This window comes from Clostridium sp. DL-VIII, from assembly GCF_000230835.1.
Lineage (GTDB): Bacteria > Bacillota > Clostridia > Clostridiales > Clostridiaceae > Clostridium.
Genome location: NZ_CM001240.1, coordinates 265,001 through 322,671, shown reverse-complemented (window position 1 = coordinate 322,671; position 57,671 = coordinate 265,001). Strand labels below are relative to the sequence as shown.

The window sequence follows — 57,671 nt, the reverse complement described above, 5'->3', positions numbered from 1 at the left end:
TCTTAAGTCCTTTTTTATCTAAAACATGCCCTAATACGATACAATTTTCAAAGGAATTTGTATCAAATAAACATGTTGAAATGGCAAGTAATGTATAGAACCATCCTCTTGTTTGGTCAACTGCTTCTGAAATAAATTGTGCTGGGAAATTCTTTTCAAAAGTTTCCTTATTTTCAAATGGATAGTGCCATTGTGCAAAAGGCATTGATCCTGAATCAAACCAGCAGTCAATTACTTCATGAGTTCTCTTCATTTCTTTACCGCAGTGTGGACATTTTAACTTTATTCCATCTACGTAAGGTTTGTGTAATTCTATCCCCTTACAATCTGTAGTAGCCATTGATTCTAATTCTTCTCTGCTTCCAATACATTCTTGATGGCCACATTCACATTGCCATATTGGAAGTGGTGTACCCCAGTATCTATCTCTTGAAATACCCCAGTCAATAACATTTTCAATGAACTTACCAAATCTTCCTGTTCTAATATTATCAGGATACCAATTAATTTTATTATTATTTTCAACTAGTTTGTCTCTCATTTTAGTCATTGCAACAAACCAGCTATCCTTTGGATAATATAAAAGTGGTGTATCACATCTCCAACAATGTGGATATGAATGTAGATGTTTTTGTGCACTAAATAATTTATTATTTTCTTCCAAGTATTTAACTATACTTTCATCACATTTCTTAACAAACTTACCTGCCCATGGTGTAACTTCTGGAACAAAGTTACCACTTGCATCTACTAAGTTCACAAAAGCAATTCCATTTTTCTTTGCAACAAAGCTATCATCTTCACCATAAGCTGGTGCAATATGAACTATACCAGTACCATCTGATAGTGTTACATAGTCTCCATGAATTACTACAAATGCTTTACCTTCAACTTTTGCAAAAGGCATTAATTGTTCATATTCTACTCCCAGTAATTCTTCACCTTTAAATTCTTTAACTATTTCATGTTCTCTTTCTCCTAAAACTTTTTCTACCAAGTCTTTAGCTAAAATATAGACTTCATCGTGAGCTTTTACTTCACAATATGTATATGACTTATTAACACATAATGCTAAGTTAGATGGTAATGTCCAAGGAGTTGTTGTCCAAGCTAATATGTACTTGTTAGCTTCTCCTTTAACTTTAAATTTAACAGTTGCAGTTAAATCCTTAACATCTTTATATCCTTGAGCTACTTCATGAGATGAAAGAGCTGTTCCACACCTTGGACAGTAAGGCATTACCTTATGACCTTTGTATAAAAGACCCTTATTCCACATTTGTTTTAAAGCCCACCACTCTGATTCAATGTAATTATCATGATACGTTACATATGGATCATCCATATCAACCCAGAAAGCTAATTGCTCAGACATTTCCTTCCATAAGCTAACATATGAGAATACACTATCCTTACATTCTTTAACAAACTTTTCTACGCCAAAGTCCTCAATTTGTCCTTTTCCTGAAATTCCAAGCTTCTTTTCTATCTCTAATTCTACAGGAAGACCATGAGTATCCCATCCTGCTTTTCTTAGAACCTTATATCCCTTCATAACTTTGTATCTTGGGATAATATCCTTCATAACTCTTGTTAAAATATGACCCACGTGAGGTCTTCCATTTGCTGTTGGAGGACCATCATAAAAAGTAAAATATTCTCCATCTTGATTTGAATCAAAACTTTTTTGTATAATGTCATTTTCCGTCCAAAGCTTTGCTATATCTTTTTCCATATTGACGGTGCCTTTTGATGCATCTACCTTATTGTACATTAAAAATTCCCCTTTCCTTTATTCAGTTAATAGTTAACAATTAACAGTGCACAATTAAGAATAAAATTACTTAGTATCCAAAATTCTATCAATTACTAAACATTAACTTTATACTTTCCAATTTTATATTTTATTAGTCCTTTATAGACTTCAAAAATTCCATTACTGATTTTGAAAATAAAAAAAACTCCATCCTACAGGACGAAGTTGAATTCGCGAACCACCTAAGGTTAACACTTAATAATAAATTAAATGTTTTATTTCAAGTACATACATACTCAATCCTTTAACGCAGGCTGTTACGTGATAACTTATTTGGCTAATCTCGCCTTTCAGTCTCCAACTCCTAGGTGATTTTCTCTAAGATTTATTATAGCTTTACACCAAACAGCTACTCTCTAAAAATAATATCTTAAGATACTTTTCCTAATCATAGTCTTTTATCTCATTTATTATATATTACCGACTTATAAATGTCAATTCCTAGTGAATTCCTAGCTTCATTTTGTTTTAATATGTCTGTTAAGATAACTATTTTAAATATATGTGCTGCTTCTTTTAACAGCAAAAAAGAGAGGTTACTTGTGCTTAATTTCTGTAACATCTCCCTGATTGATTCTTAATAATATTAGTTATATTTTATTCAAAAGAAAATTCTAATTCATCAGAATCATATGAATGTGATCCTGTGCTTTCATCTCTTTGTTCCATATTGTCATCAAAATCTATAATAATACTTTTTCTTCTATCTCTTGATTGTTTTCTTTTATTCTTGTCATCTAATGCCATTTTTATTAATTTAATTGATTCAGTAGGTATTTCGCAACCTCCAAGAACAACTGTATTAAATGCATTATTATATGTCATATATGTACTTTTATAAACTTCGAAACACTTAGAAATCTCATTTGGATCATATCCATCTACCTTTACATTTATCCCTAAGTAATCACAATCATACATGTCTGGTTGTGCAAATACACTATTCTTTATAGCTAAGTCTATAGCTGTTTTCGCATCTTTTAATCCATCATATAATTTTAAAACAAGTCCAGCACCATTAGCTGTGTTTATTCTGAATGAATCTTTCTTATCAATGTTACCATCAATATGAATTCCCATCAAATTATATGCTAAATCTAAGCTTTCTACTACTTCATTGTTAACTTCTTTATATGTATTTCTTTTATTATTATCAACAAATTTAATATCACTGATTAAATTGATTACACTATTAATATCATTCCAGCACTCAATTGCGTTTGTGAATGATAATTGATCTTCTTGTAAGCTTGGTAAAATTGCTACTACATTTATTTTTGTAGATGGAATAGCTGCTGATGCTACTTGTATAAAAGTTTTAACTGCACCAGACCCTGTTCCTCCTGCCATACTTGTAAAAACAACCATAACTTCTGTTTGAGGAAATTTTCTTAATAAAGTTCCTACTGCATTTGCATTGTCCTTTATCATCTCTTTTGACTTACTTCTATCCCTTCCTGAACCATCAGTTCCTGGATATAGGTATACGTTTTTATCTATATTGGCATTTTTTAATGGTTTTATATCTGATAAGCTGCTATTAAAAAATAATCCATTATAGCTTTTATTTTTACTTAATAATCCGTCTACTATATTTCCAGCACCTTGCCCAAGGGCAACTAATAACATTTTGCTCTTTTCCATAATTAATCCCCCTATTCATTATTATCTATAATTTATAAAATAATTTAAAATTTTTATTCTTTAATATTGGACCTTATTATATAATAGTATTGTTCGGGAAAATTCTTCCTAACATTATAATTTTATACCAATTGTGACAATATTAAAAGAAAAATATAAAAATTTAATCCTTTTTATTATAAATTGTATTATAATTAAGTTAATTTTAATATAATACTTTCTACTTTTAACGTAATTTATTTTTTATCAAAGCTAATTTCAATCGTATAGAAAGGGGATTTACGATAATTATGAATTCTGAAACTAACACTTTAGATATTCAAGATGAAAATATTATGCAAAACAAAAGAAGAGGAGATATTTTATACTATTCTCTAAGTCAGGTAGCTGATTTATTAGGGGAAGAGGATAGCAGCATACGATATTATACTAATGTTTTTGATAACATCTTAAAAATAGAAATATCTAATAAGGAATTTAGATATACAAATAAAGATGTTGACAAGCTTGAATTCTTGATAAATTTAAAAAATAAAGGTATGTCTATCAAAGAAGTTCAAAAGTATTGTGAAGAATTACCTTTGGATATTCAAGATTTATTAGAAGTAAAAGAAGATAACTCACTATCAGCTAAAGAAATTATCTCTTCAGTTATAGAATTAGAAAGTGAGAAAATCAATAATGTTAAAGACTATTTATCTAATAAAATTGATGAAAGTAATGAGTTAATTATACAACAAATTATAGAATCAATTATAAAAGAACAGAATAAGCAACTGGATATCTTTAAAAATAGTATAATAAATGAAATTAAAGATTACATAGACTTTAAATTTAATACAAATGTGGCTATGGATTCTTATAGTGAACTATCTGAAAAAGTCAATACATTAATAGATAATAGAGTTTCATTCGAAAATAATGTTAATTCTCAGTTAAAGAACTTAAATGAATCATTTGTTACTAATGGGAAAAATTTAGCAGATGAGATTAAAAGATTTAAAAATATAATTGAACGTGCCTATTATGTTCAGGAAGAAATAGCTTCACAAAAGTCAAAGCAAAGTTTTCTAGGGCGATTATTTGGAACTAAATATTAACAGTTTATATTTATACTATATATTATTTAAAAATATCTATTGACCATTCCTCAATAAAGTGATTTAATTATTTAAAATTAAATTGCTTTAAGGAGATTATATATGGATAATAACTTGAATAAAGATATTTTAGATAAATTAACTAAAACTTGTACCTGCAAGCTTATTACTCGTGCTAAAATAAAAGAAGCCATTAGAAATGGTGCTTCTACTGTGAAAGAAGTTCAAGAAGCTACAGGTGCTGGAAGTGGTTCGTGTAAAGGAAAAAATTGTTCTCCACGAATATACGAATTATTAAAACAATATGAAAGCTAGTTATTTTAAAGACTTAGGTACATTAATTACCTAAGTCTTTAATTTTATAGGCGTAATATCATATTTCCAAATATATTACACATACCATTCAGCTATCGATTTTTTATAGTTACATTTATAATTATTGAATCCTATCATTTTTATATTCTGGAACTATATTTACAATACTTTTTTTAACACAATACTCAATATCATTATCTAATTCTAAAGACTTCATAACCGAATAATGTGTTGCTTGTTTTACATAACTCATTATATCCACATTCTCTTCATATATAATATTAGCTGTTCGAGCTATATCTGTAAGTTCAATACTTTTATCATCTTTTAATATTTCATTAATTATATATCCACTGCAAATATAATCGTCCATTGAAAAATTGCCATTTGTTCCTGCATTTATAATTACTACATCTTCATTTATCTTCATTAGATTATTAGCTACTGCTTTTGCATTTATCATAGCACCTATAAGTATCCTTTTGGCAGATTTAGACTTTGTAAGCGTTTTTGTTCCATTTGTTGTAGTTAAAAATACCGTTTTATTTTCAACATTATTTTTTGTATATTCAAGTGGAGAGTTTGATAAATCAAATCCATCTATTTTAACAGCTCTTCGTTCTCCTCCTAAAATATAATCTTCTCTCCCAAGCTTTCTAGCTTCTTCTAACGTCTCCTCAATTGTTAAATAAGGAATGACTTCTTTACAGCCATTGTTTAAAGCTGTAATTATTACAGAGGTTGCTCTAAACATATCAATTACAACAACTATTTTGTCTTTTATTTTACTCTCTTTTATATCATCAGCTGATATTATAATATCTATTTTCATAATCGTCATATCTCCCTATAATTTTTTCCTTGCCATAATTCATTTTCTTCTAACGCTTTATCTATTGAATTCAAAACTTCCCATTTTTTTAGGCTCCACATGGGACCAATTAAGAGACTTCTAGGGGCATCTCCTGTAAGCCTATGAACCACCATATCCTTAGGAAGAAGAGTTATACCCTTTATAATCAATTCAATGTAATCCTCTTGAGATAAAAATCCTAGCTTGCCCGTTTCATATAATTTTACCATTGGAGTATACTTCATTAGATGTAGTAGATGTAACTTTATTCCTTTGGCCCCAGAATGAGAAATATAATCTATTGTCTTTAGCATATCTTCCTTAGTTTCGCCTGGCAATCCTAGAATATCGTGAACCACTACATCAATATTTCTTTCTTTTAATTTCTTCATAGCATTTTCAAAAACCTGTAATTCATATCCTCTATTTATTATCTTAGCCGTTTTATCATTGCAAGTCTGAAGCCCAAGCTCTATCCAAAGGTAAACTTTATTGTTTATCTCCTCTAATAAATCCAGTACATCATTATCTAAACAATCTGGTCTTGTAGCTATTGCAATGGCTACAACTCCCTCCTGCTTCAATGCTTCGTCATATTTTCTTCTTAATTCTTGAACAGGTGCATAAGTATTTGTATATGCCTGAAAATAAGCTATATATTTCCCATTCTTCCACTTCTGTGCCATCATTTCTTTTATATCATTAAATTGCTTTGTAATAGATAATTCTCTATTTCCAGCATAATCTCCTGAACCTCTTTCACTGCAGAAAAGGCATCCTCCACTACTTATCTTTCCATCTCTATTAGGACATGAAAAACCTCCATCCAAAGAGATTTTGAATACTTTTTCTCCAAATTTATTTCTTAAAAAATAATTTAAACTGTGATATCTTTTACCATTCCAAAAATTATCCATAAGACCTCCGAACCTATAATAATGATTTTTAATCACGAATCGTTGTAATTACATATATCTTAAACATAATAAAATATATTTCCAAACTAATTGTACATTTTTAATTACGAAATGTACATTAGATACTTTTCAGACTTTTAGTAATAGTTATTCATTTCCTTTCCATTAGCTATACATGTTAACTTTTAATCATAAATTGTTAACCAATAATATAATTTATAGAATAAATTAAAAGTAAACCTTATATATTATACAAGTAATATTCTTTAGGGGGATAAATATTGAAAAACGAATTAATCAAAATTTTTCAAGTTGCTACAGTATTTATTGGTACAATCGTTGGAGCTGGACTTGCTTCTGGAAAAGAAATCACAGAATTCTTTACTCAATATGGAATTGCAAGCTTTTTAGGTATCATAGGCTGTGGCATTTTTTACATTTTAATAAATTCTATAATCTCAAGAATAAGCGTTAATTATAATCTTAATTCATATAGTGATGTTATGAATATAATAAGTCCTAATATATTTGGAAAATTCACAGGACTTATAACTACTTTATTTCTTATTTCTAGTGCTTCTATAATACTTGCTGGCAGTGGAGCTCTAATTCATCAATTCTTTGGAATACCAAAGATAATTGGGTCATTACTTATGATTTTAATTGCTGTATTTTTTTTACTTAGAGATACTGAAGGCTTAATCGAAGTTAACTCTTTTATTGTTCCTGGATTAATTTTTACCATTACGCTTATCACAATTCTATACTTTTCATTTTGTAAGGATGCAGTTTCATTTACTAATATAGCAAGTTTTCAGCCTAAAAGATCAGGAATTCTCGTTTCCACAATATTATATGCAGGCTATAATACACTTTCAGCATCTGGAGTTTTAGTTCCTCTTAGTACACAAATGAAGAAAAGTAAGATTATGATTATTGGAGTAATAGTCGGGGCTATTGGCCTTACAATACTTTGCCTAATGATTAATTTATTATTAACGGTTAATCAACCTTATATATATAACTATGAAATACCCTTGCTTTTTGTAGCAAATAGATTTGGCAATCTAATTCAAGCTTTGCTACTTGTAATTATTTGGCTAGAGATGTTTTCCACTGAAGTCTCAGATATATATTCAATAAGTAAAACTTTGAACAAAACATTTAATATTGAATTTAAAAAAGCTATATTTGTAGTTATAATTTTTGCACTTTTAATCTCTCAACTAGGCTTTGGAAATCTTATAACTAAGTTATATCCTATGTTTGGATTATTAAGCCTAATTTTCATATGCCAGTGCATAATATTCTTTTTTAAACATAAAAAAGACTTTTTCAGATCCAATAAATCTCACTCCGTGAAATAAATATGGTATACTTTTTATAATATTATTTAATAATTACCATAAAGGATTTGATATAAATGAACTATTTAAATTTATTAGATGAATGTACTCTTTGTTATAGAAACTGTAAAATTAATAGAAATGCTGAGCAAATTGGATTTTGTAAAGCTTCAAATAAAGTAAAACTTGCCCGAGCTTCTTTACACCTCTGGGAAGAGCCTCCTATTTCCCAGGAAAAAGGCTCAGGCACTGTATTTTTTTCTCATTGCAATCTAAACTGCGTATTCTGCCAAAATTACAATATAAGTCAAGGAACTGAAAAAGAAGAATTTTCTCTTTGTACTTCTGACAGTTTAAAAAATCAAAACTTTAAAAATGAGTCTTCTGTCATAGGTATGGAAGTATCTATTGAGAGGCTTTCAGAAATATTTTTAGAGCTTCAAGAAAAAGGAGCAAATAACATAAATTTAGTTACTCCAACACACTATGTTCCTCAAATTATAGAAGCTCTAAAAATCGCCAAAAAGAATAACTTAACTATACCTATTCTATATAATACTAATACCTATGACTCTATTGAAACTATAAAGTTACTAGATGGATACATTGATGTTTACCTTCCAGACTTTAAATACTTTAACGATAAATATGCTTTTAAATATTCTAATGCTAAGAATTATTCTTCTAACGTACTAAAGATAATAGATGAGATGTTACGGCAAGTTGGAAAACCAGTATTTAATGAAGCTGGGCTTATAATGAAAGGGGTTATTATACGGCATCTAATGCTTCCTGGACTTCTTTTTGATTCTAAGAAAGTAGTTGACTGCATTTATAATAGATATGGCGATAATGTTTATATAAGTTTAATGAACCAATATGTGCCTATGTTTAAAGCTTGTAATTATCCTGAAATAAATAAACCTCTTAATCCCAAGCTTTATGATAGTTTAATTAATTACGCCTTAGACCTTGGTGTCAAAAATGGATTTATTCAAGATGATGGAACAAATAATATCTCTTATATTCCTGATTTTAATCTTGAGGGAGTAAAAAAATAGCAGTCCATAATTGGTCTACTATTTTTTATCTCTCTAATAATAAAATTTAGGTATTCCTCTCTTATTGTCTAATTCAGGTATTATTGGTGGCATAAACTCATTTAAAGACCATCCCCTGCTTGATTCTGTAGTATTTAGTTCTGCTAGTCTTGTTACCCCAACATAAACATCTGATATCTTATACCATGTTGCATAATCGACCACTCCTGTTTGTGGTAATGTAAATATTTGTTGAAATGTTTTTACTGCATCTGCTGTTTTTTGAGTATATTGACCATCTTCAGCCTGCTTTGGAATTAAAGGATAATTTCTTGCTATTCTATTTAGTTGTCCTTGAATTGTCCTTACATCAGGACCAGATGATCCAATCGTTAACTCTTGCCCTGGATATGACTGCGGACTTCCTGATACTTTTTCAGCTGTAACTAATTCAATATCGTCCCCATAGTAATGTTTCAATATATCAAATGGAACCATTCCTTGCTGTGCTAACCCTTGACTTCCCCATTGACTTAACCATTGAGGACACGTAACACTCTTTCCATCACAGTATTGTGTAAAAAGGGGCTGTTTCTTTCCAGTTCTTCTTACATAAGTAGAAAAAATTTCGTCTACAATCTGACTTATACTATCATAAATATTTCTGCCATAATTAAATGCATGATCATAAGCTGTGGAACTGGTGATATCAAAATTCTTACCTTTACCTCTATACCATTCAGTAAAAATTCTATTTAATGTAAATGATATAATACAGAAGATATTTGCTCTAAGTGCTGAGTTATTCCAAGTCGAATATATTTCACAAGACGCAACATTTTTAATATAATCCTTAAATGGTACTTTATAATTTGGTGCTGATGGATCATTGGGCCCTCCTTGATGAACAATAATATATTCTGGAACTACTACTTGTGATAATACAACCCCTGAAGTTGGTGGCGGTACTGGCTTATCAACTTCTTCAGGTATCTTAGGCGGATAATTACCATTTAATGTATTCGGTTGTATATCTATTATTTCCTGCCTCATGTCTCCACGTCCTGAACTTGCCTCTAAATTACAAATCTGATATGCAACCTGTGTAGGAAAGACTTGGCATCCCTTTATCGCTATTGGTCTAAAACCGCTTCTTTCAATAGTTATATCATATAAACTATAAGGTATCTGATTACTATTTTCATTTAGGGAGTATTCTAAGGGTGGTGCTGCTAAATCTATTACTTGAGTTAGTCCAACTGAATCTGTAACTAACTCAATAGCTTTAGCATTTTCTGAAACTGATGTTCCCCTTACAGTTATTTTAGCATTATCAATTGGAATGTAATCTTCTCCTCTGAAACATTGAATCTTTAACATACCAGTGTTTTGCATAGCATTTCCACTACTTGTATTCTCCATAACTTTCCTCTTTATATTTTTTCTCAGAATATTATATTTATCAGTTATAGTATTTATTACCAACATATTCCTTTGATTTGTGTTTTTTCTAGTTAAAATTCCACTTAAGTCAGACTGAAGTGAGTTAAAGCTATTTAATGCACATACTTCTCCATATCCCCATAATGGATTAGGATATGTCACATCTGTACGCCTTCGCTTAGCTCCTCTTAATAAGTAATATTTTAATCTTTGGCCAAACAAATATGGATCATTTCCTTTAACTATCCCCCATTGCATCATAAGTGCACATATTCCTGCTACCTGTGGTGCTGCCATTGATGTACCTGTCTTAGTATCATACCCTCCACCTGGTACTGGACCAAGTATGCCTTCTCCAGGTGCAGCTAAATCTGGCCTCACTAGATTTCCTTGATTTTGTGCTCCTCTGCCACTAAATGACGATAAGTTGTTAGTTCTATAATTATAACTTCCAACAGCTATTATGTTGTCTACTGTCGCTGGTATTCCCAAAGTATTATATTGATTAGGCTCTAAAAATCTTGTTTTTGGATTAAGACCTTCAAGAACTGGAAGCCATATTGAGTATATTCCCAAATATTCATTTAAAACATTTATTTCTAATGTCCATACTCCTTCCGCAAGAAAATCAGATCTAGCAGAAAGAATTACCTTTATTTCGCTATTCAATTCAAATGGTTTTGGTCCTGCTACATATATATCATATCTATCACGACCTATAGCTCCTTGAATATAGCCTTCTTGTATAGTTACATTTCCACTGCTTTGCCCAGTAGGATTTATTATACTTATTGCTATATTAGGCAAAATCGGCTTATATAAATTCATAACAACTGACTTTTCATCACTTGATATATTAAAAATTGCTCTTTGGGTTTTACTTAATTCCCCTCCGACATGGTGGCCTGCATCTCCTTCATTTCCTGCTGCAATAACAATTGATACTCTTTCAAGATTTTCTATAGTTCTAATGTACTGCTCCAATATGCTGCTTCCATCATGTGCTCCATCATTTGTGCTTAAGCTAAGACTTATTACTAATGGTAAGTTAAGTTCTTTACTTCTATCTATTAGGAACTTAATACCTTGCAGTATTTGTGAGCTTAAAGCCGCAGCTCCCCTTGATGCCTTGACCATTGCTATTGATGCACTAGGTGCTACACCTTTATACATTTGATTTATCCTTCCTCCACCACAAGCAATTCCTGCAACATGAGTCCCATGCCCTGTATCATCTCTTGATGGGACTATTGAAAATGGATCAGAAGATTTTATTGCTTCATTTATGGTTTGTTTATTATATATGTTTCCTCCAATACTTAAATCATAAATATACTCTATTCTGGTTGTTCCCTCTGTATTCATAAATGCTGGATGAGTATAATCTATTCCGGAATCCACAAAGCCAACTAATATTCCTTCTCCTGAAACAGCAAAGTTAGAAGGCAAATCAAGAATACATGACACTCTGTTACTTTCCTCATCTTGCTCATATAAACTCTTGGGTAATTCTATATATTGAATAGTGTTACTTAATGATAATTGATCTAATTTATCTCTTGGAATATTAACGATTGCAAAGTTAAAACCTAAATCTGTAAATGTACCACCTAACCCTTCAACAAATACTCTTGTTTGTTCTGGTGTATCTCTATATAAGATTGTAAGTTCTAAATTATTTCCTTGATTTTGATATTTAAATCCAATTTCATCTAATATTGCCTTTGGTACATTAGTCAATAATCCTATGGAGGCATCTACTTTTGAAGGCACTTCCCTTTGTAACTCTGCCATAACAACAACTCTCTAAATTAATATATACATAAACATATTATGCAGATAAGCATTAATATGCAACAAAAGTAGAGGATTATTGCACTATACAATTATCCTCTACTTTTCTGTTATAATATTATTTTATTATAATCATACTTGTTATAATTTGATTTCAACTCTTTCTAGTTTAGCAATTACATCTATCTCTTTTAATTCCATTGTTTCAGTAAGTAAGCCGCCTGCATTACTTACTAAAAGTACCTTTGAATTTCCTAAAACTTTTACCTGTCTTATCTTTCTTTTTCCTTTATAATCAAGTAAGAAAAAGCCATTATTACTTACTTCTTTTACACTATGTGCAAAAGCTATATCTCCTTTTAACATTCTAAAACCATTCATTTCATCATCTTCTACTTCTAGATAAAACACCTTGTCTTGTGGGTAGTTTTCTATCTTATTTGAATGAACTGGCATTTCTTTAGAAGCTTTTTTATTTGATAATGAATAATCATATACTGGAACACTTCTAAGTACCGATGAAAAAGCATCTGTCCAAAGTTCTGAGTTTTCTATGTTTTTCTTTGGCAGCTCCTTTAATGTTTTCTTTTCTTCTTGTAACGCTTCATCAGTAACAACCATACTTATATCATTTAAATCAGCTTTTAAAACTTTAGCGGCTTTATCTATAAATGATTCAGGCGCAACTTTTCTTCCCATTTCAACTTCATTTAAGTATTTTTCGGCCACACCTAATTTTTTAGCTAGAGCCTTAACTGTCATGCCACTCTTTTCTCTAGCCTGCTTTATATTTTCACCTACACGACTCACTTTATTTTCTCCCCTCTTGCTATTCTTAAGCATATCTTAGAAAATAACTATTAATATGCTTTATTTTCCTCCATTTGTCTTATACCATTCTCTCTCTTCGATTAAATGCTCTAAAAGATATTTAACTGTCCATCTATAATTTTGAGGTGTACACATAGCTAATACCCCTCCTTGGATAAATCCTCTAATATATCTAATAGTATATTTTAATTGTTCATCCTTAAATCCGTTAAAAATAAGTGCTTTCTCATTTTTAGGCAACTCATCATAAGAATTTTCATCCGTATTTCCGCAGATTATTTGTTCTAAGGTCATTAAAGCTGTATTATTGCTTATCTCTATAACCTTAATATTTTGACTTTCGATTTTCTTAATTTCTTCTTCATTTAATCCATATGCTAATATGCACTTATCCTTCATTGCCATTTATACCACCTCTTTTTACGTTATTATACTTTATAATTAATATACATAAGGCACAATCAAAAAGATAACAAGTCCATATACCAGCATATCTTTCATTATCCTGCATTGGTAAAGCATTATAATAGGCCAGCTATAATAACACACTTTGCCTCCTTGAAAAATATTCATATCAGTTCTAGATTTATTATCTTATTTCATGTGCCTAAAAAACTTTATATGACTAATGTCTTTTATTCTTCAATTATTTCTGGTTCTTTAATTTCTTCACCTTGCATATCCACTGTAACACTTTTTATTACTTGATCTTCATAAGGTCTATCTGCCATATCAGTCTTTTGTGCAACAATCTTATCTGCTACCTCTATGCCTTCAATAACTTTACCAAATGATGCGTATTGACCATCTAAATGTGGAGCATCTGCAACCATAATAAAGAACTGGCTTCCTGCTGAATCAGGGTGCATAGCTCTAGCCATTGATAATACACCTTTAGTATGCTTTAATGTGTTTTTAAATCCATTACTTGTAAATTCACCCTTTATAGAATATCCCGGGCCTCCCATTCCAGTTCCTTCTGGGCATCCGCCCTGAATCATAAATCCTGGAATAACTCTGTGAAATATTAATCCATCATAAAAACCTCTATTGATTAAATCTACAAAATTACTTACTGTATTAGGAGCTATTTCAGGATATAATTCTGCTTTAATAACCCCACCGTTTTCCATAGTCATTGTGATAATTGGATTTTTCATGCTAAAAATTTCTCCTCTCGAAATCAATATTACTACGACAAATCGAAGAAAATAATAAAAAAGTACAATTTACTTTATTATTTTTTTGATTATGTCTACTATTATTATCTAAAATATAAATTAAAATTCAATACTTATATGTATTTATTACAAATCTGAATTATACTTATATTTATGCATTAATTAAATTATAACAGAAATCTACAACTTTATTATCATTTATAGAATTATAGACTAAAATATTTCCTTTTTCTTTAGAATCATTCACTAAATCTGATTCCATTAATTTTCTTTTCAACTCCTGCGCAGTACCAAGACCGCCATCAATAAGTGGTATATTTTTTCCAATAACATTAGATAGCGCCTTTTTTACAAATGGATAATGTGTACATCCTAAGACAATTGAACTTATATCATCGAATAGGTAAGGATTGAATTTTTCTTTTAAATAATCTTCTAATTCTTCTCCCTCTAATATGCCTTGTTCTATAAATTCTACAAGTCCTGCACAAGGCAATGATATTATATTAGCTTCTTTTTTATATTTTTCCATTAGTAATTTAAATTTTTTCTCTCTTAAAGTCATGGGTGTAGCCATTATTATTACATTTCCATTTCTCTTAAGCTTAATAGCTGGTTTTAATGCAGGTTCTATACCTATTATAATCATATCTCCATATTTATTTCTAATGTCTTCAATTGCAGCGCTAGTTGCTGTATTACATGCTACTACAATTGCTTTAACTCCCTTACTTAATAAGAAATTAACTGCATTTAAAGTAAGATTTTTAACTTCATTTAGTTCCTTAGTTCCATAAGGAGCATTTTTTGAGTCACCAAAATAAATATAATTTTCATTTGGCATTAGTGAAATAGCTTCTCTCAGTACACTTAATCCACCTACTCCTGAATCAAAAAAACCTATCGCACTATTTTTTTTAATATTCAAAATGTCCTCACTCCATTTTTTTTAAATTCGCCACATAGAATAAACTAGATCAATAAATCGAATGTGCCTTATATAATAAATATTTTATTACTTTATTTATTCAATGTCTAGCTATTCCAATCTAGTGTAAACTCAAGATATGATTAATAATTCTTAACCTTATATCTATCTTTTTCTTTTAATATTTTTCATATTGAGGTATAATATTACATTTAATTTATGATATAATAATTATTATTAATGTTGTGAGGTATATGATTATGCGATTAGTTCCAATTGAATGTATTAGAGAAAATTCGTTATTAGGTCAAAATATATATACTTCTAATGGGAAATGCCTGCTTCGAGCTGGGCTAATGTTGACTAATGCTAGACTTAAAAAGATCAGAGAATACAAAATATTTTCTTTATATATAATTGATGATTATAGCTATTCTGAAATAGAAGAAGTAATAAAACCAGAATTACGTCAAAAAGCCATATCTGTAATTAAAGAAACTTTTTCTGATATAGAACGAATAGCTTCTACACATACTTTTGAAAAGCGTAACATTGCTGACTATACTAAACAAGAAAAAAGATATTTTAATTCAATTAATAGAATTGCAGAAGAACTGTTAGATAATGTTTTAGCTAATAAAAATGTTCTATTTTCATTGGTTGATATAAAAAGTATGGATAATTACACCTATTCTCATTCAGTTAATGTTGCTGTAATATCACTTATACTTGGTATTGGCCTTAATCTTTCTAAAAGGAGCTTAATTCACCTTTGTATTGGAGCATTAATTCATGATATAGGAAAAATATTTATCCCAAAAGAAATCCTGCAAAAACCTGGCAAACTGACTCTTGAGGAGTATGAAATAATAAAAAGACATCCAAAGTACGGATATGACTTCTTAGGGAAATTCTCAAATTTAAGTGCTCATATTAAGTTAATAGTTTCACAGCATCATGAAAGGTTTGACGGATTGGGTTATCCTAATAGAATTTTAGGCAAAAAAATTAGCCCTTTAGCCAGAATCGTAAGCATTGCTGATGTTTATGATGCATTAACTTCTGATAGACCTTATAAAAGAGCTATGTGTCCAAACGATGCCTTGGAATATTTAATGTCTAACTCAGGTACACTATTTGATTATGATATGATTAGTACATTTTGTAAGATTATTATAACCTTCCCTCAAGGAACAATTGTAAGTCTTAGTAACGGGGATATAGGAGTAGTTGAAGAAACTTTTCCAAACTATCCATTAAGGCCTATGGTTAAAATTCTTAAAAGTAAGCGTCCAAATAAAATTGGCTCTAAAATTAATCTAATCGAAAATCTTTCAATTGTTATTTCGAATATACAATACGAAATATGAATTAATCTCTAGTATGTTTTTTACTTATTTGATGTAATAAGATTAATATTCTTATACAATCAAATGTATTTAATATTAGTTTATTCTTTTTTTTCTGTATGCAAATGGATTTAAACTTGCTAATTCTTCAGCTTCCTCAAAACTTTTAGTTCTAAATACTAATGTCCACCCATTTTTATCATATTTTCCTGCACACATTATGTATTTTTCCTGTTTGCTCATATAGTTTCCTTGTCGATCTATTATTAAACTCCTAATATTATCAATGTTTTTACAATGCAATTTAACAAAAAAATTTCCCTCTTCTTTCATAGTACACATCTCCTTAGCAAACATATGTTCATTAATTGTATTATACAGAACATATGTTCACTTGTCAATATTTCATTTTATCAATAATTTTTTCAAATTAAAATAAAAAGTTAGATTTCATACATAAGAATAAATTTTATATAACTATAACTTAATTCCACACTTATTTTTAGAATAAATTGTCTACCCAATGCTTTCTCCTATTCGCGTTTTTAGAAGGTAATTTCTGTAACCATAAATATATCCGACTTTCAAAATTCAAAAATCTTATACTTTTCTGGGCATTGAAAAGGCTGGTATATATTAATATCCCAGCCTTTTCAAACGTTATATATGATTAATTTTATACGTTACTTATTTTTATTTTGCTATATTAAATACTTCTAAATCATTTTTTTGATCAAACTTTTCAAGTTCTACATCAGCTATTGCTCTTAATGTATCCAATGCAGTAATTACACCTAGATTTCTTTCAACAGCTGCTCTTCTTATTAGGAAACCATCTCTATTTGAATCATTTCCTTTAGTTGGAGTATTAACAACTAAATCAACTTCCCTATTCTTAACTATATCTAGTATGTTTGGTTCTTCTTCATCAATCTTTCTAATCTCTTCTACTTCTATTCCAGCTTCTCTAAGTAGTTCACAAGTTCCTGTTGTTGCAATAAACTTATATCCTACTGCTGCTAGATCCTTTGCTATAGGTAAAAATTCTGGTTTATCATGTTTATTAATTGTTGCTAGAATCTTTCCTTTTTCTTTTGATGGATACATATAAGCCCCTACAAAGCCTTTATATAAAGCTTCTTTTATATTTCTTCCTACACCTAAAACTTCTCCTGTTGATCTCATTTCAGGTCCTAAGCTTACTTCAACATTAGGTAACTTTTGAGTTGAGAATACTGGAACCTTAACTGAAACTAGTTCTGGCTCCTTATATACATCTACACCATATCCTAGATCCTTTAATTTAGCTCCAAGCATTACCTGTGTAGCTAAGTCTACTATTGGAACTCCACTTACCTTACTTATATAAGGCACTGTTCTAGATGCCCTTGGATTAACCTCAATTACATATAATTTCCCTTCAAATTCTATGAATTGAATATTTATCATTCCTTTAATTCCGATTCCTAAAGCTAATTTTTTAGTATATTCTAATACATCAGCTTTTATATTATCAGAAATATTTTGACTTGGATACATAGTAACGCTATCTCCAGAGTGGACACCAGCTCTCTCCAAGTGCTCCATAATGCCTGGTATTAATATCTGTTCACCATCTGATATTGCATCTACTTCTATTTCTCTTCCCATTAAATACTTATCTATAAGGATTGGATTCTTACTATCTTTAGCAAATGCATTTTCTAAATAGTATGTTAATTCATCTTCATCATGAGTTATTTCCATTCCCTGACCACCTATTACATATGAAGGTCTAACTAATACTGGGAATCCTAATCTACTAGCTTCTTCTAGGCCTTCTTTAAGTGACCATATTCCTTTACCTTTTGGTCTTGCTATTCCTAATCTTTCTAATAACTCATCAAATTTCTCTCTGTCTTCTGCCATATCTATTTGATCTGCTGTAGTTCCAAGAGTTACTATATTTTGTTCTTTTAGAAAATTAGCAAGCTTTATAGCTGTTTGCCCACCAAATTGAAGTATTACTCCATCTGGTTTTTCTTTCTCTATTATGTTTAAAACATCTTCTTCTGTTAATGGTTCAAAGTATAATTTATCCGATACGTCGAAGTCTGTACTTACTGTTTCTGGATTATTATTAACTATTATAGTCTCAATTCCAAGCTTCTTTAACGCTTTTACACAATGTACTGAAGCATAATCAAATTCAATCCCTTGACCAATTCTTATTGGACCTGAACCTATAACTATTACTTTCTTATTATTTGATACTTCAACTTCATCATATTGCTCATAAGTTGAATAATAATATGGAGATAATGCTTCAAATTCTCCACCACAAGTATCAACCATTTTATATGAAGGTTTTATATTCCAAATATCTCTTAACCTATATACGTCATCAGGACTAACCTTTAACATATCAGCTATAGCTTTATCTGAAAATCCTTTTTTCTTTAAATGGTATAACCATTCTTTGTCTAAATCCTCTATTTTACTCAATTTTAATCTTTGCTCTTCTTCAACAATCCATTTAATTTTTTCTAAGAAGAACATATCTATTCCAGTTATTCTATTTATTTTTTCTATTCTATAGTCTCTTCTTAGCATTTCTGCTAAAGCAAAGATTCTTTCGTCATCTGGAGCCATTACTCTTCTCTTAAGCTCTGACATACTTAATTCTTTGAATTTCTTATGATCTAAAGAGAATTTTCCTATTTCCAAGCTTCTAATTCCCTTTAAAAATGCCTGCTCAAAGTTAGCTCCAATCGCCATTATCTCTCCAGTTGCCATCATTTTTGTTCCAAGTTCTCTATCTGCACCAAAGAACTTATCAAAAGGCCACTTTGGTATTTTAACAACAACATAGTCAAGTGTTGGTTCAAAACATGCATAAGTCTTTTGAGTTACAGCATTTTTTATTTCATCTAATCCATATCCAAGAGCTATTTTAGCAGCAAGCTTTGCAATAGGATAACCAGTTGCTTTTGACGCTAGAGCTGAACTTCTTGAAACTCTAGGATTTATTTCTATAACTGAATATTCAAAGCTATTTGGATTTAATGAAAACTGTACATTACATCCACCTTCAATTCCAACAGCATTTATTATATTTATTGATGCAGTTCTAAGCATTTGATATTCTTTATCCGAAAGAGTCTGTGATGGAGCTACTACTATACTGTCTCCTGTATGTATACCAACTGGATCTATATTTTCCATGTTACATACAGTGATGCAGTTTCCATAGGAATCCCTCATTACCTCGTATTCTACTTCTTTCCAGCCCTTAACACTTTTTTCAAGTAAAACCTGACCAATTGTACTTAGCTGAAGTCCTGATTCTAGAATAACTTTAAGCTCTTCTTCATCATCAGCAATACCACCACCAGATCCTCCTAAAGTATAAGCTGGCCTTACTATAACCGGATAGCCTATTTTACCTGCAAATTCTAATCCTGCTTCTAACTCAGTTACAATCTCACTCTTTATTACTGGCTCTCCAATTCTATTCATCATATCTCTGAATAGTTCTCTATCTTCGCCTTCTTTTATAGATGCAATAGATGTTCCGATTACTTTTACATCGTATTTCTCTAATATACCAGCATCATGCAATTCTACTGCAAGATTAAGCCCTGTTTGGCCACCCATACCTGCAAGTAAACTGTCTGGTCTTTCTTTAGCTATAACTTTTTCAACAAATTCTAATGTTAATGGTTCTAAATAAACCTTATCTGCTACTTCCTTATCTGTCATAATTGTTGCAGGGTTTGAATTTATAAGTACAACTTCTATACCTTCTGATTTTAATGCTTCACATGCTTGAGTTCCTGAGTAATCAAACTCTGCTGCCTGCCCTATGACTATAGGACCTGATCCTATAACTAAAACTTTTTTTATATTCTTATTTAATGGCATTTTACTTACCCCTCCTATAGTGCATATTCTAAGAATTTATCAAATATGTATTCGCTGTCCTTTGGCCCTGCAGATGCTTCTGGGTGAAATTGAACCGAATATATTGGTAAAGTCTTATGCTTCATTCCTTCTACTGTTCCATCATTTATGTTTACATGAGTAATTTCCATATCATCTGGTAATTTTTCTACTACATATCCATGGTTTTGAGATGTTATATGCACAATATTAGCTTCTAAATCCTTGACTGGATGGTTACATCCTCTATGTCCGAATTTCAATTTAGTAGTTTTACCACCCAAAGCTAAACCTAATAGTTGATGTCCTAAGCAAATACCTACAATTGGCTTTTTACCAACTAATTTCTTTATATTTTCTATAGCAAAATCTAAATCTTCTGGATCTCCAGGTCCATTAGATAAAAAAACTAAATCTGGGTTTATATTTAATACCTGTTCTGCTGTAGCTGTAGCTGGAAATACAGTTAACTTACAGCCTCTCTTTTTAAAGTTCCTTATTATATTAGTTTTTATTCCAAAATCCATAATAGCAATATGCTTTCCTGTTCCCTCAACTACATAAGATTTACTTGTTGTAACATTTTTCACAGCTTCTTTAGTAGAGAACCCTGCTATTTTTTCTTTAACATACTCATCATCAACATCTTCAAGTGTTATGATTCCCCTCATTGTACCGCTGTTTCTTAAAACCTTAGTAAGTGCTCTTGTATCTATGCCTTCTAGTCCAATAACTTTTCCTTGTTTTAAGAAATCTTCTAATTCTAATTCACATCTAAAATTACTAGGTAAATCACATTTTTCTCTTACTATAAAACCCCTTACCTTTACTGAATCTGATTCCATATCTTCAAGATTAATTCCATAGTTACCTATTAAAGGATAAGTCATAGTCACTATTTGTCCGTAATAAGATGGATCAGTAAGAACTTCTTGATATCCTGTCATACCAGTTGTAAATACTACTTCGCCAACACTTTCTTTTAGGTACCCAAAAGCTTTACCTTCAAAAACCATACCATTTTCTAATATAAGCTTTGCCTTCATGCTCAAGCCTCCTACAAATATATTTTTGCTAAAACTACACCTTACATAAAACAAAAAGGATAATAAAGCTACAGAAAAACTGTATCTTCACTATCCTGTGATATACCTTGCAAATATTTGAATTCAAAAAATAAGCTATGAATTTTACTTTATGCTTTCAAATACCATAGTTATGCTCCCTTTTTGGCCTCACAGGACCAAGTTAAAGTGTATCTTAACTTTCTAAATTTTCTCTTTCTAACTATTCTAGTTGATAGGCGATGCTATGTCAAGATAAATTAAGGATAGTTTAATATTTAATATAGTTCTAATAATCTTCATTTATTAAAATAAATAATTTTCAAATTTTCATTTCTTATATCAATATTATCACATAAACTTAATTAGATAAAGTATAAAAATGCATTAATTTGAATTTTTATTCACGCTATGAATTATTTTAGTTATATGTAGATTCTTAAATAATACGTTATAATCATCTTTCTATTATATTCAATAATATTTATATTAATACACTTATCTAAAAAAGATACGTTAACTTACTATCATATAAATGCTCAATCACATAAAACTTATCATGACATTAATTATTATTCTTTAATATTATCCATCTTCCTAAAGCTCTCGGTATTAATTTATTTAAAAAAATCAATAATTTATTTTTACGTCCTGGAATTATTATTACCTTCCCCTTAAGAAACTTTAAATATGCTTCTTTAGCGACTATACTCGCATCCATCAAATACTTCTTTGATACCTCTGACTTTTTGATTCCCGATTTTTCTTGAAATGATGTCTTTACTGGTCCTGGGCAAAGACAACTCACTCTTACTCCTAAACTTTTAACTTCATCATGAAGTGCTTCCGTTAACGATAAAACATATGCTTTACTAGAATAATATATAGCCATCTTAGGTCCACCAATAAAAGCTGCTGTAGATGCTACATTTAATATTCCGCCTTCTTTTCTACTAACCATATCTTTTATAAAATATCTTGTAAGTACAGTTAATGAAATAATATTTACATTTATTAATTTTTCTTCAAAACCATTTTCCGACTCATGAAAAAAACCAAAGCTTCCCACGCCAGCATTATTAATTAAATTATCCACAATGAAATTTTTTTCTTCCACAAATTCTATTATTTTCTCACAAGCTTTATCCACAGACAAATCACATTCTATTACTTCTACTCTTATTCCATATTCTTTTTCTAAGCTATTCTTAATATTTTCTAATTTATATTTATTTCTGGCAGCTATAATTAAGTTATTTTTATCTGCTGCAAAAAGCTTTGCTAATTCAAAACCTATTCCTTCACTACCACCAGTTATTAGTGTATATCTACTTAAATTGTTCATATTTTACCTTCTTCTTAATACTTTTTATTTAGCTGATACAATTATATATAAAAACACTTAATACAGATATATGATTCATCAAAAAATTATTTTTATGATCTTCAATTATTTCATTAAGGCACATGAAAATAAATAACGAGTCCAAAATAGCATTGCAAGCGGACTTGTTATTTATTTAATAGTGCCTAAAATGAGCATAAAAAATAGAATTAATAATTCTTAAATTAAAGTAACTATTAATTCTATGTTTATACATACCCAAATTTATATGTTATAGCATGTCCATTGTTTAAAATTCTTTAATTATTAGTTCAGCTGTTCTAACATTAGTAACAACTGCAACGTTATGTACATTACAAACTCTAAGTAAAGCATTTACATCTGGTTCATGAGGTTGAGCAGTTAATGGATCTGTAAAAAATATTACTAAGTCAATTTTTCCCTCAGCAATACGTCCACCTAATTGTTGATCTCCACCATATGGTCCAGATAAATATCTTTTTATATCAAGCCCAGTTGCTTCTGATATTTTCTTTCCTGTTGTACCTGTAGCAACTAATTCATACTTAGCAAGTATATCCTTATACTTTTTTGAGAACTCAATAATTTCTTCCTTTTTTTTATCATGTGCTATTAAAGCAATTTTCATAGATTGTCATCCCCTTTTAATATTTTTGATACGTTTTCATATTGAAATTATACTATAACTTTGTATAATAAGAAAGATTGTTTACGTTAAACTTCATATTTTACCTCTCTTTATAATCTTCCAATATTAACGCTATATATAAAAATATAAGAGTATTCCTTAAAGATACCCTTATATTTAAATTTAATCACTTATCTGATTTGTCCATTTCCATAAATTATATATTTTATTGTTGTTAATTCCTTAAGTCCCATAGGACCTCTAGCGTGTAACTTTTGAGTGCTTATACCAATCTCAGCACCAAAACCAAATTCTCCTCCATCTGTGAACCTTGTTGAAGCATTTACATATACTGCTGCTGCATCAACTCTTTGTAGAAACTTTTGAGAATTTTTATAGCTTTCTGTTATAATAGCCTCTGAATGTCCTGTTCCATATTTATTAATATGCTCAATTGCTTCATTGACATCTTTAACTATTTTTACAGCCATTATATAATCTGAATATTCTTTTCCCCAATCTTCTTCATTGGCCTTTTCAATATCATCAATTATAGTTTGTGCTTCTTCATCGCCTCTAATTGCAACTCCATTTTCCCTTAGTGCTTTAACAGCTATAGGTAAAAACTCTTTTGCTATTTTTTCATTTACCAATAACTTTTCTGCGGCATTACAAACTGAAGGCCTAGATGCTTTTGCATTAACTGTTATATTTTTTGCCATTTCAAAATCACAATTTTCATCAACATATATATGACAATTACCTATTCCTGTTTCAATAACTGGAACTGTAGAATTTTTTAGAACTGCTTGAATTAAACCAGCTCCACCCCTTGGAATAAGAACATCTATGAATTCATTTAACTTCATCATTTCATTTACAATTTCTCTACTAGTATCTTCAACAAGTTGAACACAGCCTTCAGGTAACCCAGATCTTTGAATTCCTTTAGTTAACGCAGCCACTACAGCCTTATTAGAATTAATTGCTTCACTGCCACCTCTTAATATAACTGCATTTCCTGTTTTTAGACAAAGTCCTGCAGCATCGCAAGTTACATTAGGCCTAGCTTCGTAAATTATTCCAATAACCCCAAGAGGAACTCTTTTTTGACCTATTTGCAATCCATTTGGTCTTTGCCACATTGAAATAACTTCTCCCACTGGATCTTGAAGCTTAACAACGTCCTTTAAACCATCTGCCATACCTTCAATTCTTTCATAATTTAATGCCAATCTATCAAGCATAGCTTTTGACATTCCTTTAGCTTCTGCAGCATCTAAGTCTATCTTATTAGCTTTAATTATTTCTTCTTTTGCCTTAAGCAGTTCATCTGCCATGAATATTAATGCATCATCTTTCTCTTTTGTTGATGCAACGCCTAATTCATAAGATGCATTTTTTGCTTTTTGCCCCATCATTATTAATTCGCTCATTTTTCGGCCCCCTATTTTTTTATTTGAGATATAAATAACGTTCCTATTTCTTCACCATTTAAAATATCTAATATTATACCTGGTTCACTGCCATTAGCTAAAACCATATCTACACCTGATTGTGTAGCTGTCTTAGCAGCTGTTAACTTTGTAATCATTCCGCCAGTACCTAAGTTTGAACCAGCTCCTCCAGCACATTCCTCTAACTCTGGAGTTATTTTATGAATCTCACTTAATAACTTTGCATTATCATTATTTCTTGGATCTGAATCATAGAATCCATCTATATCAGATAATATTATTAATAAATCAGCATTAACTAAACATGATACTATTGCTGACAAATTATCATTATCACCAAATCTCACTATATTTTCTATTTCATCTATAGAGACTGTATCATTTTCATTTACTATTGGAATTATATTTTTCTCCAATAATGTTTCAAATGTGTTACATACATTTTCCCTAATATGATCATCTTCTACCACATCTCTTGTAAGAAGAACTTGACCTACTATGTGACTATATTCACCAAAAAATTTACTATATATATGCATAAGCTCGCATTGTCCTACTGCTGCTACTGCTTGTTTCTCTCTTATGCTTTCGGGCTTTTCTTTCAATTTTAACTTATTTACACCAACACCAATCGCTCCTGATGTCACAAGAGTAACTTGTTTTCCTGAATTAACTATATCAGAAAGAATTCTTGTTAATTTTTCAATTCTACATAAATTGATATTCCCATTCTCATAAGTTAATGTTGATGTTCCTACCTTTATTACTATTCTTTTTGCATCTTTTAATTTTTGACGAAAGCCCATTTCTACATCTCCTCAAAAGCATATTTATTTCTTATGTTTTATCTTACTATACCTAATATATCTTATCAAGTGAGTTTAATGCTTATTTTCTTAGGATTACATAAAAAGAACTAAAAGATACAACTATTGATCTTTTAGTCCTTCATATATTTTTATTCTCTAATTAAAGAAAATATGAAATTTCATCTTTATTTTTTATTTCTAAAGAATATATGCAAATACACAAATAAAATGGCAAAGTGTTCCCAGCATAATAAACACATGAAATATCTCATGTCTTCCAAATAACCATATTCTTATTTTATCAGATTTTAATGCATATATTACTCCACCTATTGTGTACATTAAGCCTCCAGCTACTAACCATATTAAACCTGCTATAGGTAGTACCTGAGCCATTGGGTATATAACAATAATTGCAAACCATCCAATGCCTATATACATTGTGCTGCTTAGCCATCTTGGACAAGTTACCCAGCATAACTTAAATGCTATACCTACCACTGCACATATTGTTACTGCCATAAATAAATTAAATCCTACTTTACCACTCAATGCAACTAGGCAAAATGGAGCATACGATCCTGTAATTAAAATAAATATCATTGAATGATCTAATCTCTTTAGCATTTTTATTACCTTGTCATTAGCTATAACTGAATGGTACGTAGCTGATGCACTATATAATAAAATCATGCTTACACCAAAAAACAATACTGATCCTAAGGTAACAGGAGATCCTTCGTTCTCATACACCTTAACCAACATAGCAATCAAAGCAAAAAGTGATAATACTGCGCCAATAAAATGAGTTAATCCATTAATAGGTTCTCTTAAATATTTCTCCATTTCAACCTCCCACTTATTTTACATGTAGTTTTAATAACTACATCATGATATATAAGTAATTATTCCATAACTACATCAATATTGCAAAAGTTATTTTTCTTTAATTTTCACTTCTTATTAGTATTTTACCCATAAATGCTTGAATTATCTACCTTATTCCATTAATATTGAAATTATAAGTAGAAAACATAGTTTTTATTACTATGTAAGGAGTGAAATCTTATGAATGACTTTAATATTGAAAACTATATAAATTCTCAAAAATCATCAAAGAATATTAGTTTAGATGATTTCCCAGAAATTGATTTGTATATGGATCAAGTAATGCAGCTATTTGAAAGTAAGTTAAACTATACTAAAAGAAATGATGATGATAAAGTTCTTACTAAAACCATGATTAATAATTATGCTAAAGGCAATTTATTAATGAAAATTAAAAATAAAAAGTATACTAAAAATCATCTAATTTTAATGAGCTTAATCTATAATCTAAAAGGTGCGTTATCGTTAACTGATATAAAGACAATTTTAACACCTATAGTTGATTCGTTTGAAAATGATCAAGATTATCCATTATATGATTTATATCAATCTTTTCTTGATATATATGACTTAAACTTAAAAGACCTAGACTCTTCTTCTAATGAAATATATGACAATATAAAACAAATAATAAATAATGAGAATAATATTTTAGGTGACTATGAAGAAAAATTCTTACTCATTTGCGCATATGTTAGCATGAGTAATCTCTATAGACGTATGAGTGAAAAAATAATAGATGAATGTTTTAATCATTCAAATAACTCTAAATAATACATTTATAAGTATTAATACAAAATTTTTATTTTATAGTAATACTTATAAATGTAAAATTTATTAATTGTATGATATAATAAGCAACATGGAGCGAACCTACTTATACAATGCATAATTAAGGAGAAAATACTTTTGATAACAAAAGCTTATTTTTATAAGTTCTCTCCTTAATTATGCATTGTATTATAATAATTACAAACTAAAAGAAATGAGGTAGAAAAAGATTGATAAACGTATCAAATGTTAGTCTAAGATTTGGTGGACGTAAACTTTTTGAGGATGTCAACCTTAAATTTACTCCTGGAAATTGTTATGGAGTTATTGGAGCTAATGGAGCTGGAAAGAGTACTTTTCTAAAAATACTTTCAGGTGAAATTGAACCTAATACTGGTGAAGTTATAATTGATTCAAATACAAGAATGTCAGTTTTAAAACAAGATCATTATAAATATGATGATTTTCAAGTTTTAGAAACTGTAATAATGGGGAATGAACGATTATATCAAATAATGAAAGAAAAAGATGCTATATATGCTAAACCTGATTTTTCTGATGAAGATGGAATTAAAGCTTCTGAACTAGAAGGAGAATTTGCCGAACTTAATGGTTGGGAAGCAGAATCTGAAGCATCTTCACTTTTACAAGGACTTGGAATAGGAACTGAACTTCATTTTAAGAATGTATCAGAATTAACTGGTGGAGAAAAAATTAAAGTTCTTTTAGCTCAAGCCTTATTTGGTAATCCTGGAATATTAATTCTAGACGAACCTACAAACGGCTTAGATTTAAAAGCCGTAAACTGGTTAGAAGACTTTTTAGGTAATTTTGATGGAATTGTTATAGTTGTGTCCCATGATAGACACTTCTTAAATTCAGTTTGTACTCAAATGGCTGATGTTGACTTTGGAAAAATCAAGGTTTATGTTGGTAACTATGATTTCTGGTATGAATCAAGCCAATTAGCTCTTCAAATGTCAAAAGACCAAAACAAAAAGAAAGAAGAGAAGATTAAAGAATTGCAGGACTTTATCGCAAGATTTAGCGCTAATGCCTCTAAATCTAAGCAAGCTACTTCTCGTAAAAAATTATTAGATAAAATCACCTTAGATGATATACAACCATCAAGCAGAAAATATCCTTTTGTAGGATTCAAACCTGAAAGAGAAGTTGGTAATGACATCTTAATGGTTAAAGATTTATCTAAGACTATTGATGGAGTTAAAGTTTTAGACAATGTAAGTTTTATGGCTAACAAAGGAGATAAAATTGCTCTTATTGGTAATGAAATAGCTGTAACTACACTATTTAAAATTTTATCAGGAGAAATAGAGCCAGATAGTGGAGAATTTAAATGGGGAATAACTATAACTACAGCTTACTTCCCTGCTGATAATTCAAAATACTTTGATGATTGTCATCTTTCTTTAGTAGATTGGCTTAGACAATATTCTGAAGAAAAATCTGAAAGTTATATTAGAGGTTTCTTAGGCAGAATGTTATTCTCAGGAGAAGAAGCCTTAAAAGAATCTAATGTATTATCTGGAGGAGAAAAGGTTAGATGTATGTTATCTAAAATGATGCTTTCAAATGCAAATGTATTAATGTTAGATCAACCTACTAACCATCTTGATCTTGAATCAATTACAGCTGTGAATAACGGCTTAAAAGATTTTAATAGTAATATACTATTTGCTTCTCATGACCACCAATTTGTTCAAACTATAGCTAATAGAATTATAGATATTAAAGACGATGGATCTATAGTTGATAGAACTATGACCTTCGATGAATATTTAGAATTTAGTAATTCTAATAATAAATAGTAAAAAAATAAGGAGCTGTTGCAAAATAGCTTCTTATTTTTTATATTGTGAACTTAATTAGCATCTAGTATATTAAATTTAATTAAACACTTACTCCTAATCCATTTAGCGTAAATTTTATTGTACAATCTATAATGGTCTCTAAATCTATTTTCTCATTATGTATTGATTCATATATCGCAGATGAACATAATGATCCAAAAAACTGAAATGCTAAAAGTTCAGTATCACCTTTTTTCACTACTCCTATTTCCATAGCACTCTTTATATTTACTTCAATCTCATCTATATATTTTTTTATTTTACTGCGTAATTGATTTTGTCTGTCTTCTGTTCCCCACAATTGGCTCATCACTACCTTGAAAAAACTAGTATAACCATATAAAAATGTTAATTGTATTCTGCATATACTTATTAACTTTTCTACTGGGCCAACATTCATTACCTGAACTTTAGCAACTTGATCCTGTAATATTTGAAGTCCTTCCTCAACAATAAAATTAAATATTTCTTCTTTACTTTTAAAATGATAGTATAAAGTTCCCTTTACCAAGCCTGCATTAGCAGCTATATCATCCATTGTAGCTCCTCTATAACCAGACTCAGAAAATATTTTTATTGCAGATTCAAATATTAAGTTTTTTGTTTTGTTCATAATACTTTTCCTCATTTCCTGTTTATGAATTTACATAAAAATGCTAGTAATATTATATCATCTGGTTTCTTATATCACCATTATTATACACTTTATCACTTTTTTACTACTACCAATACTTAGTTCAATTTTATTTTTGAATTTTTTATGATATATGATAAAATTAATAGTAATCTAAAAAATAAATTATGTCTGTTACACATAATTTATTGTAAGAATATCTTAACTAATATAAATTAATATACATAAAAATTAGTTAAAATATAAATAAAAATAAGAAATGGAGGATGCTTGTCATAACTGTAACATTATAAACCTGGATAGAATTCTATCTCCGCTTATAAAGTTCTGACAATTGTATTTATGATTCAAGTATATAATAGAACCACAAAATCTTACGAAGAGGAACTTGTTGCTGGAAAGAAATATATTGAATGGACATATGAATCTCCCATTGGCAAAAATATAACTGAGCTTATTGCTAAGAAAAAATTTTTTTCTAAAATATACGGAATGTTTTGTGATACGAAATTTAGTTCAAATAAAATCCCATCATTTATCGAGAATTTTAATATTGATATGACTATGTCGAAAAAAAAGATCAATGAATTTGCTTCTTTTAATGACTTTTTTACTAGAGAATTAACTTCTGAGGCTCGACCAATAAATAAAGATAAAAATATTTTAATTTCTCCTGGTGATGGAAGGATTACTGCTTATGAAAATATTGATTTAGATAATATAGTTCAAATTAAAGGTTTAACTTACAGCTTAAGAGAATTAATAGATAGTGATACTATTGCAAGCAAATATAGTAGCGGTGTATGTGTCATCTTAAGGTTATGTCCTACTGATTATCATAGGTTTCATTTTGTAGATTCAGGTATTCCTTATGAAAATCATCCTATTAAAGGTCATTATTATTCGGTAAATCCAATAGCATTAAAGGCTATTCCAAAACTTTTTTGTGAAAACAAGAGGGAATGGTCACTATTTAAATCAGATAATTTTAAAGATATATTACACATAGAAGTTGGTGCTACTTGCGTTGGCTCAATAATCCAAACCTATTCACCTCGTAACGAAGTAAATAAAGGTGATGAAAAAGGGTACTTTAAATTTGGAGGTTCAACAACTATATTATTTTTTGAGAAAGATTCTGTTAAAATAGATAGTGATATTATAGAACAATCAAAATGTGGCTTTGAATGTAAGGTTCTTCTTGGCGAACAGATTGGAATCAAAAGTAATCAATAAAATTGAATTCTTATAAATAAAAATTAAACTGCATTAAATTTAACATATATTTAATGCAGTTTAATTTTATGTTAAAAAATGTAATTATATGTATTCGAAATTTACTCTTTATTGTATAATTTGATACGTAATTGAAATATTTTCTTTTTTAATTAAATACTTTAAGGAATTAAGTAATGTTTTTCCTGATTTATCTTCTTTAATTATTAAGGATTATAAGTATATGTTTATATGTACATCACCATATTAATTTCCAATTAATTAAAGAAGAAAGGATATTTCTATATAGTAAAAAAATTATAAAAAATTTGCCAGACGGAATACAATATGATTAAAAGAATTACAAAATTTACAGGCTTAATGGCTTGTGCTGCTTCAATTATATCTCTTGTTCCAGTATATGCTGCTGATGTTCAAAATGTAGACACTCAGAATGGTACTACTTATAGTGCTAAAGCAAAAGGAAATGATATCTTTATTGATGGGGAGGTAAATGGTGCTGATGAAGCTTACTATTGGATATCTGACGATGGAAAATATAATAAGTTAGATGATGTTGATACCAATTCTACTATGACAGATGAATTAATGAATAAATACCTAGAAATAGATACTGGAGCTTCAGTTACTCTAAATAATACTAAGGATTCTTATGACTTAAAAGATTATGAATTAAATAAAAGCTGTTCTTCAAGAAGGAAAAGGGTATATTGCTGAAGTCGGTGATACTGTTTACAGATGGGCAAAACTCACAATATACAAAAGCACCGATCATGGAAACACATACTCACCTGTAACTGCTGCGGATAATCTTACATTCGGAGGCGATGCTAAAGATAAGGTTGATTATATTGTTAACGGAACTATTCCAGTGCTTCAATCATTCTCAAAAACTGCTGCTTCAGATACTGTAGATGGTATAAAATATTCTAAGGATTCAACAATTTATTTTGTTGCTGATAAAAAAGGTGTGGATCAAACTAGTTCTTTATTAGCATTACAAAATGGCGGCAAAATGAAAGCTAGTGCTAAAGCTCTTTGCAGTTTCTTAGGAGCAAATGGTACCATAAAAGCTGAAACAGTTACACCATCACATAAAAATAGTTTCAATTATTTAGATATTAGTGATCAAGATAGCTCAGACTATGACTCAGCTAGTATTGCTGATGCTGGTGGAATACCATACTTCACAAATGACGGATATATTATGACATGGGATGGAGATCATAGCTTTATAAAATTTGCTAAGGTAGACGCTGGATTAAACAATATCTCTACTTGTAGTAACACAAAGGTAGTTCTTTGGAGTCCTGATAAAGATATTTATTCCGTTATAAACGTTCCAAAAGCTGCTACTGGTACAGCAACGACTGCTACAAGCACAACTGCAACTACAGGTGCAGCTGCTACAGTAAGCACGGCTGCTACAAATGGTTGGACAAAAAATAGTGATAATACTTGGAGTTATTTAGAAAACGGAACTAAGAAGACTGGCTGGTTAAAAGATGGTAGTGCATGGTATTATTTAAAATCTGATGGTATCATGGCTACAGGATGGATAAACGACAACGGAACTTGGTACTATCTAGATCTATCAGGTGCTATGAAAACTGGCTGGATTAATGATAATGGAACATGGTACTATTGTACTGCATCAGGTAACATGTTATCTGATACAGTAATTGATGGTTATACATTAGGTGCTGATGGAGCTTGGATAAAATAATTGATCATTCTTATTAAATTATAGATATATAGCTGTTCCTTGAATTATTCAAAAAACTGCACACTGAATAAATCATCCTTCAGCAAAATAAAAAAATACTTAATCTTATTTACATGATTAAGTATTTCTATACAATGGCAGAGCGTGAAGGAATATAATCACACTTTTTAATAGTTTTTTATAGCTTGTACTATTCTTCATTAACCATTGATATAACTAATTCTACATACTTTTTATATTTAAATCATTTCTTACTTAATTTACTTTATTTTCAGAGAATAAGCCCCATGCAATCCCCTTTAACCTTCTAGAATATTATATCTTTTTCTTTATTCCAGTAAATATTCTTAAATCTCTACAAATCCTATTAAAAATGCCCCCCTTTAATTTCAAAATTTCGTTTGGAGGAAAATTGTTGTCCACTATACGGTCTCCAAAGACTGACCCCACACTTCTTTTATGGGGGGGCTATATGATAAACTCAAATGTTTTATATAAAAGAAATACAATGTAATCATCATGTACAGTATACGTATATGACATTTTATATTTATCAAATATACCTTTCTTATAAAGTCTATCTAATTCATTACCTAATTCTTGTCTATCATCTACATTAATATAATGTGTTCCACTATTCTTATTAATTATTTCATGCTCAATATTTACTGTTTTATTATCAGATATTAACTTTATATCCATACTAACTCCCCTTTAAATTGGTAATTGAATGTATCATTTCTATTAGGAACTATTACATTGACTTAATTGCCCTCTATATCCCTTTATTACTATGCTTATCCATACTCATATATTTTGAATGTATAAAAGTCTGTGAGTATTACATTCAATAGAATAAATTAAAACTTAACCTTATTGATTAATTCCCTATCACTCTTTAAGCCACTATAGATATATGCAAATACTTCTTCATTGCTCTTATGCCCTAACATTCTTCTGACAAAGTCTATATCCTTAGTATCATTGTATATGTGATATGCTCCTGTCTTTCTTAATGAGTGTGTTCCTATCCTATCAATGTTTAGGTATTCAGCCATATCATTTAATATTCTATATGCCTGTGTCTTAGTTATTGGTTTATTCCTTCCCTTTCTACTCTTTATTAGATAATCATATTTAGGCTTACACTTACAATACTTATCTAATAATTTCTTTAAGTCTGTTCTTATAGGTATCTCAATGACTTCTTTAGTTTTTATTTGCCTTTTCCTTATTGTAGTCTTACCATATACATCCACTACTTTTAAGGCTAATATATCTGATATTCTTAATAAGGTCTTTACTCCCAATTCAAACATTATCATATCTCTTTCGCTTCTGTAGTTTAAATACTCCCTACATTCCTGTATCTTTGATTTATCTGTAATGGCATATACCTTCATCTTATCACCACACTTTCAAAATAAAGCCATTACTTAATAGCAATGACTTTACTTTTATATAATTAAATTATTAAAATTGAAAGGCTTATTTAATGCCTGTAATCTTGCATATATGCTTAGGTCTTGTTGTCTTGCAATCCAACATACTGTATATTTGGAAGGCAATCAAACCTTTCTTTAGGCACTCTGTATCTTCAATTATTTTGATTTGTATATTATTTTGAATACCTATTAACATTGCCATTGGGTCAAATACTAAGGAGTCACTACCATTAGTGGTGTCATACTTTAATTGATTACTTACTATTTGTTGTAAGTCTGTTACTGCCTTTGGTGCTGATAGATATTGACCGTCATTTGTCTTTAATAGGCTCAATAATTCTTCTGTTTCAGCATTTATACCATATGCAGTTGGATTCCCGTTTGCTTGTCTTACTTTGCTGATAGCCTTTATAAAATCATCATAGCCACCACCAGTTGTTGCTGATATTGAATTAATTGCACTATCGTTCATTATTCCCCCTGGGGCGAATGTTTCAAAGCCTGTATTGTCTGCATTTGCTTGACCATATATAAATGCTTTATCTATTGTATTTGCCATTGCTTGGGCAAATACTTGTCTTATTATTTGATCTAAATTTGTACTTGAATTTATGCTTTCAAGTGATACATAAGCATATCCGTAAACTGTTTTTGCTTTTAACTCTACACTATCTAGTTCAAAAGAACCTTCTGCCCCTTCTGTTCCCTCTGCTTTAAATGCAAAGGTTGGGTCTGTTTTTACCCTTGAAATTGTCATGTTATTACTTTCCATTGGAACTACTGGAACACCTGCATTTGTAAATAATGATAAATTTCTTGCTAAATCTATTATGTTCGCACTTAGAACCTCTGGGATTAATACACCCGTTGAGGTTGTAGTTACTATATTTTTAAATTCTTGATTACTCCACTTTCCAGTAACCATTCCTTTTATTACTGTGCCTAATGCTCCATCTTGATTTAATAACTCTTTTGTCCTTTCATCTGATACACTAACTCTATCTGCTAATTTATCAGCCTTGTTTAAAAATAAGTTTGACACTTTATTTTCCCCCCTTATTGAATCACCTATTGAATCTATTACCACACCATTTTTTATATCTACACTTTTAGAATATATATCTGTTACCCTGTGGTTGTCTTCCAATGCTCTTCTATTTGCTTGTTCTAATGCACTTTCATTTGGGTCAATTAATGAATTGATATAATTTTCAAAATCACTTTTATATTTTTTATCAAGTTCTTTATTTTCATTATCCAGTTTATCAATTTGATTGAATAAACTATCGACCTTCTCCTGATCTGCTTGTGTCATTTGATTTTTTTCATTAACTTTTCTCATTATTGTTTGTGCTTCATTTAATAGTTTGCTTCGTTCTGCTTTATACTCTTTATATTTCTTAAAATCCATTGTTTCACCTTCTCTTTACAGAAATTTTGTTTTTTCTTGTAAATAATGAAGTTGTATTTGTGATAAAACCATTGATAATAAATATTTAGCAGTTCCTTTATCTGAATTTTTAACATCTCCTAAAGCATTTGACATGTCTTTTAATAAATCTCTTAATACTTCAAGTTCTTTTTCTTCATTTTCAAGTTCTGAAAAATTATAAGAAACTGTTTTTATTCCTTTTTCTTCATTTTCAATTTTTTTAATAAAGTCTTCTAATGCACCTCTAACTATTGTTGAATTATTGACTTCTGCACCTAATGGAGTTTTCTTTTTCACTTCTTCAACTGTACTTTTTAATTTTTCTTCTAATTCGTCTGATAATCTTACGTTTATTGATGTTGCCATCTTATCACTTTCCTTTCTTTGTTAAATTCCAATTTTTATATTTTCATTTTATACCACATTGTTTTATTTGTAAAGCATTGTTTTACAAATATTTTTTTGTATACAATATAAAGGTGTTCATGACGAACACCTTTATATTTATTTATATATTTTATTAAATCTTTCAAATGACTTTGTTATAGTATTTTTTATACTTTTTCTATTCTTATACAATTCATTAGCTGTTTGGGAAATACTCTTTTTTTCTATAAATACCATTTTAATTACTTCTTTTTCATGTGGTTCTAACATGGATAAAATGTTATCTACTCTTTTATTAGCAATTTCGTTAATTCTTATTTTCTTTTCTAACGTTTCAATTTTATTCATAGCAGAATCATTGTTTTTACATTTGATTGATGTTTGAACCTTTTCATCATAATTAATTACCCCTATTTCATATCCTAATCTTAATTCTTCAATTTTTAACCTCATATCCTCGTTTTCAATTTCTCTTAGTCTATATAATAATAAGTCCTTTTCTATATTATTTTGATTCATGTAAAAATCCTCCTTTATTATTTACAAAGCAACAATAAAGGTGTATAATCATGTTGCGAATATGAATAGTATACCTTTATGGTTGCTATTTTTTTTATATTATTTAATATTTCTATTAAATCGAGCTTGTCCTCTTAGCAATTCAATTTAATAGAAATGCTATCTCAAAAATGTCACTCCATTAATCACATAATATTTTCTATTACTTGAACCATCTGATTTTCTGACCCTTTCAATATTTTCGTAGCCTTGCTTTTCTTTTAACTTATTAACAAAATAGTTATATCCCTTTGCAGTTCCAATTATATTTTCTGGTATTATATTTATTAAATTATCTTCTTCACACATCTTAATATAAGCCTTTTCAACTTCTTCACATCCAATATAAAACCCTTCTACTGGTACTATTATTTCGTTTGAAAACTTCAACAATGAATCTAACTCTTTAATATTCTGCATTGTATCTTCTTTTATGATATTAGGAATAGTTAAAGTTTTATTTATTAAGCCAATTGCTCTATAGATAAAATACGAGAATACATAATCAAAATTTTCTTTAATTTCTTCCTTATAAAAGCTTGCATTTCGCTTTTCTATTGGAATCTTATTTATGAATTTTATAAACAATAATCTTCTGTTTACCGCATCATCATAGTTTGTAAATTGCGGAATATCATTAGTATCAATTAATAAATCTAATTTTTGTAAATCTACATCTATTAACTTTCCTCTTGTTGGTCTTGCCTTTTCTGTTGAATTTGATAGGATATTTTTAAATTTTGCTTGGTTAATAATATCTGTTGTATCTCCTTCACTTGATAACCCAAAAGATTTATTATCTAATGAAACAAGTAAATCATCTCTTGAAACATCATCATTGCCTTTATGTCTTGTAGTAAAATATGTGTATGGGATATTTACTGCATTGTCTTCAAATAAATCCTTAACAATATTTTTAAATGTTGATTTCCCTGTTGCTCCTCCACCTATCATAAATATTGCTAATTGCAGATTTTTTCCTAACATTTTGTAAGCAATTAAATCTAATATAAATTCAAGCCTTTCATTGCCTAGCACATTTTTATATAGCTTCAATCTATCCTCAACAAATCTTAAAGAATCTTTTTTATCTATAAGGTTATATTTTGATGTATTCAAAATCAAATCATTTCTACATGATTTTTTTATTTCTCCTTTGTTTAAGTCAATTATCAATCCATTTTTTGAACATAATATATTTTCATTTCTTTTATGATATCTTAAATTTATACTATATACTTCATCACGTTTAAGCTTATCTAATGCCTCACTTACACGGTTTTTATTATCCCATGAATTAACCTTTTTAGTTAACTTTGAAAAATCATCTTTTTCCATATTCATCATATTTTTTTCTAATTCAAAATTACATTCCTTAATAAAATTATTGTAAACTATTCGCCCTTCTTCTTCTGTTAACATTATCCATGAGTTCCCATTCCATTTTATAAATTTATATTCATTAGATGAATTTATGATAGCTTTAAAGTTTCCACCTACATATGATATAAAAGCTTTTTTACTGTCCTCATAACTTACTAAAGGAATACTTACGCACTGGTCTACATTGCCAATTATTCTTTCTATGAATGTTTTAAAATATATTTCTGATTTAGTATCAAGTGAATATTGTGTTATTTCACTATATTTTTGAATTGCAGTAAGTTCCTTAACAACATTAAAATTTTGTAGCATATTCTCGCTATCGTTGTAATTAATTAAAATACTTGAAATAATATCAAATTCATTACTTGGAAATTCAATTTTATTTTCAAGTAATAAATTCTTATATTCTTCTCTAGCTGAAACATTAGAATACATATAAGAAAGTGCCACAACGCATATTTCTGATTCCTCTAAATCAAATTTAACTTTTTTCAAATACTCACCATCTTCCTATTGATAAATATATTTTTCAATGTAAAAAATCACTGTCTATTTGTCAAATACTCTAAAACCATTGCTATTACTAGCTTTACCATAGACAATATAATAAATATAAATTTGTCTATGGTTGTCTACTTATTTTAAATAATAAATTTAAAATATAAATCCAATCCTAGACACTTATAGACAAACAAAAAAATGTTTATATGTCTACTTTAAAAGCTTGATATTACTAACTTTTTATCTTTTTAGACAAGTAGACAAGTTATTTGAATAATCAAAAAAAATATATATTTATAAATCAATAAGATTATCTAAATTACTTATCATCCCTTTAATTGCCTTAAATTGATATTCATAAGATTTTATCTTACTTTCTAACTGTGCTATTTTTAAATCCTTCTTTAGCATATCGTCATTACTCTCTATTCCTAAATATTTATTTAAATCAGTTCTAGTAACTAAATATTCCCTTCCGTTTTTAGTTGCTTTTAACTTTCTTTCCCTAACATGCTTTTGAATAGTTGATAGTGGCAATCCTGTTTCCTCTGCAACTTGGAACAATTTTAATAGTTCATGCTTTGCCATAAATTATTCCACCTCTTTTCTTTCTGTTTCTCCAATATATCCAATACACTCATTATCATCATTTTTTAGTGAGTAGCACCATTTAAACACACTTATTATATTAGGTGGACGTCTTACTTTTGCTAATTTATCTTTGTATAAGTCCACTATTCCACCATGAAAAAATATTTCTAATTGTCCATCATCATAACTTATAACATTGTAGACCTTGCCTTTTACCAGTATGTTAGAATTAGAATAATAAAATGTGCCTTTTAGTAATTGCTCTTTTAATTCTTCCATGCTTCACTACCTCCATAATTTATTTATGTAAATCATTGCAATTTACTTTTGTCATCTCTCTGCATTGTCATTTTAGGATTTTATAGAAATGATATTTTATTTATTCTTCATCTGAAAAAAATAAATCTTGAACAGAAATACCAAGTATTTTTGATAGTTTTTTCATAGTTTCTATTTTGGGCTCTCGTTTTTCAGCTTCATAATTTTGTATTGTACTCACAGTAACACTTAATTCTTGAGCCAATTTTTTTTGAGTATATCCTTTTTCAATTCGTTTTAATTTTATTTTCAATCCATATTGCACACATGCCCCTCCTTTATTGCACACTTTAAGTGTGCTCTTATTTATTAATATACACCCACTAATAGTGTGTGTCAATGCTTTTTTTATATTTTTTCTGTACTTTATGTGTGTGTTAGTATACAATTATTTTGAGGTGATAATTTTGATTATTGGTAGTAAGATAAAAGAACTAAGAAAAGAACGTAATTTTACACAAAAGGATTTAGGAGAATTACTTGGTTTATCTGCTAGTACAATCCAAAAATATGAACTAGAGCAACGTGAACCAACACTTGAAACACTAAGTAAAATGTCTGAAATCTTTGAAGTCCCACTTGATACTTTTAATAAAAAATATATTTCTATGTCCCAAAGCTTTAAGGATTCAATAAATCGTTTAAAAAAAGCAGAGCAACAAGCAGATTCCATTGATAATACAGAAAATGTAATAAAAGAATATCCCCATTCAATAAAAAATGCTAAAAGATTTGTATTGAAAAATAGTTTTTCAGTTGATGTAGATTTACTTACTGACAACCAGATTGAGGAACTTTTTACTTCTATTGATTTCGCAATTAAATTAAAACTTGAAGAATTCAAAAATAGTAAGGCTGGTGAATAGATGGCAAGTTATGAACAATTATCAAAATATAATTGGAAAGCTACTGTAAGCCTAGGATATGAAAGTGGAAAACAAATCAAGACACGAAAACAGGGTTTTAAAACAAAAAAAGATGCTGAAAAGTGGGTTACTGATACTTTAGGTAAAAAGCATAAAGGATATATTGCACCATCAACTAGCAATATATTATTTAAAGATTATATAAATAAATGGTTTAATGAATATAAGGTTTTAAATGTTAGCCTTAACACTAAAAACGACTATATATACAGAATTAACGCTCATGTAATACCTATGATTGGAGATTATAAACTTAATGAATTAACTACTTCTATTATCCAAGATTTTTATAATAAATTAATAAGCGAAAAAAACATGAAGCCAGTATCTGCAAAAAAAGTATATGATATTGTTAATGGCTGCTTAAAATATGCAAAAAAATCAAAGTTAATTTATGATCTACCTACAGACATTGAAAAACAAAAATTAGAAAAGCCTTCAATTGAGTTTTGGAGCAAAGAGGAAATTGACTTTTTCTTAAGTGAAATAAAAGAACATTACTTATATACTCCAATATTCTTAGACGTTCTTACAGGCTTAAGAATAGGTGAATTGTGTGGCTTACGTTGGAGTGATGTTGACTTAGATAATGGGTTTATAGAAGTTAATAGTCAAGTTATACAAGATAGAATCAATAAAGAATTGATATTATCATCACTTTTAAAAACCTCTACAAGTCATAGAATTATTTCTATCCCACCAGTATTAATTGACCATTTAAAAGCAATTAAAGAAGAAAGAAATGCTTTAAAAGGTGACTTTGTTATTTTAAGTCGTGAAGGTTTTATGTGTAATCCCCGTAATGTATCAATGAATTTTACTAAAACAGTTTCAAAATATAAGCAATCACTTGAAGATATTGAGAAAGAAAATAAAACCGTTCCTGAAAATTATATGCAACTTAAGCAAATATCATTTCATGGATTACGGCACACTCATGCAACATTATTAATATTCAATGGTGAAAATATAAAGGTGGTATCTGATAGGCTTGGTCATAGAGATATAAGCATAACATTAAATACTTATACCCATGTCATGGACGATATGAAAAATAATACGGCTACACTGTTAAATAACCTCTTCAAAAGTTCTTGAATAATCCCTTAAAAACTTTCTTAAGAAGAATAATCCCCAAACAATCCCTATTTTAAGCATAAAAAAGGCTTAACCCTAATAGCTAAGCCTTTCTTTTTACTAAACTGGCAGAGCGTGAAGGAATCGAACCCTCAATGTACCGTCCGTAGCGGTATGTTATATCCGTTTAACTAACGCTCCATATAACTTTTAGCAACATGTTTATATTATCACAAGCTACTACAATAATCAAGTTTATAATATTACATAACATTAAATTTATAATATTTCTCTTTATTAATTAAATATTACTTACAATATAAGTTATCTAAAAAGATTATTATACACTTTTATATAACTTATATTGTCCTATTCACAATTAATTATAAATAAATATCTGAAAATTCAACTTCAAGCACTTCCACTTTGCTTTTAGTATTTAAATATTTATTTCTGCTATCCTTGCACTCCTCTACAATTTCTATGGGTAATTTAATTATAAATTCAGAGCCTCGGTTTTCTTCACTTTTAAGTTCTATACTTCCGTTGTGAGCCTTTGTCAAATATCTAACTAAATCCAATCCTATTCCGCTTCCAGAATTCTCATTTCTTTTATTTCTTGATGATTGAATGAATCTATTAAAAATAGTATCCTGCTCCTCCTTGGGTATTCCCATTCCCTCATCTCTTATAGATATAGTTATTTGATTTATGCTTTTCCATGCATTTATATATATACTGCTTTCTCTTGGAGAAAACTTTATAGCATTTGAAATTAAATTCATTATTATTCTATCTATAGCTTCTGGATCAACTGCCATAATACATTCTTCAACATTTGTATCAAAAACTAAAGATATATTCTTCTGCTTTGCATATTTATCTATAGAAGATATATCCCATTCTATTAAATTAATTATATCTAAATTCTCTCTTTTAATGTTATAATGCCTTTGTTCTAATTTTGTAGTATCTATAAGATTATTTATGAGCTTTAAAATTTTATAAGCATTTCTTTTTATAATATCAATATGTTCTAAAGAATCCTTATAATCATCTTTATAACATTGTACAATACTTAAAATTATATTTAATGGTGATCTTAAATCATGAGATATATTCAAAATAAAATCTTCTTGAGCTTTTTTACATTCTGACATTTTAGTGAGTTTATTAATTAATTCTTCTTTTGATAACTTTTTTAGTTCCTCCATATCAAATATATATTCATTATTTGTCTCACTGTCTCTAAAAACATTAACCTCAACCATCTTTAAATCCCCTTTTGTTTTTTACTTTTTTTACCATATACCTTTAATATATAATATCATATTCTCCGCCAGTGAACAACTCCATCTTAAATAAATTTTAATTATAATAGTTAATTATTATTAGTAAAAATGTAATAAAAATATTGAATGATTATTTAATATTGAACAAAATCTAAGGTCTAATAATATTTAGAAATTATATATTGACTTAGTTATGACCACTTTTTGAATCAATGTTATTTATAATTTCATCTTTTATATACTTTAATATTAGTAATACATATGTTAGCGTGCCTGCTATAAACATGGAATCAAAATTTATACCTGGATTTATTGTTTCTAATGCAGTTTGTATTATGAGTGGTAATGTTGCTGCATATAAAGTTACTGAATATAACGCTATATATTTAACTACCATTTTCATAAATATAGTGAAAATAGAAGCAATAACTACTACAAGTAAACAATTTATTAGTAAATTAATAAGTATACTTTCAAAATTACTAACAATTAAATATATGATAGAATTTAATTCAAATTTAATATTTTTAGGCCAAATATATATGCTTTTTATTCCCGATAAAATTAAGGTAAGTAATATTACATAAAAAATTGATCTAAGTATCCCCTCTTTGGCATATCTGGAAAATACCTTTATATCATATATAGATGTTATAACCTTTATAAAAAAATTAGTTTTATTATTCATGTTACCTCCAAATCAGTATTCCTTAGTTTCATTAGTTATACTCAATATATTAACACATATTAAAATTAGTTAAAACGTCAAGGTTTATTATTTGTTTTTATTGTCAATATTATATGTGAAAGATAATATATGTTATTAAAAACATTTATTATAAATGCTTAGAAAATGTTTTTATAATTAAACTTTTTTAATAACTTAGTCACTCAATCAGGGGGCGTTTTTTTGAAAGCAAATAGACTTTATTATAGTAAAACAAAAAATATCAAAATCTCAAAAGCAGTATTTTATATTTCTCTATTGCTTGGCATTCTATTATACTGTTTATATGAACACCATAACTACACTGTATTATTAGATACTTTTAAAACAAATTTTAATGATTATAACTTCTCTGAAGCAAATAATTTATTATTAACTAAACAAAATTTTAATCCGTTCAAATTATTTTTAGCTAATATGGATGTTTCTAAGTATTTTAATTCCAAAATTACGGAATTATCAGACAGTATAAATAATAACAAAATATCACCTGAAGACGCTTTATTACAGCTTAAAGAAATTAAAAGATATAACATTATAGCTGATGATGAATTACATAATATTTCAGATTCAATGGACTTAATTAAAGATTCAAATAAGAATTATGCTGATGCCATAAATTATTTTGATAATGAGCAATACGTCGAGGCAATAGCATGTTTAAAAAAGGTTTCAGCTTTAGATTTAAATTATCCAAAATCATTGATATATATAGATAAATCTAAAAACGCATTAAAAGATTCATTATTTAATTATTGTGACTCTTTAGTCAATAATGATCATTATACTGAAGCCTTATCAAAAATTTCTGATAACAGTAAAATTTTAGGTAATGATGCTGATATAGAAGCAAAAATAACTGACATTAAAACTAAACAACAAGAATACCTAGATAAAAATTCTGCTGTCGCTGAGGCTTCTTCTCGTGCATTAACAACCGTAATATCACCAAGTAACATTAATACATTAAATATTCAAAGTGATACATCTTATCTTATTAATGTAAATATAAAAAACCAAAAAACATATATTTATAAAGGAAAAGCTGATAATTGGAAATTAGTTAAAACTTGTTCTTGTTCTACTGGAATATCTGGAGAGGATACACCTTCAGGGTCCTTTTCAATTCAAGAAAAAGGTGATTGGTTCTTCTCTGATAAATATAATGAAGGTGGAAAATACTGGACTCAAATTACAGGAGATATCTTATTTCATTCAGTTCCATTTAATAAAGATAAAACTAATGTTTTAGATTATACGATGAATAAACCATCATCTCATGGTTGTATTAGACTTTCACTTGATGATGCCAAATGGATTTATAATAATATTCCTAAAGGAAGTAAAGTTATAATAAAGTAAATATCTTGATAATTTAATATATATGTTACAATTGATTTTCTACATTTAACATTTAGATATTTACTTAGCGGATAGACATCCTAAATGTAATTTTATTATCGCAACATATATATGCAATGTAAAAAAGCAAGGTTACAAATATAACTCTTGCTTTTAACTTAAGTTTTATAGTACTTCAAATTCCTTTTCTAAAGAAAATGAATATAGATACTTATATTTAACTGCCCTTCCTGTCATTTTAAATATGGCATTGCTATAATACTCTAATTGTTTAATATATTTCTGCTTAAATTCTTCTTCCTGACCTTCTTTTATATAATCAGTTTTATAATCCAAAAGAATAAGCTCTCCATTATATTCAAAAAAACAATCAATTATTCCCTGCAATCTAACATTCTCATCTTTATATTTATCATCTAAAGTTTTATCTACCTCTAAACTGCTTATTTCAGTATAAAATGGTACTTCTCTATAGATTTTTTCTCCTCTTTTATTTATTTCAAGAATTTTGCTTCCTAAATTAGATTTGAAAAAATTCAATATTTTATAAGGATTTATTGCTTTTAACTCTTCCTTAAGTAAAAATTCTTCTTCAAATAATTTTTGTAGCTGTTCACTAATTTCTGCTACTGATGAAACTCTATTAAAATCTATTTTTTTCATTGCAAAGTGAACTGCCGTACCCCTTTCAGATGGAGTTAACCCCTTTTTTTTCTGAAGAAATTTAGGAGTTGTTATAATCTTTTCCCTGTAAGTTTCTTCAGTATCATAATTTTCTTCTTCATTTCTTCTCTTTAAATCTGAAACTGAAATATTACTTTTAAGAGTAGTTAATGCCTTTAACTGATACTCATATGATAGTCTCCTATTTATCTCCTCATTAACGGCTTGATCATTTAAATTTACATATGCCATTGAGTCAAACTGATCTTCTTCATTTTCACTATCTGAATCAGATTTAATAATTAGATCATTTTTATTCCAAAAATTTATTTCCCACTTGGATATGTCATCACTTAATCCCTCACATGAGACTCCTATTTTTTCATTAAATACATTTCCTGCGTTATGATGACACAATGCCATGCAAAGCCAATCTAAATATGATCTCCCTTTTAATACTTCAGAAGGTAAAATTCGAGCCTTATCTAAAGATGCTGAATTTATCCATCTTTCTACTGATTTTTCAATATTGGCAGTTGTACCTGTCATGATTAACTTTTCCTTTGCTCTAGTACATGCCACATAAAGTATTCTCATTTCTTCTGATAATGTTTCGAGTTTCATTTTCTTTTTTATAGATTCCTTAGCTAATGTTCCAATGCTAAATCTTTTTTCTAAATCTACAAATTCAGGTCCAAATCCTAAATCTTCATGATATACTATGTCCTTATTTAAGTCCATCAAATTAAAGTTTTTACCAATTCCACATAAGAATACTACTGGAAACTCCAATCCTTTACTTTTATGAATACTCATAATTCTAACTACATCTTCATTTTCTCCTAGTATTTTGGCACTTCCCATGTCTCCGGAAGATTTTTTAAGTTTATTTATAAAATTTATAAAATTAAATAATCCCTTAAAACTTGTTTTTTCAAATTGTCTTGCTCTTTGAAATAATATTCTTAAATTTGCTTGTCTTAATACACCATTAGGCATAGCCCCAACATATCCATAATAAGCAGTATCCATATATAAGTACCATATGAATTCATCAATTGCCATATAAATTGATTTTTTTCTCCACTTATCAATATTATCAATTAAATATTTACACTTATTTATTAACTCTTTTGAATACTGTCCTTCTCCAGATTTAAAATCTTCCTTGCTTATACACTTTATATTCTCATAAAAGTAACTTTCTTTATTTACTAGCCTTACTTCACTTATCTCCTCTGCTGAAAAACTGATAATTGGAGATCTCATTATTGCTATCATCGGAATATCCTGCATTGGATTATCAATTATTTTTAATAAAGAAATTATTGTTCTAATCTCAATAGATTCAAAATATCCTGATCCTGTATCTGCATATACTGGAATTCCTTCATTCCCTAATTCATCTAGTAGTGTTTCAGACCAATTCTTTGTTGCCCTGAGAAGAATTACAATATCTCTATATTTTAATGGTCTATATTCTCCAGTTTCCTTATCTATAACATTAAATGTTTTCTCTCCACTTTGTGACATTAATTCTCTAATCTTTCTTGCCACAACTCTTCCCTCTAACGCAACATTACTTATTTCTTCTTGATCATCTTCAATATCTTCTGCTGCTTCTTCTTCATGATTTTTATCCACTATATTGACCTCTATTGATCCGCCAGCAATTACATTATCTTGGCTTACTTCTTTATAACTAGCACCTAAATTTAGTGCTTCTTCATCTGTATATTCTAGCTCTCCAACAGTTTCAGACATTAGCTGCTTAAACAGATAATTTACACCATCTATAACTTCTTTTCTGCTTCTAAAATTTTTATATAGCTGAATCTTTCTGTTATTACCTTGATCTATATGATAAGTATTATATTTTTCAATAAATAATTCAGGTTTTGCCTGCCTAAATCTATATATACTTTGTTTTACATCACCAACCATAAACACATTAGGATTATCATACTCTTTTCTAGATACTAAATTTATTATTGTTTCCTGTACATTATTTGAATCTTGATACTCATCAACAAGTACCTCATCAAAGTATTCCTTGAATTCTACTGCTACCTTAGATGGTATTATATTATTATTTTCATCGTAATCAATTAATACTTTTAAACATAAATGTTCCAAGTCATTAAAATCTAGTATATTTCTTTCTCTTTTTCTTTTTCTGAATCTTTCATCAAACTCTAAAACAATTTCTGTTAACTTTTTAATATATGGATATGAACCTTTAATATTAAGCAGCATTTGCTCTGGAGTTACTGCAAACGTATTATTAATTAATTCAGATATTTTCTTCTTAATATCGTCTCTTATTTTTTTTACAAGATTTTGAGAACTTTCATCTGAAACCTTATCTTTTTTAATAGTCTTCAATCTAGAAAAACTTATGCACAATAATGAGTTGTAAATTGCCTCAAGCCCATTATCAGTAGATTCGTAAGCTTTTTTTATATCTATTAGTTCATTTGTAAAATTATCTAAATATGCTTCTAGACCATCTATCTTATTAATTATTTCAATGGCTTTTTCCATCATTTTAATATGGCCTTGAACTTCAATTCTAATACTTTCAATAAGAACTTTTACCCATTTTGTCTGATTCAGTTCTCCTAATGTATTGATATTGAAAATTTCTGCATTCTTATTAAGCCATTTTTCAGGCCATGGACCTGACATAGTAAAATTATGTAAATCTAAAACTAAATCCCTAAGGTTATTATCATTCTTATAGCTGCTAAATGCTTCAACCAGATTAATAAATTCAGTATCCTCTTCATCATATTTATCTTCAAAAAGTTCTTCCATAACTTCATTCTTAATTAATATACCTTCCGTTTGATCTCCAATTCTAAAAGATGGGTCTAAATCTATTCTATGATAGTTATTTTTTATTACATCTAAACAAAATGAATGCATTGTAGTGATATTAGTTCTATTTAATAATGTTAGCTGTTTTTGAAGATTCTTAGAATTAGGTTTTCTTTCTAACTCTTTTGATATGGCATCAGCAATTCTCTCTCTCATTTCTGCTGCTGCTGCATTAGTAAATGTCACAACTAATAATTTATCTATATCAACTGGATTCTCATCATTTGTAATTATTCTAATAATTCTCTCTACCAATACAGCAGTTTTACCAGAGCCTGCTGCTGCTGCAACTAAAAGATTGCAATTTCTTGTTTCAATTGCACTTAACTGTTCCTTAGTCCATTTCGTTTCTCCCATATATTATCTCTCCTATCACTATCTAAAGCTGTTCAAATTATAATTTAGTATTTATAGACTATAAGCTATTTTAATAAAACATTCTCACGAATCATTTTCTTCCCGTAAACAACTTATAGAACTTTTTATATTGTTCCAAATTTCATTTGAAGATTTCTTTGAAACTATCTTATATTTATTATCCTTTATTGTCGTATCAAACTGGCATATTGACGAAAAATCACAATATTCACAATATGTTCTATTGGCATTTTTAATTGGTTGTATTTTAATTTCTCCACTCAGCATCTCTTCACATAAATCTATCATTTTTTTATTAACGTACTCTCTAAGTAATATAAATTCTTCTTCTGTAACTACGTCACTATTAGATTTAAAATCTCCATCATTTTTAAATGCAGCTGGTATAATTAATGAATATCCATCAATATCCTTATCCATCGCTCTAACAACCCTAGCATCCTTTAAAACTAATCCTCTCATTTTCAAAGCACTTAGAACCTCTTCTTGTACCTGTTCTGTTGTCATTTCTTTATTTCCCTTTATTATAGGGTCATCTATTTTAAAATATAATATAGCACCAGGCTTCACTTGCTTCTTTAATATATATTTAGAATTTTTAATAAGAGCATCTAAATAAACTAATAGTTGCATTTGTAATCCATTATAAAGTTCATTTAAATCAAGTTTATTAGAACCAGTCTTATAATCTACAACTCTAATATAAGTTTCTCCATCTAAATCCAATGTATCTATTCTATCTATTCTTCCTTGAAGATATACTTTTTCTTTTGAGCTTAATTCTAATGTTATGGCTTCCCCTGATCTATAGTCTCCAAAATTAAATTCTGTTTTGAATACTTCAAATTCACCTTTTCCTATTTGATTTGCAATAACTGAGACAGATTTAGAGATTACCCTTTTAAACCTTTGAGCTAAATATCTAAACTTTTTTGAACTATTTAATATGGAGTTATCGTCAGAAATTAATTTTTTATCAATAAGACTAGACACTATATCTTTGCACTTCTCATTGTTTAATTCAGACCACAGAATACCCTCTTCTCTAATTTTATTCGTAAATGAATCTAACATTTCATGTACAAATGACCCTAAATCTGGTGGTGTAAATTCGTATACTTTTCTGTTTTTAGCTTTAAGTCCATATTGAACAAAATATGAAAATGGACATTCAGCATACTTTTCCAATCTTGAAACACTAAATACTAACTTTCCCATGTCATTTTGATAAAGCTTTTTAAGCTTACTTCGAGCAATCTTATCACCTACATTAGAATATTCAAGACCTTTAAAGATGCTCTTAACTTTTTCCTTAAACTCTTCCTTCTCACTAAACCAACTATATACGTCTGGCCAATATTCTTCTACATCTTCTTTATCAAAATCCTTTCTCATCGCAAGTATAAGTTCATTAAATGTTGGAATTGGAGTATTAATTTTATTAAACTTATCTTTTTCATTACCTAAATCATAAATATCACTTTCTTCTACTAATCCAGGCAATATTTTTTTGATTCTAGGTATCACTATAGATGGTCTTAATGATTTACCTTCAAAATCAGACATAGGATACGATAATAATAAATATTCACTACTTATTGTTAATGCTATATATAGTAAATATTGCTCCTCAAATACCTTGCTCCTGGTTGTTGATGATAAACTTACACCTATTTCGCTTAATATTCCCCTATCTCTATCTGATAGTATTCCTTCTTCCTTTTTAGATGCTGGCAGTACACCATCATTTATTCCTACTATATAAAGAACCTTAACATCTCTACCTTTAATTCTTGCTATATCTCCAATATTCACCTGATCTAAAGCAACTGGTATAACTCCAATTTCCTCATTTGAGAACCCTGAATTTAATATTTTAAAAAATTCAAAGCTATCTAATTTTTCATCTCCAATTACATCTACTGCCTGATCTAAAATCTCTATAACTATACCTTCAACTTGACTATATTCCTTAACTTTATCTTCTAAACCAATTTCCTCAAAAGCTTCTATCCATTCATTTATTCTCTCAAAAGCTTTTAAGTCAACTAAAAACTCATAAATCGCCGTACATATATCCCTAACATTATGCTTTCCGTCTATTTTGTTATGAAAAGTTATTAAGGGAATTCTTATTTCCTCCATAATTTCAGATATTAATATTTTCTCATCCGTTAATTCTTCATTATTATTAAACCATTTTTCATTAATTATCTCTTCTACAGTCCACTTATATCCTTTTACTCCATGTTCAAGCACGAAGTTTTCTAAAATATCTATATATGAGTTATCTATACCAGTTAATCCACTTTTCAAATATTTAAATACACTCTCATAAGACCAATTTTTAAATAAAATTTCAAAAGCTGAACTTATAAGTACTATTAATGGATTACTTAACAACTGAATCTTTTTATCTAAGAAATACGGTATATCATAATCTTTAAATATTACTGATATTATTTTTTGATAATCATCTATATTTCTACAAACAACAGATATATCTTTATATCTATATCCTTTATCCCTTACAAGTTCAATAATACTTCTCGCTACCCGCTCAATTTCATCGTAAATATTATTTGCTTTATATAGCGCTACATTATTACACTTATCTCTATATTCTGTAAATGGATAAGTAAAGAAATATTTTTCAATGTGTCTAAGCTCCGCATTACTTTTAAATCTATATGGTATAGTATTATTTAAATAAATAGGTCTATCATAAGCTATGTTATTATCCTCTATTATCTTCAATATCTTATTTTCTGTGTTTTTTACTATATTAAATACATCAGTTATATCTTCGTATTTATCATCTATAGATTTACTACTATCCATACAAAGAGTTATATTTACTCTCTTGCATCTCTTGGCTAACAATCTTATAATTTCTAATTGTTGAGGTGTAAAACTATTAAATTCATCTATCCATACTTCTGAATCTACATATGCGTCAGATTCCGATAACTTTTTTTCTAGTAATGTTAATTCATCATCTCCATCAATATAATTTTCATGCATCTTTAAATTAAATGCTTCATAGACTACTGCTAATTCCTTGATTTTTTGCACTAATTCATAATCATTTATTTTTCCATCTAATGCTTGCAGACTATCAATATTAACATTGTATTTCTTAAATTCAGAAATTACTTCAGAAATTACTTTATTGAATCCTTGCTCTCCTGATATTTTTTTAAAATAATCTAAAGAATCTATCGTTTCATTTAGCACTCTATGAATTAACATGTTTCGTCCAGACTCTTTTATTATTTCTTTGACACGTCCACCGTATTCTTCAAAAATTTCATGTGCCATTTTTTTAAAACTTAATACTTCGGTTCTTAAAAAAGCACGTTCTCCAATAGCTTTTAACATTTTATTTTCTGTAGTGAATGTATATTGCTCTGGAACTAATAAAATTAATTTGTTTTCTCCTATTCCCTCACCTATTTTAACTTTTATATCATTAATACAAAATTGACTTTTTCCTGTCCCTGCTCTTCCATAAATAAATCTTATACTCATATGTGCTATACCTCACCTTTTAAATATCTGCTAATTCTTTTTTACCTATTCCCATAATTATAGTATCAACATATCTACCATTTATATAAACTTTATTTCTCTTTATTCCTTCTTCTACAAATCCGCATTTCTTATAGCAATTTACTGCTCTTAAATTATACTTTATAACTTCTAACTCAACTCTTATAGCATCTAATTTCCCAAACAAATATCGTATAAGCGTCCTTATAGAATCCTGACCATATTTCTTTCCCCAATACATGCTTCCAATGGTTATTCCAATAGAATATATTCCTTTGCAATCATTACTCTCCTTATATGTTATAAATCCAACTAAAACATTCTTTTCATTAATTATACTTAGCGCCTTCCTTAAACTTTTATTGCCACTTTGTATATCATTAGGTATCGTATTATATAATTTAACATTTTCATCATTAAATAATCTATATAATATCAAAATATCTCTCTTTTGTAACGTTCTCAAATATATATTATAACCTTTAAGCATGATTCACCTTCTTTAGCAAATTGGTGTACTAATTTTATTATAATATTTTAATTCTAAAATTTAAATTTATTGCGTCAATTTTTAATTATATTTATTAAATGTTTGTATTATAATTTTTTGAACAACAAAAAAAACATCTAACATAATGTTAGATGTTTTGGCGGAGGATCCGGGATTTGAACCCGGGCGCCAGTTACCCGACCTACGCCCTTAGCAGGGGCGCCTCTTCAGCCACTTGAGTAATCCTCCACGTGCCCTCTATTATTTTTACTTTAAAAATAATGTGGCGGAAAGATAGGGATTCGAACCCTAGGTACGCTTACACGCACGCCGGTTTTCAAGACCGGTGCCTTAAACCAACTCGACCATCTTTCCGTAACTCACAAAACTTATTATACCAAGCAAGACTATACCTGTCAATATTTTTATTCGAATAATTTTAGCAAGATTCACAATCTTAATTTTTTTAATACCTTTATAAATTATTAGAAAATCAATTTTTTTATATGCAGGAAAATCTGCTTAACATATTGTGTGTTTCTACTACTTTCAAAAATAAAAAAACACCTAACCAACGTTAGATGTTTTTGGCGGAGGATCCGGGATTTGAACCCGGGCGCCAGTTACCCGACCTACGCCCTTAGCAGGGGCGCCTCTTCAGCCACTTGAGTAATCCTCCACATGCCTTCTAATTTTTTATTTTTTAGAAAAAAAAATGGCGGAAAGATAGGGATTCGAACCCTAGGTACGCTTACACGCACGCCGGTTTTCAAGACCGGTGCCTTAAACCAACTCGACCATCTTTCCACGTCTCACGACAAATATGATTATAACAAGGATTTATATTTATGTCAACTATTTTATTATATTTTCTTTTGTTAGTTTTATTTTAATTATAAAACTAACATGCATCATTGTACCTATATACTAAATTTAAGACGAAATCTTTTTAGTGCAAACAATATCTACACCAGTATTCATAATATTTTTGCATATAATGTCTCCAATGTTAATAGGTGTACTTGCATAAATCCTGCTAAGAACTTTAGAAAATTCCCTCCATAAGCCTTTCTCTATTGGCTTATTACTCTTTACTGATACAACCTTATAATTTTGATTACCTTTTATTCTAACTACACTAGTAAATACATCCTTATTTCCCATTCTTAATCCCCCTTACTCAAATTTCATTGAATTCCTTAATTCTTCCTACTAAGATATTGGAATCCATAGAATCATCTACTATACTCAAAATACTTTTATCCATTTCTCTGGCTAAAATTTTTATAATTCTCATATTACAATACGAACCGTTACAGCTCCCTACTCCTATTCCAGTACGCCTTTTTACTCCTTCAACAGTTCTTGCTCCTAAAGGTCTTCTTATGGCGTCGACAATCTCACCTTCTGATATATTATTGCAATTACAGACTATATTTCCATAGCGGCTATCTACTGAAATTATCTTATTTCTCTGCTCCTTAGACATATTTCTAAATATATATACATCTCTTTTCTTATCAATAAAATCTCTCTTTTTAGTTATATTCATATTTACTTTAAGTTTCTCCTCTATGTCTTTAGCGATAGCTGGTGCAATTGTTATTTGAGCATAGTGATTTCCTGAAATTCTCATATACCCCATTTCTACATTACTATTATCTATAAGAATATTATTCCCACTATATATTTCTGTAAATATATTAGTTATCAATTCTTTATCTATGTATTTCAATATATTTTTGGATAGCATCAATTCTTCCTCTAATCCTAAACACTTATTACTCTTAATTGCTATTAAATTTCCTTTTGATGACGTCGTAGGCATATTTATTATGAATGTATCTTCATCTATATCATCAATAACAATAGTATTTATATCATTCTTTAATCTTTCATTTAATAGTATATAATTTATTCTCTTATTCTTTGCTTCATTTTGAGCTTCATAAAACGTTCCATTTGAAAACTCATTCGGAATTGTATTGATTACAAATTTACATGTAAACTTATTTTTATTAGTAGTTACTTTAAATCCCTTAGATATATATTTTATATCTATAACTTCTTCCTCTAATCTAAAGTTTACACCATTATCTGCCGCTACCTCTGCATAAGAAATTGCTAGATTGTATGGAGAAATTATCGCAGTATTTTCTGAATATAATGCTTTATTTATATTAGTTTGCAAATTAGGTTCTATATCATAGATGGCACTGTCTTCTATTATATGAACAGAATCTATCCCTCTTTCCACAGCTCTTTTATTTATTTTATCAAGTACATCAGATCTAGCATCATTTGATGTTATTCTTAATGATCCCACTTTTCTATATGCAACACTAAACTTTTTACAATGCTCTTCGATTAATTTTCTTCCGACGCACTCTAATTTAGCTATAGTACTATCATCTGTCTCTGATCCATCATAAATAATTGCTGTATTAGCAAAGGATATATCATTTGCTATATCATAGTCCTTTTCAATCAACGCTATATTTATATTGTATTTTGAAAGTTCATATGCTATCGCACATCCAATTATTCCTCCACCTAAAATTAACACATCATAGTCCATTATTAATCCTCCAAATCTGATACAATAAAATTGCGTTTTCTAAGTTCTAATATGATTAAATCAATATCTTCTTGACTTTCTGCTGCTATTGTATGAATATGAACACCATTAGTTAATGCTGATAGCAATTTTGCCTTTTGCTCATTATATTTTTGAATGAACTTATTCAACTCATTGTAATTTTTAATCATAAGCATCCCTTTTATTTCTCCGTATAATGGATGCTCTACTATAACGTCTTCAACTGTTCCTCCATATTTAATAACTATACTTAATTCATCAAACATTTCTTCTTCTGTATGGGTTACCGCAATAATAGCTCTGACTTTATGCTGATTTGCATTTATTATATATCCATCTGGAGTTGCAATTATATTCTGCCCTTCAGCTCTAAGAATAGCTATATCTTTTACTATAACCTGTCTAGTTACAGAATACTTTTTAGCTATAATACCTCCTTTTAATGGTTCATGATTTTCTAATAATAACCTTATTATATTCTCTCTTCTCTCATTAGAATTCATATTTGCCTCCCTTGCCGACTGCAATTATTCCCCAAAATAAAATTAGTACTATAATAATATAATCATATTATTATATACACTCTCTATATTATTATAACATTTGAACAGATTTATATTACCTTAAAATAATTCTCATAATTTCATTATAGTTTAAATTTTATTCGAATCAATAATAGTATAAATTTGTTTTTGAATTTTGTATCGTTATTAAAATTAGACTAATCATAAATTTATATAAATCATTCTATATTTACTGTAAATGTATACTTCTCAGGTTAATTTAAATAATTATATAACAAAAAAAGTTATGAATTACTCCATAACTTTTTAATGGTGGAGATAAAGAGATTCGAACTCTTGACCCCCTGCGTGCAAGGCAGGTGCTCTCCCAACTGAGCTATACCCCCATGGTGGACCTTCAGGGACTCGAACCCTAGACCTACCGGTTATGAGCCGGTTGCTCTAACCAACTGAGCTAAAGATCCCTTTTATATTTTACCTGGCAACGTCCTACTCTGCCACACAGTCTCCCATGCAGTACCATCGGCGCTATAGACCTTAACTTTCCTGTTCGGAATGGGAAGGAGTGTTACCTCTATGCCATCATCACCAGATTATCACAAGAAATATTATACTTAGTAATATATAACATGTCAAGTGCTTTGAAAGAAATTTATTCTTTCAAAATTGCACATAGCTACTTAATGTATTTACAACTTGATTTATATTGGTCAAGCCCTCGACCTATTAGTATCAGTCAGCTAAATATGTTACCATACTTACACCTCTGACCTATCAACCTTGTAGTCTTCAAGGGGTCTTACTAGCTTATGCTATGGGAAATCTCATCTTGAGGTGGGCTTCACACTTAGATGCTTTCAGCGTTTATCCCTTCCCGACTTAGCTACCCAGCTATGCTTCTGGCGAAACAACTGGTACACCATAGGTCAGTCCATCCCGGTCCTCTCGTACTAAGGACAGCTCCTCTCAAATTTCCTACGCCCGCGACGGATAGGGACCGAACTGTCTCACGACGTTCTGAACCCAGCTCGCGTGCCGCTTTAATGGGCGAACAGCCCAACCCTTGGGACCTACTTCAGCCCCAGGATGCGACGAGCCGACATCGAGGTGCCAAACCTCCCCGTCGATGTGAACTCTTGGGGGAGATCAGCCTGTTATCCCCGAGGTAGCTTTTATCCGTTGAGCGATGGCCCTCCCACGAGGTACCACCGGATCACTAAGCCCGACTTTCGTCCCTGCTCCACTTGTAAGTGTCGCAGTCAGGCTCCCTTCTGCCTTTGCACTCTTCGAACGATTTCCGACCGTTCTGAGGGAACCTTTGGGCGCCTCCGTTACATTTTAGGAGGCGACCGCCCCAGTCAAACTGCCCACCTAACAATGTCCTGTCACCAGTTTCATGGCATCCAGTTAGAACTTCAATACTATCAGGGTGGTATCCCAACAACGACTCCTCCAAAGCTGACGCCCTGGTATCCCAGTCTCCCACCTATCCTGTACAGACAATACCGAAATTCAATGCTAAGCTACAGTAAAGCTCTACGGGGTCTTTCCGTCCAATCGCGGGTAGCGAGCATCTTCACTCGCACTACAACTTCGCCGGATTTGCAGTTGAGACAGTGCACAAGTCATTACGCCATTCGTGCGGGTCAGAACTT

General features: G+C 29.3%; 48 protein-coding genes, 7 tRNA genes, 2 rRNA genes and 1 other annotated feature (2 of these 58 running past the window's edge). Of the genes, 13 read left to right on the top strand and 44 right to left on the bottom strand.

Annotated features, from left to right (window positions below; translation table 11 throughout):
- Window positions 1-1,774: the 5' portion of an isoleucine--tRNA ligase gene (gene ileS, locus CDLVIII_RS01515; RefSeq protein WP_009167706.1), read on the bottom strand. 1,340 nt of this gene lie to the left of the window's left edge; the window shows 1,774 of its 3,114 coding nt (coding positions 1-1,774); its start codon is at window positions 1,772-1,774; the stop codon falls past the left edge of the window.
- 194 nt (window positions 1,775-1,968) lie between these two features.
- Window positions 1,969-2,217 (bottom strand) — a binding site (T-box leader).
- A 196-nt stretch (window positions 2,218-2,413) separates the two neighbouring features.
- Window positions 2,414-3,460 carry a cell division protein FtsZ gene (locus tag CDLVIII_RS01510; protein WP_009167705.1) on the bottom strand — a complete coding sequence of 349 codons (1,047 nt, stop codon included), beginning with the start codon at window positions 3,458-3,460 and terminating at the stop codon, window positions 2,414-2,416.
- Window positions 3,461-3,750: 290 nt separating this feature from the next.
- Here CDLVIII_RS01510 and CDLVIII_RS01505 point away from each other — a divergent pair, with 290 nt between their 5' ends.
- Complete coding sequence (locus tag CDLVIII_RS01505) at window positions 3,751-4,560, top strand: helix-turn-helix domain-containing protein (RefSeq protein ID WP_009167704.1); 810 nt, start codon at window positions 3,751-3,753, stop codon at window positions 4,558-4,560.
- 102 nt (window positions 4,561-4,662) lie between these two features.
- A complete protein-coding gene (locus CDLVIII_RS01500) occupies window positions 4,663-4,875 on the top strand; it encodes a (2Fe-2S)-binding protein (protein ID WP_009167703.1) in 213 nt (70 codons plus the stop codon).
- Window positions 4,876-4,996: 121 nt separating this feature from the next.
- Here CDLVIII_RS01500 and CDLVIII_RS01495 read toward each other — a convergent pair whose 3' ends face one another.
- Both CDLVIII_RS01495 and CDLVIII_RS01490 read right to left on the bottom strand, forming a co-directional pair.
- Window positions 4,997-5,707 (bottom strand): 2-phosphosulfolactate phosphatase family protein, encoded by a 711-nt coding sequence (locus CDLVIII_RS01495; protein ID WP_009167702.1) that lies wholly within the window; start codon window positions 5,705-5,707, stop codon window positions 4,997-4,999.
- Window positions 5,708-5,712: 5 nt separating this feature from the next.
- Window positions 5,713-6,645, bottom strand: a complete 933-nt coding sequence (locus tag CDLVIII_RS01490; protein WP_009167701.1) for a TIGR01212 family radical SAM protein — start codon at window positions 6,643-6,645, stop codon at window positions 5,713-5,715.
- A gap of 281 nt (window positions 6,646-6,926) precedes the next feature.
- Here CDLVIII_RS01490 and CDLVIII_RS01485 point away from each other — a divergent pair, with 281 nt between their 5' ends.
- Both CDLVIII_RS01485 and CDLVIII_RS01480 read left to right on the top strand, forming a co-directional pair.
- On the top strand, window positions 6,927-8,012 hold the full coding sequence (locus CDLVIII_RS01485; protein ID WP_009167700.1) for a transporter: 1,086 nt from the start codon (window positions 6,927-6,929) through the stop codon (window positions 8,010-8,012).
- Between the two features lie 56 nt (window positions 8,013-8,068).
- Window positions 8,069-9,052 (top strand): radical SAM protein, encoded by a 984-nt coding sequence (locus tag CDLVIII_RS01480; protein ID WP_009167699.1) that lies wholly within the window; start codon window positions 8,069-8,071, stop codon window positions 9,050-9,052.
- Window positions 9,053-9,085: 33 nt separating this feature from the next.
- Here the strand turns inward: CDLVIII_RS01480 and CDLVIII_RS01475 are convergent, their stop codons facing one another.
- From CDLVIII_RS01475 to murI, 5 genes are all read right to left on the bottom strand, one after another.
- Window positions 9,086-12,268, bottom strand: a complete 3,183-nt coding sequence (locus CDLVIII_RS01475; protein WP_009167698.1) for a S8 family serine peptidase — start codon at window positions 12,266-12,268, stop codon at window positions 9,086-9,088.
- Window positions 12,269-12,409: 141 nt separating this feature from the next.
- A complete protein-coding gene (locus tag CDLVIII_RS01470; RefSeq protein WP_009167697.1) occupies window positions 12,410-13,078 on the bottom strand; it encodes a helix-turn-helix transcriptional regulator in 669 nt (222 codons plus the stop codon).
- A gap of 60 nt (window positions 13,079-13,138) precedes the next feature.
- Window positions 13,139-13,504: a DUF3783 domain-containing protein gene (locus CDLVIII_RS01465; RefSeq protein WP_009167696.1), complete on the bottom strand. Its 366-nt coding sequence runs from the start codon at window positions 13,502-13,504 to the stop codon at window positions 13,139-13,141.
- 230 nt (window positions 13,505-13,734) lie between these two features.
- Window positions 13,735-14,259 (bottom strand): peptidylprolyl isomerase, encoded by a 525-nt coding sequence (locus CDLVIII_RS01460; RefSeq protein ID WP_009167695.1) that lies wholly within the window; start codon window positions 14,257-14,259, stop codon window positions 13,735-13,737.
- A gap of 172 nt (window positions 14,260-14,431) precedes the next feature.
- The gene (gene murI, locus CDLVIII_RS01455) at window positions 14,432-15,208 is read right to left on the bottom strand and encodes a glutamate racemase (protein WP_009167694.1); all 777 of its coding nucleotides are present in this window, start codon (window positions 15,206-15,208) and stop codon (window positions 14,432-14,434) included.
- Window positions 15,209-15,468: 260 nt separating this feature from the next.
- On the opposite strand from murI, the gene CDLVIII_RS01450 reads away from it, so the two are divergent.
- Window positions 15,469-16,578, top strand: coding sequence for an HD-GYP domain-containing protein (locus CDLVIII_RS01450; RefSeq protein ID WP_009167693.1), 1,110 nt, complete (start codon window positions 15,469-15,471; stop codon window positions 16,576-16,578).
- Between the two features lie 75 nt (window positions 16,579-16,653).
- Here CDLVIII_RS01450 and CDLVIII_RS01445 read toward each other — a convergent pair whose 3' ends face one another.
- The 8 genes from CDLVIII_RS01445 to CDLVIII_RS01410 all read right to left on the bottom strand — a co-directional run bounded on the left by CDLVIII_RS01445 (window position 16,654) and on the right by CDLVIII_RS01410 (window position 26,648).
- Window positions 16,654-16,890, bottom strand: coding sequence for a hypothetical protein (locus tag CDLVIII_RS01445; RefSeq protein WP_009167692.1), 237 nt, complete (start codon window positions 16,888-16,890; stop codon window positions 16,654-16,656).
- A gap of 360 nt (window positions 16,891-17,250) precedes the next feature.
- The gene (gene carB, locus CDLVIII_RS01440) at window positions 17,251-20,460 is read right to left on the bottom strand and encodes a carbamoyl-phosphate synthase large subunit (protein WP_009167691.1); all 3,210 of its coding nucleotides are present in this window, start codon (window positions 20,458-20,460) and stop codon (window positions 17,251-17,253) included.
- Window positions 20,461-20,474: 14 nt separating this feature from the next.
- Complete coding sequence (carA, locus tag CDLVIII_RS01435) at window positions 20,475-21,524, bottom strand: glutamine-hydrolyzing carbamoyl-phosphate synthase small subunit (protein WP_009167690.1); 1,050 nt, start codon at window positions 21,522-21,524, stop codon at window positions 20,475-20,477.
- A 583-nt stretch (window positions 21,525-22,107) separates the two neighbouring features.
- Entirely contained in the window at window positions 22,108-22,887 is a 780-nt protein-coding gene (locus tag CDLVIII_RS01430; protein ID WP_009167689.1) for an SDR family NAD(P)-dependent oxidoreductase, read from the bottom strand.
- Between the two features lie 289 nt (window positions 22,888-23,176).
- Window positions 23,177-23,536: a methylglyoxal synthase gene (mgsA, locus tag CDLVIII_RS01425; RefSeq protein WP_009167688.1), complete on the bottom strand. Its 360-nt coding sequence runs from the start codon at window positions 23,534-23,536 to the stop codon at window positions 23,177-23,179.
- Between the two features lie 191 nt (window positions 23,537-23,727).
- Window positions 23,728-24,972 carry a glutamate-5-semialdehyde dehydrogenase gene (locus CDLVIII_RS01420; RefSeq protein ID WP_009167687.1) on the bottom strand — a complete coding sequence of 415 codons (1,245 nt, stop codon included), beginning with the start codon at window positions 24,970-24,972 and terminating at the stop codon, window positions 23,728-23,730.
- A gap of 11 nt (window positions 24,973-24,983) precedes the next feature.
- On the bottom strand, window positions 24,984-25,799 hold the full coding sequence (gene proB, locus CDLVIII_RS01415) for a glutamate 5-kinase (protein WP_009167686.1): 816 nt from the start codon (window positions 25,797-25,799) through the stop codon (window positions 24,984-24,986).
- Window positions 25,800-26,000: 201 nt separating this feature from the next.
- Entirely contained in the window at window positions 26,001-26,648 is a 648-nt protein-coding gene (locus CDLVIII_RS01410; RefSeq protein WP_009167685.1) for a hemolysin III family protein, read from the bottom strand.
- A 222-nt stretch (window positions 26,649-26,870) separates the two neighbouring features.
- Between CDLVIII_RS01410 and CDLVIII_RS01405 the strand changes: the two genes are divergently transcribed.
- Together CDLVIII_RS01405 and CDLVIII_RS01400 are read left to right on the top strand one after the other, a co-directional pair.
- Window positions 26,871-27,464, top strand: coding sequence for a DUF1836 domain-containing protein (locus CDLVIII_RS01405; RefSeq protein WP_009167684.1), 594 nt, complete (start codon window positions 26,871-26,873; stop codon window positions 27,462-27,464).
- A 227-nt stretch (window positions 27,465-27,691) separates the two neighbouring features.
- Window positions 27,692-29,290, top strand: a complete 1,599-nt coding sequence (locus tag CDLVIII_RS01400) for an ATP-binding cassette domain-containing protein (RefSeq protein WP_009167683.1) — start codon at window positions 27,692-27,694, stop codon at window positions 29,288-29,290.
- A gap of 82 nt (window positions 29,291-29,372) precedes the next feature.
- On the opposite strand, the gene CDLVIII_RS01395 is transcribed toward CDLVIII_RS01400, so the two are convergent.
- Window positions 29,373-29,945 (bottom strand): TetR/AcrR family transcriptional regulator, encoded by a 573-nt coding sequence (locus CDLVIII_RS01395; protein WP_009167682.1) that lies wholly within the window; start codon window positions 29,943-29,945, stop codon window positions 29,373-29,375.
- Window positions 29,946-30,308: 363 nt separating this feature from the next.
- Here CDLVIII_RS01395 and CDLVIII_RS01390 point away from each other — a divergent pair, with 363 nt between their 5' ends.
- From CDLVIII_RS01390 to CDLVIII_RS31780, 3 genes are all read left to right on the top strand, one after another.
- On the top strand, window positions 30,309-31,202 hold the full coding sequence (locus CDLVIII_RS01390; protein WP_009167681.1) for a phosphatidylserine decarboxylase: 894 nt from the start codon (window positions 30,309-30,311) through the stop codon (window positions 31,200-31,202).
- A 327-nt stretch (window positions 31,203-31,529) separates the two neighbouring features.
- The gene (locus CDLVIII_RS31785) at window positions 31,530-31,919 is read left to right on the top strand and encodes a hypothetical protein (RefSeq protein ID WP_035301631.1); all 390 of its coding nucleotides are present in this window, start codon (window positions 31,530-31,532) and stop codon (window positions 31,917-31,919) included.
- Between the two features lie 154 nt (window positions 31,920-32,073).
- The gene (locus CDLVIII_RS31780) at window positions 32,074-32,928 is read left to right on the top strand and encodes an N-acetylmuramoyl-L-alanine amidase family protein (protein ID WP_035301630.1); all 855 of its coding nucleotides are present in this window, start codon (window positions 32,074-32,076) and stop codon (window positions 32,926-32,928) included.
- Between the two features lie 468 nt (window positions 32,929-33,396).
- On the opposite strand, the gene CDLVIII_RS01375 is transcribed toward CDLVIII_RS31780, so the two are convergent.
- The 9 genes from CDLVIII_RS01375 to CDLVIII_RS01335 all read right to left on the bottom strand — a co-directional run bounded on the left by CDLVIII_RS01375 (window position 33,397) and on the right by CDLVIII_RS01335 (window position 39,811).
- Window positions 33,397-33,630, bottom strand: a complete 234-nt coding sequence (locus tag CDLVIII_RS01375) for a hypothetical protein (protein WP_009167680.1) — start codon at window positions 33,628-33,630, stop codon at window positions 33,397-33,399.
- 158 nt (window positions 33,631-33,788) lie between these two features.
- Window positions 33,789-34,331: a tyrosine-type recombinase/integrase gene (locus CDLVIII_RS01370; protein ID WP_009167679.1), complete on the bottom strand. Its 543-nt coding sequence runs from the start codon at window positions 34,329-34,331 to the stop codon at window positions 33,789-33,791.
- 85 nt (window positions 34,332-34,416) lie between these two features.
- Complete coding sequence (locus tag CDLVIII_RS01365) at window positions 34,417-35,784, bottom strand: phage major capsid protein (RefSeq protein ID WP_009167678.1); 1,368 nt, start codon at window positions 35,782-35,784, stop codon at window positions 34,417-34,419.
- A gap of 15 nt (window positions 35,785-35,799) precedes the next feature.
- Complete coding sequence (locus CDLVIII_RS01360) at window positions 35,800-36,171, bottom strand: hypothetical protein (protein ID WP_009167677.1); 372 nt, start codon at window positions 36,169-36,171, stop codon at window positions 35,800-35,802.
- Window positions 36,172-36,309: 138 nt separating this feature from the next.
- Window positions 36,310-36,711, bottom strand: coding sequence for a hypothetical protein (locus CDLVIII_RS01355; RefSeq protein ID WP_009167676.1), 402 nt, complete (start codon window positions 36,709-36,711; stop codon window positions 36,310-36,312).
- A 159-nt stretch (window positions 36,712-36,870) separates the two neighbouring features.
- A complete protein-coding gene (locus CDLVIII_RS01350) occupies window positions 36,871-38,631 on the bottom strand; it encodes an ATPase (protein ID WP_009167675.1) in 1,761 nt (586 codons plus the stop codon).
- A gap of 300 nt (window positions 38,632-38,931) precedes the next feature.
- The gene (locus CDLVIII_RS01345; protein ID WP_009167674.1) at window positions 38,932-39,225 is read right to left on the bottom strand and encodes a helix-turn-helix domain-containing protein; all 294 of its coding nucleotides are present in this window, start codon (window positions 39,223-39,225) and stop codon (window positions 38,932-38,934) included.
- Window positions 39,226-39,228: 3 nt separating this feature from the next.
- Complete coding sequence (locus tag CDLVIII_RS01340; protein ID WP_009167673.1) at window positions 39,229-39,507, bottom strand: hypothetical protein; 279 nt, start codon at window positions 39,505-39,507, stop codon at window positions 39,229-39,231.
- A gap of 100 nt (window positions 39,508-39,607) precedes the next feature.
- The gene (locus CDLVIII_RS01335) at window positions 39,608-39,811 is read right to left on the bottom strand and encodes a helix-turn-helix transcriptional regulator (RefSeq protein WP_009167672.1); all 204 of its coding nucleotides are present in this window, start codon (window positions 39,809-39,811) and stop codon (window positions 39,608-39,610) included.
- Between the two features lie 142 nt (window positions 39,812-39,953).
- Between CDLVIII_RS01335 and CDLVIII_RS29145 the strand changes: the two genes are divergently transcribed.
- Entirely contained in the window at window positions 39,954-40,412 is a 459-nt protein-coding gene (locus CDLVIII_RS29145; RefSeq protein ID WP_009167671.1) for a helix-turn-helix transcriptional regulator, read from the top strand.
- Entirely contained in the window at window positions 40,413-41,570 is a 1,158-nt protein-coding gene (locus tag CDLVIII_RS01325) for a site-specific integrase (protein WP_009167670.1), read from the top strand.
- A gap of 105 nt (window positions 41,571-41,675) precedes the next feature.
- Here the strand turns inward: CDLVIII_RS01325 and CDLVIII_RS01320 are convergent.
- The 3 genes from CDLVIII_RS01320 to CDLVIII_RS01310 all read right to left on the bottom strand — a co-directional run bounded on the left by CDLVIII_RS01320 (window position 41,676) and on the right by CDLVIII_RS01310 (window position 43,529).
- Window positions 41,676-41,750, bottom strand: a tRNA-Arg gene (locus CDLVIII_RS01320).
- 182 nt (window positions 41,751-41,932) lie between these two features.
- Window positions 41,933-42,820, bottom strand: coding sequence for a HAMP domain-containing sensor histidine kinase (locus CDLVIII_RS01315; RefSeq protein ID WP_009167669.1), 888 nt, complete (start codon window positions 42,818-42,820; stop codon window positions 41,933-41,935).
- 208 nt (window positions 42,821-43,028) lie between these two features.
- Entirely contained in the window at window positions 43,029-43,529 is a 501-nt protein-coding gene (locus tag CDLVIII_RS01310) for a DUF1189 family protein (RefSeq protein WP_009167668.1), read from the bottom strand.
- A 222-nt stretch (window positions 43,530-43,751) separates the two neighbouring features.
- On the opposite strand from CDLVIII_RS01310, the gene CDLVIII_RS01305 reads away from it, so the two are divergent.
- A complete protein-coding gene (locus tag CDLVIII_RS01305; protein ID WP_009167667.1) occupies window positions 43,752-44,930 on the top strand; it encodes a L,D-transpeptidase in 1,179 nt (392 codons plus the stop codon).
- A gap of 165 nt (window positions 44,931-45,095) precedes the next feature.
- Here CDLVIII_RS01305 and addA read toward each other — a convergent pair whose 3' ends face one another.
- From addA to CDLVIII_RS01235, 14 genes are all read right to left on the bottom strand, one after another.
- Entirely contained in the window at window positions 45,096-48,830 is a 3,735-nt protein-coding gene (addA, locus tag CDLVIII_RS01300) for a helicase-exonuclease AddAB subunit AddA (RefSeq protein WP_009167666.1), read from the bottom strand.
- 84 nt (window positions 48,831-48,914) lie between these two features.
- Window positions 48,915-52,382 (bottom strand): helicase-exonuclease AddAB subunit AddB, encoded by a 3,468-nt coding sequence (addB, locus tag CDLVIII_RS01295; RefSeq protein ID WP_009167665.1) that lies wholly within the window; start codon window positions 52,380-52,382, stop codon window positions 48,915-48,917.
- 19 nt (window positions 52,383-52,401) lie between these two features.
- Window positions 52,402-52,893 (bottom strand): GNAT family protein, encoded by a 492-nt coding sequence (locus CDLVIII_RS01290; RefSeq protein ID WP_009167664.1) that lies wholly within the window; start codon window positions 52,891-52,893, stop codon window positions 52,402-52,404.
- 158 nt (window positions 52,894-53,051) lie between these two features.
- Window positions 53,052-53,142, bottom strand: a tRNA-Ser gene (locus CDLVIII_RS01285).
- A 35-nt stretch (window positions 53,143-53,177) separates the two neighbouring features.
- Window positions 53,178-53,268 (bottom strand) — tRNA-Ser (locus CDLVIII_RS01280).
- A gap of 213 nt (window positions 53,269-53,481) precedes the next feature.
- Window positions 53,482-53,572 (bottom strand) — tRNA-Ser (locus CDLVIII_RS01275).
- Window positions 53,573-53,609: 37 nt separating this feature from the next.
- Window positions 53,610-53,700, bottom strand: a tRNA-Ser gene (locus tag CDLVIII_RS01270).
- A gap of 126 nt (window positions 53,701-53,826) precedes the next feature.
- On the bottom strand, window positions 53,827-54,057 hold the full coding sequence (locus CDLVIII_RS01265; RefSeq protein ID WP_009167663.1) for a DUF1667 domain-containing protein: 231 nt from the start codon (window positions 54,055-54,057) through the stop codon (window positions 53,827-53,829).
- Between the two features lie 16 nt (window positions 54,058-54,073).
- Window positions 54,074-55,471, bottom strand: coding sequence for an FAD-dependent oxidoreductase (locus CDLVIII_RS01260; RefSeq protein ID WP_009167662.1), 1,398 nt, complete (start codon window positions 55,469-55,471; stop codon window positions 54,074-54,076).
- A gap of 2 nt (window positions 55,472-55,473) precedes the next feature.
- Window positions 55,474-55,995, bottom strand: coding sequence for a transcription repressor NadR (locus tag CDLVIII_RS01255; RefSeq protein WP_009167661.1), 522 nt, complete (start codon window positions 55,993-55,995; stop codon window positions 55,474-55,476).
- A 331-nt stretch (window positions 55,996-56,326) separates the two neighbouring features.
- Window positions 56,327-56,402: transfer RNA gene (locus tag CDLVIII_RS01250), tRNA-Ala, on the bottom strand.
- A 1-nt stretch (window position 56,403) separates the two neighbouring features.
- Window positions 56,404-56,480 (bottom strand) — tRNA-Ile (locus CDLVIII_RS01245).
- 12 nt (window positions 56,481-56,492) lie between these two features.
- Window positions 56,493-56,609 (bottom strand): 5S ribosomal RNA (gene rrf / locus CDLVIII_RS01240).
- A 113-nt stretch (window positions 56,610-56,722) separates the two neighbouring features.
- Window positions 56,723-57,671: ribosomal RNA gene (locus tag CDLVIII_RS01235) — 23S ribosomal RNA — on the bottom strand; it runs 1,961 nt beyond the window's last position.

Coding starts and splice junctions, on each gene's coding strand:
- CDLVIII_RS01510 (WP_009167705.1), bottom strand. CDS start 3,460: ATGGAAAAGAGCAAAATGTTATTAGTTGCCCTTGGGCAAGGTGCTGGA.
- CDLVIII_RS01505 (WP_009167704.1), top strand. CDS start 3,751: ATGAATTCTGAAACTAACACTTTAGATATTCAAGATGAAAATATTATG.
- CDLVIII_RS01500 (WP_009167703.1), top strand. CDS start 4,663: ATGGATAATAACTTGAATAAAGATATTTTAGATAAATTAACTAAAACT.
- CDLVIII_RS01495 (WP_009167702.1), bottom strand. CDS start 5,707: ATGAAAATAGATATTATAATATCAGCTGATGATATAAAAGAGAGTAAA.
- CDLVIII_RS01490 (WP_009167701.1), bottom strand. CDS start 6,645: ATGGATAATTTTTGGAATGGTAAAAGATATCACAGTTTAAATTATTTT.
- CDLVIII_RS01480 (WP_009167699.1), top strand. CDS start 8,069: ATGAACTATTTAAATTTATTAGATGAATGTACTCTTTGTTATAGAAAC.
- CDLVIII_RS01475 (WP_009167698.1), bottom strand. CDS start 12,268: ATGGCAGAGTTACAAAGGGAAGTGCCTTCAAAAGTAGATGCCTCCATA.
- CDLVIII_RS01465 (WP_009167696.1), bottom strand. CDS start 13,504: ATGGCAATGAAGGATAAGTGCATATTAGCATATGGATTAAATGAAGAA.
- CDLVIII_RS01460 (WP_009167695.1), bottom strand. CDS start 14,259: ATGAAAAATCCAATTATCACAATGACTATGGAAAACGGTGGGGTTATT.
- CDLVIII_RS01450 (WP_009167693.1), top strand. CDS start 15,469: ATGCGATTAGTTCCAATTGAATGTATTAGAGAAAATTCGTTATTAGGT.
- CDLVIII_RS01445 (WP_009167692.1), bottom strand. CDS start 16,890: ATGAAAGAAGAGGGAAATTTTTTTGTTAAATTGCATTGTAAAAACATT.
- carB (WP_009167691.1), bottom strand. CDS start 20,460: ATGCCATTAAATAAGAATATAAAAAAAGTTTTAGTTATAGGATCAGGT.
- carA (WP_009167690.1), bottom strand. CDS start 21,524: ATGAAGGCAAAGCTTATATTAGAAAATGGTATGGTTTTTGAAGGTAAA.
- CDLVIII_RS01430 (WP_009167689.1), bottom strand. CDS start 22,887: ATGAACAATTTAAGTAGATATACACTAATAACTGGTGGTAGTGAAGGA.
- mgsA (WP_009167688.1), bottom strand. CDS start 23,536: ATGAAAATTGCTTTAATAGCACATGATAAAAAAAAGGAAGAAATTATT.
- CDLVIII_RS01420 (WP_009167687.1), bottom strand. CDS start 24,972: ATGAGCGAATTAATAATGATGGGGCAAAAAGCAAAAAATGCATCTTAT.
- proB (WP_009167686.1), bottom strand. CDS start 25,799: ATGGGCTTTCGTCAAAAATTAAAAGATGCAAAAAGAATAGTAATAAAG.
- CDLVIII_RS01410 (WP_009167685.1), bottom strand. CDS start 26,648: ATGGAGAAATATTTAAGAGAACCTATTAATGGATTAACTCATTTTATT.
- CDLVIII_RS01405 (WP_009167684.1), top strand. CDS start 26,871: ATGAATGACTTTAATATTGAAAACTATATAAATTCTCAAAAATCATCA.
- CDLVIII_RS01395 (WP_009167682.1), bottom strand. CDS start 29,945: ATGAACAAAACAAAAAACTTAATATTTGAATCTGCAATAAAAATATTT.
- CDLVIII_RS01390 (WP_009167681.1), top strand. CDS start 30,309: ATGATTCAAGTATATAATAGAACCACAAAATCTTACGAAGAGGAACTT.
- CDLVIII_RS31785 (WP_035301631.1), top strand. CDS start 31,530: ATGATTAAAAGAATTACAAAATTTACAGGCTTAATGGCTTGTGCTGCT.
- CDLVIII_RS01375 (WP_009167680.1), bottom strand. CDS start 33,630: ATGGATATAAAGTTAATATCTGATAATAAAACAGTAAATATTGAGCAT.
- CDLVIII_RS01370 (WP_009167679.1), bottom strand. CDS start 34,331: ATGAAGGTATATGCCATTACAGATAAATCAAAGATACAGGAATGTAGG.
- CDLVIII_RS01365 (WP_009167678.1), bottom strand. CDS start 35,784: ATGGATTTTAAGAAATATAAAGAGTATAAAGCAGAACGAAGCAAACTA.
- CDLVIII_RS01360 (WP_009167677.1), bottom strand. CDS start 36,171: ATGGCAACATCAATAAACGTAAGATTATCAGACGAATTAGAAGAAAAA.
- CDLVIII_RS01355 (WP_009167676.1), bottom strand. CDS start 36,711: ATGAATCAAAATAATATAGAAAAGGACTTATTATTATATAGACTAAGA.
- CDLVIII_RS01345 (WP_009167674.1), bottom strand. CDS start 39,225: ATGGCAAAGCATGAACTATTAAAATTGTTCCAAGTTGCAGAGGAAACA.
- CDLVIII_RS01340 (WP_009167673.1), bottom strand. CDS start 39,507: ATGGAAGAATTAAAAGAGCAATTACTAAAAGGCACATTTTATTATTCT.
- CDLVIII_RS01325 (WP_009167670.1), top strand. CDS start 40,413: ATGGCAAGTTATGAACAATTATCAAAATATAATTGGAAAGCTACTGTA.
- CDLVIII_RS01315 (WP_009167669.1), bottom strand. CDS start 42,820: ATGGTTGAGGTTAATGTTTTTAGAGACAGTGAGACAAATAATGAATAT.
- CDLVIII_RS01310 (WP_009167668.1), bottom strand. CDS start 43,529: ATGAATAATAAAACTAATTTTTTTATAAAGGTTATAACATCTATATAT.
- addA (WP_009167666.1), bottom strand. CDS start 48,830: ATGGGAGAAACGAAATGGACTAAGGAACAGTTAAGTGCAATTGAAACA.
- addB (WP_009167665.1), bottom strand. CDS start 52,382: ATGAGTATAAGATTTATTTATGGAAGAGCAGGGACAGGAAAAAGTCAA.
- CDLVIII_RS01290 (WP_009167664.1), bottom strand. CDS start 52,893: ATGCTTAAAGGTTATAATATATATTTGAGAACGTTACAAAAGAGAGAT.
- CDLVIII_RS01265 (WP_009167663.1), bottom strand. CDS start 54,057: ATGGGAAATAAGGATGTATTTACTAGTGTAGTTAGAATAAAAGGTAAT.
- CDLVIII_RS01260 (WP_009167662.1), bottom strand. CDS start 55,471: ATGGACTATGATGTGTTAATTTTAGGTGGAGGAATAATTGGATGTGCG.
- CDLVIII_RS01255 (WP_009167661.1), bottom strand. CDS start 55,995: ATGAATTCTAATGAGAGAAGAGAGAATATAATAAGGTTATTATTAGAA.